42 protein-coding genes (2 of these 42 cut by a window edge) are annotated in these 57,671 nt (G+C 36.8%); 36 read left to right on the top strand and 6 right to left on the bottom strand.

Annotation, left to right across the window (positions count from 1 at the left end):
- The 4 genes from purK to clpB all read left to right on the top strand — a co-directional run.
- Window positions 1–37 carry the final stretch of a 5-(carboxyamino)imidazole ribonucleotide synthase gene (purK, locus tag IGL37_RS09305; protein WP_002382795.1) on the top strand. 1,079 nt of this gene lie to the left of the window's left edge, so only the last 37 of its 1,116 coding nucleotides appear in the window; its start codon lies off the left edge, out of view; it ends in the stop codon at window positions 35–37.
- A gap of 42 nt (window positions 38–79) precedes the next feature.
- Entirely contained in the window at window positions 80–1,375 is a 1,296-nt protein-coding gene (purB, locus tag IGL37_RS09300) for an adenylosuccinate lyase (RefSeq protein WP_002356808.1), read from the top strand.
- Window positions 1,376–1,558: 183 nt separating this feature from the next.
- Entirely contained in the window at window positions 1,559–1,930 is a 372-nt protein-coding gene (locus tag IGL37_RS09295) for a DoxX family protein (protein ID WP_002362881.1), read from the top strand.
- A gap of 271 nt (window positions 1,931–2,201) precedes the next feature.
- Complete coding sequence (gene clpB, locus IGL37_RS09290; RefSeq protein ID WP_033917874.1) at window positions 2,202–4,808, top strand: ATP-dependent chaperone ClpB; 2,607 nt, start codon at window positions 2,202–2,204, stop codon at window positions 4,806–4,808.
- A 37-nt stretch (window positions 4,809–4,845) separates the two neighbouring features.
- Here the strand turns inward: clpB and IGL37_RS09285 are convergent, their stop codons facing one another.
- Window positions 4,846–5,325 (bottom strand): nucleoside 2-deoxyribosyltransferase, encoded by a 480-nt coding sequence (locus IGL37_RS09285; RefSeq protein ID WP_033917875.1) that lies wholly within the window; start codon window positions 5,323–5,325, stop codon window positions 4,846–4,848.
- A gap of 23 nt (window positions 5,326–5,348) precedes the next feature.
- Window positions 5,349–6,569 carry a GNAT family N-acetyltransferase gene (locus IGL37_RS09280; protein WP_002356813.1) on the bottom strand — a complete coding sequence of 407 codons (1,221 nt, stop codon included), beginning with the start codon at window positions 6,567–6,569 and terminating at the stop codon, window positions 5,349–5,351.
- Window positions 6,570–6,815: 246 nt separating this feature from the next.
- Between IGL37_RS09280 and lepA the strand changes: the two genes are divergently transcribed.
- The 13 genes from lepA to IGL37_RS09215 all read left to right on the top strand — a co-directional run bounded on the left by lepA (window position 6,816) and on the right by IGL37_RS09215 (window position 22,756).
- A complete protein-coding gene (lepA, locus tag IGL37_RS09275) occupies window positions 6,816–8,651 on the top strand; it encodes a translation elongation factor 4 (RefSeq protein ID WP_002362155.1) in 1,836 nt (611 codons plus the stop codon).
- 113 nt (window positions 8,652–8,764) lie between these two features.
- Window positions 8,765–9,909, top strand: a protein-coding gene (locus IGL37_RS09270) for an IS3 family transposase (RefSeq protein WP_115253414.1) whose coding sequence is annotated in 2 segments (ribosomal slippage) — window positions 8,765–9,038 and window positions 9,038–9,909 — 1,146 coding nt in all. Because the reading frame shifts where the segments join, the coding sequence is not laid out codon by codon here.
- Between the two features lie 212 nt (window positions 9,910–10,121).
- The gene (locus tag IGL37_RS09265; protein ID WP_002385780.1) at window positions 10,122–11,138 is read left to right on the top strand and encodes a LacI family DNA-binding transcriptional regulator; all 1,017 of its coding nucleotides are present in this window, start codon (window positions 10,122–10,124) and stop codon (window positions 11,136–11,138) included.
- 157 nt (window positions 11,139–11,295) lie between these two features.
- Entirely contained in the window at window positions 11,296–12,330 is a 1,035-nt protein-coding gene (iolC, locus tag IGL37_RS09260; protein WP_033917876.1) for a 5-dehydro-2-deoxygluconokinase, read from the top strand.
- Between the two features lie 10 nt (window positions 12,331–12,340).
- Window positions 12,341–14,257, top strand: coding sequence for a 3D-(3,5/4)-trihydroxycyclohexane-1,2-dione acylhydrolase (decyclizing) (gene iolD / locus IGL37_RS09255; protein WP_033917877.1), 1,917 nt, complete (start codon window positions 12,341–12,343; stop codon window positions 14,255–14,257).
- Window positions 14,258–14,295: 38 nt separating this feature from the next.
- A complete protein-coding gene (gene iolB, locus IGL37_RS09250) occupies window positions 14,296–15,135 on the top strand; it encodes a 5-deoxy-glucuronate isomerase (protein ID WP_002379629.1) in 840 nt (279 codons plus the stop codon).
- Window positions 15,136–15,174: 39 nt separating this feature from the next.
- On the top strand, window positions 15,175–16,632 hold the full coding sequence (locus tag IGL37_RS09245) for a CoA-acylating methylmalonate-semialdehyde dehydrogenase (protein ID WP_002362150.1): 1,458 nt from the start codon (window positions 15,175–15,177) through the stop codon (window positions 16,630–16,632).
- Between the two features lie 173 nt (window positions 16,633–16,805).
- Window positions 16,806–17,813 carry a Gfo/Idh/MocA family protein gene (locus IGL37_RS09240; RefSeq protein ID WP_002364407.1) on the top strand — a complete coding sequence of 336 codons (1,008 nt, stop codon included), beginning with the start codon at window positions 16,806–16,808 and terminating at the stop codon, window positions 17,811–17,813.
- 23 nt (window positions 17,814–17,836) lie between these two features.
- Window positions 17,837–18,856 carry an inositol 2-dehydrogenase gene (gene iolG / locus IGL37_RS09235; protein WP_002372119.1) on the top strand — a complete coding sequence of 340 codons (1,020 nt, stop codon included), beginning with the start codon at window positions 17,837–17,839 and terminating at the stop codon, window positions 18,854–18,856.
- Window positions 18,857–18,877: 21 nt separating this feature from the next.
- Window positions 18,878–19,768, top strand: coding sequence for a myo-inosose-2 dehydratase (iolE, locus tag IGL37_RS09230; RefSeq protein WP_002356826.1), 891 nt, complete (start codon window positions 18,878–18,880; stop codon window positions 19,766–19,768).
- Between the two features lie 23 nt (window positions 19,769–19,791).
- On the top strand, window positions 19,792–21,387 hold the full coding sequence (locus tag IGL37_RS09225) for a solute:sodium symporter family transporter (RefSeq protein ID WP_002364405.1): 1,596 nt from the start codon (window positions 19,792–19,794) through the stop codon (window positions 21,385–21,387).
- Between the two features lie 9 nt (window positions 21,388–21,396).
- A complete protein-coding gene (locus tag IGL37_RS09220; RefSeq protein WP_002356829.1) occupies window positions 21,397–21,720 on the top strand; it encodes a PTS sugar transporter subunit IIB in 324 nt (107 codons plus the stop codon).
- Window positions 21,721–21,922: 202 nt separating this feature from the next.
- Window positions 21,923–22,756, top strand: coding sequence for a hypothetical protein (locus IGL37_RS09215; RefSeq protein ID WP_002369000.1), 834 nt, complete (start codon window positions 21,923–21,925; stop codon window positions 22,754–22,756).
- Between the two features lie 40 nt (window positions 22,757–22,796).
- Here the strand turns inward: IGL37_RS09215 and IGL37_RS09210 are convergent, their stop codons facing one another.
- A complete protein-coding gene (locus IGL37_RS09210; RefSeq protein ID WP_002356832.1) occupies window positions 22,797–23,858 on the bottom strand; it encodes a LacI family DNA-binding transcriptional regulator in 1,062 nt (353 codons plus the stop codon).
- Between the two features lie 175 nt (window positions 23,859–24,033).
- Between IGL37_RS09210 and IGL37_RS09205 the strand changes: the two genes are divergently transcribed.
- From IGL37_RS09205 to trpS, 10 genes are all read left to right on the top strand, one after another.
- On the top strand, window positions 24,034–24,420 hold the full coding sequence (locus IGL37_RS09205) for a hypothetical protein (protein WP_002356835.1): 387 nt from the start codon (window positions 24,034–24,036) through the stop codon (window positions 24,418–24,420).
- Window positions 24,401–26,200, top strand: coding sequence for a DUF2264 domain-containing protein (locus IGL37_RS09200; RefSeq protein WP_033917878.1), 1,800 nt, complete (start codon window positions 24,401–24,403; stop codon window positions 26,198–26,200). Before IGL37_RS09205 ends, IGL37_RS09200 begins: the two co-directional genes overlap by 20 nt.
- A gap of 15 nt (window positions 26,201–26,215) precedes the next feature.
- On the top strand, window positions 26,216–27,358 hold the full coding sequence (locus IGL37_RS09195; protein WP_002356837.1) for a glycoside hydrolase family 88 protein: 1,143 nt from the start codon (window positions 26,216–26,218) through the stop codon (window positions 27,356–27,358).
- Window positions 27,359–27,407: 49 nt separating this feature from the next.
- Window positions 27,408–28,685 carry an ABC transporter substrate-binding protein gene (locus tag IGL37_RS09190; protein WP_002356838.1) on the top strand — a complete coding sequence of 426 codons (1,278 nt, stop codon included), beginning with the start codon at window positions 27,408–27,410 and terminating at the stop codon, window positions 28,683–28,685.
- Between the two features lie 150 nt (window positions 28,686–28,835).
- The gene (locus IGL37_RS09185; protein WP_002356840.1) at window positions 28,836–29,738 is read left to right on the top strand and encodes a carbohydrate ABC transporter permease; all 903 of its coding nucleotides are present in this window, start codon (window positions 28,836–28,838) and stop codon (window positions 29,736–29,738) included.
- Complete coding sequence (locus IGL37_RS09180; protein ID WP_002383582.1) at window positions 29,711–30,628, top strand: carbohydrate ABC transporter permease; 918 nt, start codon at window positions 29,711–29,713, stop codon at window positions 30,626–30,628. The genes IGL37_RS09185 and IGL37_RS09180 overlap by 28 nt, the downstream gene beginning before the upstream one ends.
- Window positions 30,629–30,640: 12 nt before the next feature.
- Window positions 30,641–31,312 carry a hypothetical protein gene (locus IGL37_RS09175; RefSeq protein ID WP_002389950.1) on the top strand — a complete coding sequence of 224 codons (672 nt, stop codon included), beginning with the start codon at window positions 30,641–30,643 and terminating at the stop codon, window positions 31,310–31,312.
- A 100-nt stretch (window positions 31,313–31,412) separates the two neighbouring features.
- A complete protein-coding gene (locus IGL37_RS09170; RefSeq protein WP_002362893.1) occupies window positions 31,413–32,381 on the top strand; it encodes a hypothetical protein in 969 nt (322 codons plus the stop codon).
- 10 nt (window positions 32,382–32,391) lie between these two features.
- A complete protein-coding gene (locus IGL37_RS09165) occupies window positions 32,392–36,171 on the top strand; it encodes an Ig-like domain-containing protein (protein ID WP_033917879.1) in 3,780 nt (1,259 codons plus the stop codon).
- A 161-nt stretch (window positions 36,172–36,332) separates the two neighbouring features.
- Window positions 36,333–37,337: a tryptophan--tRNA ligase gene (gene trpS, locus IGL37_RS09160; RefSeq protein ID WP_002356846.1), complete on the top strand. Its 1,005-nt coding sequence runs from the start codon at window positions 36,333–36,335 to the stop codon at window positions 37,335–37,337.
- 53 nt (window positions 37,338–37,390) lie between these two features.
- Here trpS and IGL37_RS09155 read toward each other — a convergent pair whose 3' ends face one another.
- Both IGL37_RS09155 and IGL37_RS09150 read right to left on the bottom strand, forming a co-directional pair.
- Window positions 37,391–39,169 (bottom strand): ABC transporter ATP-binding protein, encoded by a 1,779-nt coding sequence (locus tag IGL37_RS09155; protein WP_033917880.1) that lies wholly within the window; start codon window positions 39,167–39,169, stop codon window positions 37,391–37,393.
- A gap of 52 nt (window positions 39,170–39,221) precedes the next feature.
- Window positions 39,222–40,949 carry an ABC transporter ATP-binding protein gene (locus IGL37_RS09150; RefSeq protein WP_002359874.1) on the bottom strand — a complete coding sequence of 576 codons (1,728 nt, stop codon included), beginning with the start codon at window positions 40,947–40,949 and terminating at the stop codon, window positions 39,222–39,224.
- A 66-nt stretch (window positions 40,950–41,015) separates the two neighbouring features.
- On the opposite strand from IGL37_RS09150, the gene IGL37_RS09145 reads away from it, so the two are divergent.
- From IGL37_RS09145 to IGL37_RS09110, 8 genes are all read left to right on the top strand, one after another.
- Complete coding sequence (locus IGL37_RS09145; protein ID WP_002383586.1) at window positions 41,016–41,831, top strand: MerR family transcriptional regulator; 816 nt, start codon at window positions 41,016–41,018, stop codon at window positions 41,829–41,831.
- A gap of 474 nt (window positions 41,832–42,305) precedes the next feature.
- Complete coding sequence (locus tag IGL37_RS09140; RefSeq protein ID WP_281517318.1) at window positions 42,306–47,252, top strand: isopeptide-forming domain-containing fimbrial protein; 4,947 nt, start codon at window positions 42,306–42,308, stop codon at window positions 47,250–47,252.
- A gap of 539 nt (window positions 47,253–47,791) precedes the next feature.
- Window positions 47,792–48,748 (top strand): ABC transporter permease, encoded by a 957-nt coding sequence (locus tag IGL37_RS09135; protein ID WP_002356852.1) that lies wholly within the window; start codon window positions 47,792–47,794, stop codon window positions 48,746–48,748.
- Between the two features lie 11 nt (window positions 48,749–48,759).
- Entirely contained in the window at window positions 48,760–49,683 is a 924-nt protein-coding gene (locus IGL37_RS09130; RefSeq protein WP_002359877.1) for a carbohydrate ABC transporter permease, read from the top strand.
- A gap of 23 nt (window positions 49,684–49,706) precedes the next feature.
- Entirely contained in the window at window positions 49,707–51,173 is a 1,467-nt protein-coding gene (locus IGL37_RS09125; protein ID WP_002362904.1) for an ABC transporter substrate-binding protein, read from the top strand.
- A 70-nt stretch (window positions 51,174–51,243) separates the two neighbouring features.
- Window positions 51,244–51,879 (top strand): YesL family protein, encoded by a 636-nt coding sequence (locus IGL37_RS09120; protein ID WP_002362905.1) that lies wholly within the window; start codon window positions 51,244–51,246, stop codon window positions 51,877–51,879.
- Entirely contained in the window at window positions 51,833–53,563 is a 1,731-nt protein-coding gene (locus tag IGL37_RS09115; protein ID WP_052133300.1) for a sensor histidine kinase, read from the top strand. Before IGL37_RS09120 ends, IGL37_RS09115 begins: the two co-directional genes overlap by 47 nt.
- 11 nt (window positions 53,564–53,574) lie before the next feature.
- Entirely contained in the window at window positions 53,575–55,056 is a 1,482-nt protein-coding gene (locus IGL37_RS09110) for a response regulator transcription factor (protein WP_002359882.1), read from the top strand.
- 40 nt (window positions 55,057–55,096) lie between these two features.
- Here the strand turns inward: IGL37_RS09110 and IGL37_RS09105 are convergent, their stop codons facing one another.
- Complete coding sequence (locus tag IGL37_RS09105; RefSeq protein ID WP_033917883.1) at window positions 55,097–57,238, bottom strand: GH92 family glycosyl hydrolase; 2,142 nt, start codon at window positions 57,236–57,238, stop codon at window positions 55,097–55,099.
- 172 nt (window positions 57,239–57,410) lie between these two features.
- Here IGL37_RS09105 and IGL37_RS09100 point away from each other — a divergent pair, with 172 nt between their 5' ends.
- A protein-coding gene (locus tag IGL37_RS09100; RefSeq protein WP_033917884.1) for an FUSC family protein crosses the window boundary here: on the top strand, window positions 57,411–57,671 show its start. 852 nt of this gene lie beyond the right edge of the window; 261 of the gene's 1,113 nt are visible here — the first part of the coding sequence; the start codon lies at window positions 57,411–57,413; the stop codon falls past the right edge of the window.

The following is a 57,671-nucleotide window of genomic DNA, read 5'->3' as shown; positions in this document are numbered from 1 at the left end:
ACTGGAAGAAATTAAAGAAACAAAGATTTGGTCGTAATTATTTTTCAAAAATTGAGGAGTAAAGAGGGGATAAGGCACAATGATTGATCGTTATACAAGACCCGAAATGGGCGCAATTTGGACAGATGAGAACCGCTACAAGGCATGGCTAGAAGTTGAAATTTTGGCGGATGAAGCTTGGGCAGAACTTGGCGAGATTCCTAAAGAAGATGTACAAAAAATCCGAGAAAATGCATCATTTGATGTTGCACGTATTTTAGAAATTGAAGCAGAAACACGTCATGATGTTGTCGCTTTTACTCGTGCCGTTTCAGAAACGCTTGGTGAAGAGCGAAAATGGGTACACTATGGGTTAACCAGCACAGATGTTGTGGATACTGCCTATGGTTATCTATTGAAACAGGCGAATGATATTTTACGGAAAGATTTACAAACATTTACGGAGATTGTCGGAGCCAAAGCCAAAGAGTATAAACATACGGTCATGATGGGAAGAACGCATGGCGTTCATGCAGAACCGACTACATTTGGTTTGAAATTAGCGTTGTGGTATTCTGAAATGAAACGCAACATTGAACGTTTTGAACATGCAGCCAAAGGTGTCGAAGCGGGTAAAATCAGTGGAGCCGTAGGTACCTTTGCCAATATTTCACCATTTGTTGAAGAATATGTTTGCGAACATTTGGGGATCCGTGCTCAAGAGATTTCGACACAAGTTTTACCACGTGATTTACATGCAGAATATGTTTCTGCCATGGCATTAATTGCGACAAGTATTGAAAAATTTGCAACAGAAATTCGTGGTCTACAAAAATCAGAAACGCGTGAAGTAGAAGAATTTTTTGCAAAAGGACAAAAAGGATCTTCGGCAATGCCGCATAAACGGAATCCAATTGGTTCTGAAAATATGACTGGTTTGGCACGTGTGATTCGTGGTCATGTCATTACTGCCTTTGAAAATGTGAGTTTATGGCATGAACGAGATATTTCTCACTCGTCTGCTGAACGGATTATTATTCCCGATACAACGATTTTGCTAAATTACATGTTGAATCGTTTTGGTAATATTGTCAAAAACTTAACGGTCTTCCCAGAAAATATGAAGCGTAACATGGATGCGACCTATGGACTAATTTATAGCCAACGTGTCTTGTTAAAATTGATTGACCATGGCATGACACGTGAAGAAGCGTATGATCTGGTCCAACCAAAAACAGCTTACGCATGGGATCATCAAACGGCGTTCCGTCCGTTGCTAGATGCGGATGAAAAAATTACTTCTGTCTTATCAAAAGAAGAGCTAGATGATGCCTTTGATTACCATTATCATTTAAAAAACGTTGACACGATTTTTGAACGTGTTGGTTTAGGATAACAAGAAAGCGAGAAGAAGGATGATTCTTCTCGCTTTTCTCTTATAATGTTATAAACTGAAGGATTAAAAAACAAACGTATTGTTAAATACGTTTGTTTTTTTCTATACTTTTTTCGATTTATCCTTTATAATGTAACTTAAATAGTTACATTAACTATTTAATGCAAACAAAGGAGGAGAAGTATGGATAAACAACAGCGAGGCATTCAAGTGATTAGAATTTGGCTAGGGGTGACGATGCTAATTCATGGAGTGATGAAAGTAACGTCATTGGAAGATACTTTAGCGTTTTTTGGTAGTATTGGTTTGCCAAGTCTTTTTGTTTATGGTGTAGCAGCAATTGAATTAATTGGTGGATTATTTATGATTATTGGCTTTTTAATTCCTTTGGTATCAGTAGGATTCATAGCAGTTTTAGTCGGAGCTATTTTTTCTTTTGGTTTGGCAAGTGGTTTTAGTGGTTATGAGTACGAATTATTTTTAGCGATAACCAGTTTGGCTATTTTGGTTAGCTATGCCGATAAAAAGTATCTTACGTTAAAACTTTATTTTTAATAAATCAAAGCAATAAAGAGTTGGTCAAACTAGTTGTGATTGCGAAAAAAGCCCTAAAACAGTGATATTTAGTTGTTTTAGGTTTTTTTTATCAAAAAAGGTCAAAAAAGGTCAATTTATTTATTGACCTTTACTGACCAATGGGGTATAATAAATTTATAAGGTTTACGAATACCTTAACTTTTGAAGAAATCCATCAAAAGTCGGATAATAATAATTGTAAAGAATGTTAAAATAAAAAAGACAAAATAATAAACGGGAGGGATCGTTTATGAATATTGAAAAAATGACAACCACGCTACAAGAGGCGATTGCTGAAGCTCAAAAAGTTGCGGTGACACGTCAACATCAAGAAATTGATATCGCACATTTATGGAAAATTTTTCTTCAACCAAACCATTTTGGACGTAATTTTTACACAGATGCTGGTTTAGATGTTGACGCATTTGAACGAGAAGTAGATAACGCGTTAGATGAATATCCAAGTGTGGCAGGCGGTAATGTGCAATATGGTCAAAATTTAAGTCAAAATTTGTTCCATTTATTGCAAGAAGCTGATTCACTTCGAGAAGAATTCCAAGATGAATTTTTATCAACCGAAATTGTACTTTTAGCTTTAATGAAATTGAAAAATTATCGTTTAACAAAATATTTAATGCAACAAGGCATTACGGAAAAAGAGTTAAGAAAAAATATTGAAGAGATGAGAGGAGGAGATCGTGTGACTTCTCAAAACCAGGAAGAACAATATAAAGCACTAGAAAAATACGGTGTTGACTTAGTACAACAAGTAAAAGCAGGAAAACAAGATCCAATCATTGGTCGTGACGAAGAAATTCGTGACGTTATTCGGATTTTATCAAGAAAAACTAAAAATAATCCAGTCTTAATTGGTGAACCAGGTGTTGGTAAAACAGCGATTGTTGAAGGATTAGCACAACGAATCGTTCGTAAAGATGTTCCCGAAAACTTAAAAGATAAAACCATTTTTTCTTTAGATATGGGCGCCTTAATTGCGGGAGCAAAATTCCGTGGCGAATTTGAAGAACGGTTAAAAGCTGTTTTAAAAGAAGTGAAAAAAAGTGATGGCAAAATCATTTTATTCATTGATGAAATTCATAATATCGTCGGAGCTGGTAAAACAGAAGGCAGTATGGACGCCGGAAATTTATTAAAACCGATGCTAGCACGTGGTGAATTGCATTTAATCGGTGCCACAACGCTTGATGAATATCGCCAATATATGGAAAAAGATAAAGCCTTAGAACGTCGTTTCCAAAAAGTATTAGTCAAAGAACCAACAGTAGAAGATACAATTTCTATTTTGCGTGGCTTAAAAGAACGATTTGAAATTCACCACGGCGTGAATATTCATGACAATGCTTTAGTTGCTGCCGCTACTTTATCCGATCGCTATATTACTGATCGTTTCTTACCAGATAAAGCGATTGACTTAGTCGATGAAGCAAGCGCAACGATTCGAGTGGAAATGAATTCAATGCCAACAGAGCTCGATCAAGTAACACGTCGGTTAATGCAACTAGAAATTGAAGAAGCGGCCTTGAAAAAAGAATCAGATGATGCAAGTAAAAAACGGTTAGCCAACTTGCAAGAAGAATTAGCAGATTTGCGTGAAGAAGCCAACTCAATGAAAATGCAATGGGAAACAGAAAAAGAAGAAGTTAATGTGGTTTCCAACAAACGTGCAGAGATTGATAAAGCAAAACACGAATTAGAAGATGCTGAAAATAATTATGATTTAGAACGAGCTGCTGTTTTGCGTCATGGAACAATTCCGCAATTAGAACATGAATTGAAAGAATTGGAAGAAAAGAACGCTAAAGATAACGTCAAAATGGTACAAGAATCGGTTACTGAAAACGAAATTGCGCAAGTGGTCGGTCGTTTAACCGGCATTCCTGTGACAAAATTAGTTGAAGGCGAACGAGAAAAATTAATGAAACTGAATGAAACATTACACAAACGTGTGATTGGTCAAGATGAAGCCGTCGATGCTGTTAGTGATGCGGTGATTCGTTCAAGAGCAGGCTTACAAGATCCAAATCGCCCACTCGGTTCGTTCCTTTTCCTAGGACCAACTGGTGTTGGTAAAACAGAACTTGCTAAAGCTTTAGCTGAAGATTTGTTTGATTCTGAAGATCATATGGTACGGATTGACATGAGTGAATACATGGAAAAACATGCCGTGTCTCGTTTGGTTGGTGCCCCTCCAGGCTATATTGGTTATGAAGAAGGTGGCCAGTTAACAGAAGCTGTTCGTCGAAACCCTTATACAATTGTCTTATTAGACGAAATTGAAAAAGCGCACCCAGATGTCTTTAATATCTTATTACAAGTTTTAGATGATGGTCGTTTGACAGATTCTAAAGGTCGGGTCGTTGATTTTAAAAATACGGTTTTAATTATGACAAGTAACATCGGCTCTCAGCTTTTATTGGAAGGTGTGACACCTGAAGGAACAATTCCAGAAGAAGTTGAAAATCAAGTCATGAATATTCTAAAAGGACACTTTAAACCAGAGTTCTTAAACAGAATTGATGATACCATTTTATTCACACCATTGAGCTTGGATAATGTGAAAGGAATCATTGGTAAAATGACCGCACAACTTGCTCATCGTTTAGAGCAACAAGAAATTGTGTTGGAAATCACTGATGAAGCTAAAACATGGATTGCTGAAAATGGGTATGAGCCAGCTTATGGAGCTCGTCCGTTAAAACGTTTCATTACTCGCGAAGTCGAAACACCATTAGCAAAAGAAATTGTTTCTGGACGAGTAATGCCAAAAACGAAAGTCACGATTAGTCTATTAGACAATCAATTAGTTTTTGAAAATGAACCGATAGAAGAAGTGTAAAAAAAAGAACGAGCGAATTCGCTCGTTCTTTTTTTTATTATGACAATCGTTGCTTAATTTCTTCCAACAAGTCCTCTTCTGAAGAAACAACCCGACCATTCAATTTAATCAAACCAACTGTATAAAGGTTTAAATAATGGAATTGATTTTCAGCGACTTCGTTCAAAGCATCAAGCTTTTGGTGATTATCAGCACCTTGTTGGCGGCTGTCTGTGTAAAGGGCAACCACCGGGATTCCTTTGGCATAAGCAACACCAATTTCGGAAGCTACGCCCGCATCAATGGTTGGACCGTCTAATAAAGCAACCAATAAGTCGCTAGCAAGGACGTTTTCTGTATCTGCTAAGGCAATCATTTTGCTATCGGCATAAGCAGATTTGTCGTTAATCGCCGCATTTTCTTGTGGTAAATAAAGATCGATTGTTTTATCCAATTGTCGAATTTGTTCGACTAAATAGGCATTATAACGTAAGTCAGCTTGCGAAAATAAAGGTCCTGCCAAATAAATTTTTGTCATTTGTCTGTCTCCAATCCAAGGGTTTAGAAATAATCACTAAAATAAGCTTCTTGGTCAGGAAAAATCCGTTCCAAAGAATTTAAAGTTTCTTTATCTGTATCAATGCGCTCAATTCGATGTAAGTACGAAGGGCGTCGGTAATTCATGACTAAACAAGTTAGTGTTTGAATATCTAAGTGAACGGCGGTGCCTAGAGGTTCATCCGTAATGGTTACTTGATCATTTTCATCCCAAATTAAGCCAAAAATACCATTATTCCACTCAGCAACAGGATCTTTAACGACAAAATGGAATGGCTTAGCTGTACTTTCAAAAGGAAAGTTTTCTAAAAAGGCTTTGACATCAACAATTCGCGCCATATAATAGGGCTCAATGCTTTCTTTAATTTGGCTGTCTTCTAAAAGAAAGGCTAATGGTTCGTTTTTATAGATATCGCCCTTGACCCAATAAACCATCGAAAAATGCGCAGTAATAAAATTCCACAAGCCATTTCGGGCTTCTTGATTCAAGTAAAACATTTCCTTAATATGAAATACCTCATCGGCCACCCAATAGAAAAGTACTCCTAAAGGTTCTTGATTGGCACCATAATAGACAGCAGCAGTCCGTTCTTCCTCGTTTTCGAAACGCCAATATTCTTCCCAGTTGAAGGCACTACGAATGAGCGCGCCATGATTTTGACGAGCGAATCGCGCATAGACATCAAAGACATCTGGGTGATCGACAGCTAACCGTTCAATCATTCCCGGAACAGGAACGGTTTTTGGTAATTGCGTATCCCGAATTTTAAAAGATAACTTGTCGGACATGATTTCCCAACCTTTACGTCGGTAATAAGGAATGTTGTAAGGGAAAAGATAAGAAATCCACTGTTTATCTTGGCGCATTTCTTCTAATGCCGTTTGAATCAAGTCTTTCATTAAACCGTGGTTGGCATATTCAGGATAGGTACCGACACCAGTAACGCCGCCCATTTTATACAAAGCACCATGGATATTGACTTCGCATGGATAGATAGCAATTTGTGAAATTAATTGATTTTCGTGAAACCAGCCAAATACTTTTGAAAGTTCTAAAATCGGTTGTTTTGATTTGATAAATGCGCGTTTGTTTTCAAAACCACTTTCTTCAATATCTGCTTCAGTTACTTGAAAAACATAGGAAAGAAGTTCATTAAATTGATCAATGTGTTCTTCCTCAACAGGCTTTAAGGTCAGTTGCTTTCGAAATTCTTGTTCATCCATTTTTCCATCTCCAATAAATTTACTGTTTTTAGTATACCAAATTTTTCGAAACTCTGTTAGCCTTTCGAAACCAAAAGAATAAAAGGGAAGTGCTTTAAATCTTCTTCAAAAATTGGTATAATGAAAAGTGCTGATTATCCTAGACCTTTAAACATGATAATTTGATAAAAAAGGCAACTAAAATATAACAATTGATTAATGAAGCTAGCAGGGAGCTAGCTTTTCTTAAAAGAAATGAGGCAAAAAATGAACAATAAAGAAATGAAAGCAAGACAAGAGAAAATTCGTAATTTCTCGATCATTGCCCACATTGACCATGGGAAGTCAACTTTAGCCGACCGGATTTTGGAAAAAACAAATACAGTTAGCAGTCGAGAAATGCAAGATCAATTACTTGATTCAATGGATTTAGAGAGAGAACGCGGCATTACCATCAAATTAAACGCAATTGAATTAAACTATACAGCCAAAGATGGTGAAACCTATACTTTCCATTTGATTGACACACCAGGGCACGTCGATTTCACCTACGAAGTTTCTCGTAGCTTGGCAGCTTGTGAAGGGGCTGTTCTAGTTGTTGATGCGGCGCAAGGAATTGAAGCGCAAACGCTAGCAAATGTCTATTTGGCATTGGATAATGACTTAGAAATTTTACCTGTTATTAATAAAATTGATTTACCCGCCGCTGATCCAGAGCGTGTTCGGACAGAGATTGAAGACGTAATTGGAATTGATGCATCGGAAGCTGTTTTAGCAAGTGCAAAAGCAGGGATTGGGATTGAAGATATTTTAGAACAAGTGGTGGAGTATGTACCAGCTCCATCAGGCGATATTGAGGCTCCTTTAAAGGCTTTGATTTTTGACTCTATTTACGATAGTTATCGGGGGGTCGTTTTAAACATCCGTGTAATTGACGGTGTCGTTCGTCCTGGGGATAAAATCCAAATGATGAGTAACGGTAAAACGTTTGATGTAACAGAAGTCGGCGTTTTTTCACCGAAACCAATTGCTCGTGATTATTTAATGGTTGGTGATGTGGGTTATATCACCGCTAGCATTAAAACGGTTCAAGATACACGGGTCGGGGATACAGTGACTTTGGCCGACAATCCAGCAGCAGAAGCACTACCAGGCTACCGCAAAATGAATCCAATGGTTTATTGTGGCTTATATCCAATTGATACGTCGCGCTACAATGATTTACGGGAAGCATTAGAAAAATTACAATTAAATGATGCGGCGTTACAATTTGAACCAGAAACATCGCAAGCTTTAGGGTTTGGTTTCCGTTGTGGTTTCTTAGGTTTGCTGCACATGGATGTTGTTCAGGAACGTTTGGAACGAGAATTTAATTTAGAGTTAATTACAACAGCACCGTCCGTAATCTATCACGTTAATAAAACAGACGGAACAACCGTTGTTGTTGATAACCCAGCTGAATTTCCAGAACCAGTAACGATTGAATCTGTGGAAGAACCTTATGTTAAAGCGCAAATCATGGTGCCAAACGATTATGTAGGAGCAGTAATGGAATTATCACAACGTAAACGTGGCGAATTCATTACAATGGATTACTTAGACGATTATCGTGTAAACGTAGTTTATGAAATTCCGTTATCTGAAATCGTGTTTGACTTTTTCGATAAATTGAAATCAAGTACAAAAGGCTATGCATCCTTAGATTACGAAATGGCTGGCTATCGTACCAGCCGCCTAGTGAAAATGGATATTCTATTAAATGCTGAAAAAGTGGATGCGTTAAGCTTTATTGTTCACCGAGATTTCGCATTTGAGCGTGGTAAAGCGATTGTTGAGAAACTGAAAAAACTAATTCCACGTCAACAGTTTGAAGTCCCAGTTCAAGCGGCGATTGGTCAAAAAATTGTGGCTCGTTCAGATATTAAAGCCTTACGCAAAAACGTACTGGCTAAATGCTATGGTGGAGATGTTTCTCGTAAACGTAAATTGTTAGAGAAACAAAAAGAAGGGAAGAAACGGATGAAACAAATTGGATCCGTGGAAGTTCCTCAAGAAGCCTTTATGGCGGTTCTGAAAATGGATGAAGATGATCAGAAAAAATAACTTATCAAAAAAGTACCTCAGTCTTGAACTGACCCAATAAACTAAGACAAAATAAAAAAGCACCCCTTGTTGAATTCACGTTAAAATGAATTTAACTAGGAGGTGCTTTTTCAATGGGAAATCGAGTTTCTTATCCGATTCACATCAAAGAAATGGCTATACAGATGAAAAAAGAGAATATTCCTGTAAAAATAATTATGGCAGAATTAGGAATTAAAAACAAAACACAAATTGAAACATGGTGGCGTTGGTACCGTAATGGCGAGAATCATCGTCTGGTTCAACCCGTTGGAAAACAATATACTTATGGAAAAGGTCCAAAAAATCTATCAAATGAACAACAGCTTAGAAATGAAAATAACTATTTAAAAATGCACATTGAGGTGCTAAAAAAGTACAAAGAATTGGAAAGGACGTGGAGCCAGAAATATTTGTAGAATTAGTTAAAAGAATGAAAGGAAAAATAACCATTACTGCATTGTGTCAACTTTTCGGCGTTTCGCGAGCTACTTATTATCGTTGGACTCATCGAAAAGACTTGGGAAAGTTAACACCTCTTGAAGAAGCTGTTCGTCGACTTTGCTTCCAACATAAGTTTCGATATGGCTATCGAAAGATTACTGCGTTGATTAATCAGGAATACAAAGTAAACAAAAACACCGTACAAAAGATTATGCAGAAATATCATTGGAATTGTCGCGTGAAAATGAAGAAACGCAGTAAAGTGGGACAACCTTACACGGTTGTCGAGAACAAGCTAAATAGACAATTTTCTTCAGACGCTCCTTTAAAGAAATTGGTAACAGATATTACTTATCTGCCTTTTGGTCAAAAGCAATTGTATTTGTCTTCAATTATGGATTTATACAATGGTGAAATTATCGCCTATACCATCGGTGATAATCAAGATACGGCTTTTGTTCTGGATACACTTGATCAATTGCCCCAAACAACGGATTGTCTATTGCATAGTGATCAGGGCTCTGTTTATACTTCTTTTGACTACCAGAATCAAATAAAAACAAAAGGCATTACCATGAGTATGTCCCGCAAAGGGACACCTTCAGATAATGCCTGCATCGAATCGTTTCATGCCTCACTAAAGTCTGAAACGTTCTACTTAGATGGGCTCACAAATGAACCTACATCTATTGTAATAGAAATTGTAAAAAAATACATTACTTATTATAATGAAAGTCGAATTCAACAAAAACTAGACTACCAATCGCCGATAGATTATCGGAAATCAGCAGTCTAGGAAAATGCTTTTTTATTCCTGTCTCACAATCTTAGGTCAGTTCCGTCTGAGCTGAGGTGCTTTTTTTTTTGAAAATATAAATTAAAGTAAACTATATTTTAAAATAAAACACGCAAAATTGCGTGCTTTTTTATATTGTGATAGTATATACATACGAAAGCTTATAAATAATCAAAATAATTTTGCAAATCAAGTAAATAAGGAGAGAACAAATGGCTGGAACAATAAAAGAAATTGCTGAAAAAGCAGGAGTATCTAGGGGAACTGTGGATCGAGCATTGAATAATCGCGGCCGAATCAATCCTGAGGTTGCTGAAAAAATTAAAACAATAGCGAAAGAAATGAACTATGTTCCGAAGAAAAAAAAGATGGCCAAAGAAGAACCAATCAAATTAGGTGTTGTGACACAATTGGCAAAATCATCTTTTATGATTCCAATTCGATCAGGTTTACAAGCAGTTATAGGTGATCTAAAAAAAAGAAATATCGATTGCTTTTTAGAGGAAATAGACGGGGTCGATGAAGCGGCGCAGTTACAGGCACTTGAACGCTTGTTAGAACTTGGTGTAAAAGGAATTGCCATCATGCCAGTTGATAGTGTGGCGATTAGGGAAAAAATCAATCAGCTTACGGAACAAGGCATTAAGGTCATTACATTCAATTCGGACATTGTTGGTAGTAAACGTCAGTGCTTTGTCGGAATGGATAACTTTAAAAGCGGGAAGACAGCTGCTGGATTATTAGGAATGTTGACAAAAGGAGAGGGAGATGTCCTAGCTATTACTGGATATTTTGGAAATAGTGTGAATAGTTTACGAGTTGCTGGTTTTGTTGAAGAATTGAAACAGTCATTTCCACAATTGAAATTAACAGGTGTTCAAAGCAGTTTTGATTCGAGCGATGAAGTCGAAAAGATTTTAAGTGACACATTAGAGAACTATACTAATTTAAAAGGTGTCGTTGTGTTTTCAGGAGGTCAAGCAGGAATTGCTCGTGTGTTGAAAAAAAGGGCAGGGAAAGACAGACCGTATGTGATTATCTATGATTTAACTGAGAAAAATATCGAGATGCTGAAAAAAAATCAAGTTGATTTTCTAATTGATCAAGATGGTTTTACGCAGGGCTATCGTTCTTTGCTATTATTAGCGAATCAACTACAGAACAATAAAATTATGACAGAAGAGATGTTATTTACAGATATCATTATTAAAACAAAATATAATCTTTAACAGAAGTGTGAAGCTTGCTGTAAAGCAATTCATGCTTCTTTTTTTGCGTTCTTTTAAAACGCACGCAAAATAATGTGCTAATTTAATGTTGCACGCATTTTGAAAGCGTGCTATAATTCGTTTGTAAATAATAGAAGAACGAAGAAGAGGTGGATCTATGAGTTATATTAGCTTTGATCAATCAAAAGAATTTGATCTAGTTCTTTTAGGTAGAGTGGCTATCGATTTTAACCCTGCCTATAATGAGCAAGTTAAAGAAGAATTTAAGCCTTTAAAAAATGTTCATATGTTTGAAAAGTTTTTGGGAGGTTCTCCTGCAAATATTTCCGTGGGTATCACCAAACATGGGATGAAAGCTGGTTTCATTGGGAAAGTATCCGATGACCAGTTCGGAGAATATGTTATTGATTATTTTAATGAGCAAGGCATTGATACTTCTCAGATAAGTAAAGCGCAGCATGGCGAAAAGTTGGGTCTGACTTTTACAGAAATGCTATCGCCTAAAGAAAGTAGTATTTTAATGTATCGGAACCAAGCTGCGGATTTACAACTAAGTGTCGAAGATATCGATGAAGATTATTTGAAACGTTCAAAAGCCTTATTAATTTCAGGGACTGCTTTGGCGGAGAGCCCTTCAAGAGAAGCCGTGTTAAAAGCTGTGATGTTAGCGAAAAAAAACAACGTCAAAATTATTTTTGATATCGACTATCGAGAATACAATTGGAAAAATGTGGATGAAATCGCTATTTATTATTCAATAGTTGCGAAAGAATCAGATATTATTATGGGCTCGAGAGAAGAATTTGATTTAACTGAAAGATTGATTCAACCAAATATGACAGATAATGAAAGCGCTGTTTTTTGGCATAATTGTGGCGCTCAAATAGTCGTTATTAAACACGGGATGAAAGGCTCAACAGCTTATACAGCAGATCATCAACAGTTTTCAATTAAACCATTTCCAGTGGAGGCACGCAAGGGATTTGGTGGCGGTGATGGCTATGCAGCTGGATTTTTATATGGTTTATTTGAAGGTTGGGAAATTATCGATTGCTTGGAGTTTGGCTCAGCGGAAGCTTCGATGATGGTCAAAAGTAACAATTGCTCAGATTCTTTACCAACGACACAAGAAGTAAAAGAGTTCATTAAACTGGAGAAGGAAATATACGGCGAAATGATCGCCAGGATTTAAGGTGGATAAAATGGAAAAGACGATTCGTTTAACGACAGCACAAGCATTATTAAAATTTTTGAATCAACAATATATCAGCATTGATGGAAAAGAAACACCTTATGTGGAAGGAATCTTTCATGTATATGGTCATGGGAATGTTTTAGGGATTGGTCAAGCGTTGGAACAAGCTCCGGGACATTTAAAAAGTTACAGTGGAAAAAACGAACAAGGGATGGCTCATGCTGCTATCGCTTTTGCTAGACAAAGTTTACGTAAGAAAATATTCGCAGTTTCAGCGTCTGCTGGTCCAGGTTCTGCTAATTTATTGACTGCTGCTGGAACCGCCTTCGCTAATAATATACCTGTATTGTTTCTGCCAGCAGATACGTTTGCTACTCGGCAACCAGATCCCGTATTACAGCAGTTGGAACATGAATCAAGTGTAACCTTTTCTACCAACGATGCTTTCCAAGCGGTTTCTCGCTATTGGGATCGTATTAATCGGCCAGAACAACTGATGTCAGCATTGCTACGAGCATTTGAAGTTATGACCAATCCTGCAACTACAGGACCTGCCACCATTTGTTTGCCACAAGATGTTGAGTCAGAAGCCTATGATTATCCAGTAGAGTTTTTTAGAAAAAGAGTTCATTATATCGATCGACGGATGCCGACAATTCGTGAGCTTGAAACAGCTAGTCACTTGATAAAGGATAGTAAACACCCAGTAATTATTGTGGGGGGCGGCTGCAAGTATTCAGAAGCAGGTGAGAGCCTTCAGAAAATTTCTCAAGTTCATCAGATACCTTTGGTTGAAACACATGCTGGTAAATCAACTGTTTCATGGGAATTTGAAAATAATCTTGGAGGCTTGGGAATTTTAGGTACCTCGGCTGCTAATAAAGCTGTTCAGCAAGCGGATTTGATTATTGGAATTGGCACGCGTTATACGGATTTTACCACTGCATCAAAAAGTATTTTTAATTTTGAACAATCAAAAATGATAAATATTAACGTAAGTCGACCACAGACTTACAAAATGGAAGCGTTTCAAATTGTGGGAGATGCTCGAGCAACCTTAGAAGGAATTCTGCCAATGATAGAAGGATATCGGACGGCTTATGGTGAAAAAATCACTGAACTGAAGAACGAATGGGTGAAAGAGCGGGAACGATTAAAAACAACTCATTTTAAACGGAAAGGTTTTGATCCGGAAATCAAAAACCACTTTACACAGGATATTTTAAATGATTATTCTGATTCTTTGAATACAACTCTGACACAAACAGAGGTTTTCGTTCATCTGAATGATTTTGTCGAAGATGATGCGATTGTGATTGGTTCGGCAGGGTCATTACCAGGAGATATGCAACGATTGTGGAATCCTGTAAAGGAAAATACTTATCATTTAGAGTATGGCTATTCTTGTATGGGCTATGAAATTGCTGGTGCAATGGGGGTACGGCTTGCTAATCCTAATCAAGAGGTTTACGCATTAGTCGGTGACGGTAGTTTTTTGATGTTGCATAGCGAACTGGTCTCTGCATTACAATATGACAAAAAAATCAATATTGTTCTGTTCAATAATTCTGGGTTCGGATGCATTAATAATCTGCAAATGGAGAATGGCGGCGTAAGTCAAGGGACGGAATTTAGAAATACAAAAGGCGAAATTATGAATATCAATTATGCTAAAATCGCTGAAGGATATGGTGCCAAAGCGTATCAAGTCCATTCGATTGAAGAACTAAAACAGGCGATTGTCGACGCGAAAAACCAAACGCAATCGACATTGATTGAAATAAATGTTCTTCCTAAAACGATGACTGCTGGTTACGATGGTAGTTGGTGGAATGTCGGTGTTGCTGAAGTATCAGAAAAACCAGCGATTCAAGAAGCATACCAAGTTAAAAAAGAAAAACTTGCAACTGCTAGAAAATATTAGGTATTCGTCATACAACCAAAAAGTTAGGAGCGAATGAATTGAAAAAAACATTGAAACATCAACCGTTGATAAAAGAACTAGCTCCCGGTGTTCGACAAGTTCAAAATATTCGAAAAAACAACACTGATTTACAGTATATTGAGTTTCAAGTTCTTGAATTAGATAATGGAGCAATGTATCAAGAAGCTGGTAATGAACTGGAAGTTTGTATCGTCGTATTAACTGGTAAAATCAATGTTAAGGTGGACGATAAATGGTACGAGAATTTAGGTAAACGAACTTCCGTTTTTGAAAAAATTCCGACAGATAGTATCTATATCCCAGCAAAAACGTCGTTTGAACTAATAGCAACTTCTGATACTGTTCGTTTGGCCCTTTGTTATTCGCCAGCTAAAAAAACGTTACCAGTGCACGTGATTACCGCTGAGGAAAATACGGTTGAAAAACGAGGGATATATCAGAATAAACGACTAGTGCATAACATTTTACCAGACAATGTCGATACTGCCAGTAGTTTGTTGGTGGTTGAAGTCTACACTGAAGGTGGTAACTTTTCTAGCTATCCACCACACAAACATGACCAAGAAAATTTACCTGACGAATCTTATTTAGAAGAGACGTATTATCATGAGCTGAATCCAGAGCAAGGATTTGTTTTCCAACGAGTATATACAGAGGATGGCTCTATAGATGAAACGATGACTGTAGAGCATCAAAATGTTGTGGAGGTACCTAAGGGATATCATCCTGTCGGCGTGCCAGATGGCTACACCTCTTATTATTTAAATGTGATGGCAGGACCTGAACGAATTTGGAAGTTTCATAACGAGAAAAAACACGAGTGGATTTTAAATCGGAACGAATTGACTAACAATTAGAAATAAAAAAATAAGTAGACTTTTTTAGGAGGAAAATAAATGACTCGATTTTTAAAGAATTATATAGGTGGCCGCTGGGTAACAAGTACAGCCACTGAATTTGAAGAAGTGGTCAATCCGGCAACAGAAGAAGCATTAGTAAATGTTCCATTATCTAGTGAAGCAGAAACTGCAGAAGCAATCAGAGTAGCGGATGAGGCTTTTCAAACATGGAAAAAAGTAAGTGTTCCAGTTCGTGGCCGCTATCTTTTCAAATTGCATCATTTATTGATGACGAATAAAGAAGAGCTAGCACGATTAATTACGCTTGAAAATGGAAAATCTTTGTCAGAATCATTAGGTGAGGTTCAGCGAGGGATTGAAAATGTCGAGCACGCAGCGAGCATTACGAATTTAATAATGGGTGATTCTCTATCCACAGCGGCTACAGATATTGAAATTACCAATTACCGTTATCCCATCGGTGTTGTTGGGGGAATTACTCCTTTCAATTTTCCGATGATGGTACCGTTTTGGATTTTCCCAATGGCGTTAGCAGCAGGGAATACGGTGGTGCTGAAGCCTTCCGAAAAAACGCCATTATTGATGGAAAAAATTGTTGAATTAATAGAAGAAGCAGGATTTCCAAGTGGCGTCTTTAATGTTGTCTATGGGGCACACGATGTTGTTAATACTTTATTGCGTGATCCATTAGTAAAAGGAATTAGCTTTGTGGGCTCAAAAAATGTTGGTGAATATGTCTATAAAGAAGGAACAAAAAATCTGAAACGAGTCCAGGCATTAACTGGCGCAAAAAATCATGTCATCGTTTTAAAAGATGCCAACCTTGATCGTGCAGTAAAAGACATTATCGGTGGCTCTTTTGGATCAGCGGGTGAACGCTGTATGGCTGCTTCGGTGATCGTTGTAGAAGAAACTATTGCAGATCAATTCGTTGAAAAATTTAAGGCTGCAGCACAGACGATAAAAATTGGAAATGGTCTGGAAGAAGGAGTCTTTTTAGGCCCCGTGATTCGAAAAGAGGCGCAGCAACGAACATTTGATTACATTCAAAAAGGTATTGATGAAGGAGCGGACTTATTGTTAGATGGCCGTGAAAATATTCCTGAAAAAGGCTACTTCGTGGGACCTACGATCTTTGATCGTGTCACGATGGACATGAAGATTTGGCAAGATGAAATTTTTGCACCCGTTGCCTCAATTGTTCGAGTGAAAAATCTAGAAGCAGCAGTTACACTGACCAATCAATCAGAATTTGCTAACGGTTCATGTCTCTATACGAGTAATGCTTCAGCTATCCGTTACTTTAGAGAGAATGTTGATGCAGGAATGTTAGGCATCAACTTAGGTGTACCAGCACCAATGGCTTGGTTTGCTTTTTCTGGCTGGAAACACTCTTTCTATGGTGACTTACACGCCAATGGAAAAGACAGTGTAGAATTTTATACACATCGAAAAGTTGTGACCGCTCGATACGCTCCTAGCGAAATAAACTAGTTTTACTTCGAAGCTCTGTCAAAGGAGCTTCGAAGATTCTATGATTAAAGCGATGAAAGTATCTTTTGTTAGTACAAATGTAAGACAGGACTTTCTGAAAATAATGATTGACTAAATTAAATTGTAAGCGTATACATAATGCGCATAAAATAAAGAAATCGGAGGACAAATAATTGAAAGTAAAAGTAGGCGTAATTGGTACAGGGGCGATTGGAATCGAACATATTAACAGAATTAATCACAAGACACAAGGCGCTTTTGTAACAGCAGTATCAGATATTAATGTTGAAGCGGCAAGCAAAATTGCTGAGGAGATTGGGGCTCAATTTTTCAAAACAGGCGAAGAATTAATTGCTTCTGAAGAAGTGGAAGTTGTTGTTGTTACTTCCTGGGACCCAACACACGAAAAATATGTCTTGGAAGCAATCAAGCATGGAAAATACGTATTCTGCGAAAAACCATTAGCAATGGATGCCGCAGGATGTCGCCGAATTGTAGATGCAGAAGTCGCTTATGGTAAAAAATTGGTACAGGTGGGCTTCATGCGTCGATACGATCGTGGCTACATTGAGTTGAAAGAAGCAATTGAATCAAAACAGTATGGTGAAGCGCTGATGCTCCATTGTGCGCATAGAAATCCAAGCGCTGATGAAAATTATAAGACGCCAATGGCAATCAGTAATACTGCAATCCATGAAATTGATGTTCTTCGTTGGCTATTAGCCGAAGATTATGCCTCAGTACAAATGATTTTACCAAAGAAAACCAGTCATACACATGCAGATTTACATGATCCTCAATTACTGATTTTCCAGACGAAATCAGGTGTAACAATTGATTTAGAAATTTTTGTTAATTGTCGTTTTGGCTACGACATTAAGTGTGACGTAGTATTTGAAACGGCAGAAGTCGGAATGACGGATCCAGCCTATACCAAAATTAAAGCTGCGGAGAAAAATTACACACCAATTTCGCCCGACTGGCAAACGCGTTTTTTAGATGCGTATGATTACGAATTTAAGTTATGGGTTGATTCAATTAAAAACGATAAACTTGTTGGTCCAACTGCTTGGGATGGCTACGTGGCAGCAATCACAATGATGGCTTGTCATGAATCTCGTGAGTCAGGGGAAAAAGTAATGATTGAAATAGATGAACAACCAGCGTTATATACCAAATAATTCTTAAAAAAAGGAGGGGTTTTGTGGAAAATATTAGAGTAGGAATCGTAGGACTAGGTAGATTAGGCAAGGTACACGCAAAAAATTTATCTTCTGCTGTTAGTGGCTGTGAGCTTACGGCCGCCTGTAGTTTAGTTGAATCAGAATTAGCATTTGCACAGAAGGAGTTAGGTGTTAAGTATACGTTTTCTAGTTATGAAGAAATGGTTCAAAGCGCTGTAATTGATGCCGTTTTTATTGTTTCACCTTCAGGATTCCACTGTGAACAAGTCCGTTTAGCTATGGAAAATGGGAAACACGTATTTACTGAAAAACCATTGGGAATTGAAATTGAGGACATAAAAAAAACACAAGAGGTTATTGAAAAATATCCCGAGCAAGTATTTATGTTAGGTTTCATGCGCCGTTACGATGAATCTTATCAGTATGCGAAAAAAATGGTAGAAGACGGGGAAATTGGGGAAGTCACGTTAATCCGTTGTTATGGAATTGATCCGAGTGATGGACTGGAAAGCTTCGTTAAGTTTGCAATGAACAATGATAGTGGCGGTTTATTTCTAGATATGGCGATTCACGATATTGATTTGGTTCGTTGGTTTACTGGTCAAGAGGTAGAACAAGTTTGGGCAATTGGTAAAAATGCTGCATATCCAGAATTAGATCAAGTCGGTGAATTGGAAACCGGAGCAGCTATGATGAGTCTTAAAGATAAAACAATGGCTTTACTAGTTGCTGGAAGAAATGCTACACATGGTTACCATGTCGAAACAGAAATCATGGGCACCAAAGGGATGTTACGAGTAGCGCAAGTACCTGAAAAAAATTTAGTGACTGTTATGAATAATCAAGGGATTGTGCGACCTTGCTCTCAAAACTTTCCAGAAAGATTTAGAGAAGCGTTCATTCGAGAAGCACAAGAATTTATTTCCTGTATTCAAGAAAAACGTCAACCAGCAGTTAATGCAGAAGATGGTCTACAATCAACAAAAATTGCATTAGCTTGTCAAGAATCATTTGATACGAATCGTTTGGTACAACTATAAATGAAGTAGGAGAGTGACATAATGGCGAAACAAATTCAACTAGCTATTGCGCCGATTGCATGGACAAATGATGATATGCCAGAGCTAGGAAGCGAAAATACGTTTGAACAATGCGTTAGTGAGATGGCGCTAGCTGGATTCAAAGGTACGGAGATTGGCAACAAGTATCCAAAAGATCCACAGGTTTTAAAACAATATTTAGATATTCGGGGACTAAAAGTAGCGAGTGCCTGGTTTAGTACATTTTTAACAACAAAACCTTTCGAAGAAACCGCGGAAGACTTCAAAAAACATCGAGATTTCTTACATGCAATGGATGCTAAGGTTATTGTTGTGGCTGAACAAGGACACAGCATACAAGGAATTATGACGGCTCCTGTTTTTAATGAGAAACCAATTTTTTCTGATGAAGAGTGGCAAAAACTAGCTGAAGGATTAGAAAAACTAGGAGACTTGGCACATGAAAAAGGTATGGAGATTGTTTACCATCACCATATGGGGACAGGAGTCCAAACGACTGAAGAAATCGATCGATTAATGAAAATGACGGATCCGACAAAAGTTAAATTATTGTTTGACACTGGCCATCTTGTCTTCTCAGGAGAAGATCCAATCGCAATCTATCAGCGCTATCAAGACCGGATTAAACACATTCACTTCAAAGATATTCGCCAACAAATGGCAGAGGAAGTCAGAACAGAAGAAGATAGCTTCTTAAAGGCCGTGAAAAAAGGCGTCTTTACAGTCCCTGGGGATGGTATGATTGATTTCAAACCAATTTGGTCAGCAATCGAAGAGAGTGGCTATAGAGGTTGGATTGTAGTTGAAGCGGAACAAGATCCTGCCAAAGCCAATCCGTTTGAATATGCCGTCAAAGCACGAAACTATATCCGAAAGGTCGCCGATCTTTAATCTAATCGAGAAGGAGCTAGACAATGAATCTATTTTCAATAATCAGTTTCCTAGTAATTGTCATCTGCGTATGGATTTTTGCCTATTCTCGATCCAGAAGTGTAGATACTTCTGGATCAGAAGGTTTCTTCATGGGTGGCCGAAGCTTAACAGCCTTACCGATTGCTGGGACAATTATTATGACCAACCTATCCACAGAGCAAATTGTTGGACAAAACGGTCAAAGCTATCATGCAGGAATGGAAGTTATGGCTTGGGAAGTAACTGCTGCAATTGCAATTGTCGCATTGGCAGTCATTTTTTTACCAAAATATTTTAAATACGGTATTAATACGGTTTCAGATTTCATTGAAATTCGTTATGATACAGTTACAAAACGAATTATTTCAATCTTGTTTATTGTTACCTATATGATTTCTTTTTTACCAGTAGTTCTTTATTCTGGGTCACTAGTATTCAATAAGATTTTTCATATTGATGAGCTGTTGGGTGTCGAACCTATTGTCGCAATCATTCTTGTGGCGATGGTGATTGGTATTGTTGGGATTCTTTATCTGCTGATTGGCGGCCTATCTTTAAGTGCCAATAGCGATTCGATTTATGGCGTTGGTTTATTGGTTTGTGGTTTGTTGGTTCCAATACTAGGTTTAATGAAACTGGGTGATGGCAGTTTTATTGGTGGGATTGAACAGGTTGTTGAAAACACACCATGGTTACTGAACTCTGTAGGTGCAATTGATTCTGCTGTTGTACCATGGCCAACATTATTTACAGGGATGTTGTTTAATAATTTGTATTTCTGGTGTACCAATCAGATGATTGTTCAAAAAGCACTTTCAGGAAAAAATTTAGCAGAAGCACAAAAAGGGGCTTTTTTAGTGGGGATTTTCAAAGTGTTTGGCGCATTATTCTTAGTATTTCCAGGAATTGTTGCAAGAAATCTTTTTGGGGATGCGTTGATGTCCAATCCTGATAACGCATATCCATATTTAGTAACTGAAGTTTTACCAAAAATGCTTTTCGGCATTTTTGCTGCAGTTATTTTTGGGGCAATTTTATCTTCCTTTGCGGGGGCTTTAAATGCAACCTCGACTCTGTTTTCGCTAGATTTTTACAAACCAATTATCAATAAGAAAGCAGATGACAAACAAATTGCTCGTGCGGGAAAAACAGTTACAGTTATTGTAGGGATTATTTCAATTATCGTTGCACCGTTTATTTCTTTTGCACCAGCTGGATTGTATCAATTTGTTCAAGAGTTTAATGGATTATACAATATGCCATTGTTAGTGATTATACTTTTTGCGTTTTATTCCAAAAAAGCAACTGCTTTTGGAGCAAAAATGACAATTGCTATCCACATTATTTTGTATGCGCTATCAAAAGTATTTTTGAAAGATATCCATTTTTTATATGTCTTAAGCCTGCTCTTCTTCTTAGACATTCTTATTTTAATAGTAGTTTCTAAAATAAAACCAGATGGCGAATTTGTTTTAAATTCTTTTGATACGAAAGTAAATATTGAACCTTGGAAACATACAAAACTTGTCGCAAGTATATTAGTTGTCGTGGTTATCCTAACCTATGCAGCATTTTCACCAATCGGATTTGCTAGATAAAAATATTTCATGAATGAGGAGAAGTTTATGAGCAAAAACATATTGATTATTTGTGAGACAGGAATTAGTGCATCGCTGTTAGTTTCAAAATTACTTGAAGCAATTAGGGAAAAAGAGTTATCTTATGATTTAGATTATGCGCCTGTTTGTCGGATTGAGGAAAAACTTGGTTATAAAGAGTATGATGTGTTAATGTTGACCCCACAAGTCGCTCGTGTCAAAGAAAAAGTGGAAAAATATTTAGAAGGTTGTCAGGGGCAGGTTGTTTTTATCGATCAAGAAGATTTTCGTTATATGAACACAGAGAAGATACTCGCAAGTATCGAAAAGTAAGATTTAGAGAGTGGGACATCAGTCAACTTTGGTTGATGTCTTGCTTTTTTATTGTGTTCAAAAAGAGCAGAGTCAAAATCTTATGTTTCATAGTGAGTACCAAATGCTTTTATAGAAATAAAGCTAGAGTTATTATTTTAGTAAAAAATAGATTAATTTACTAAAATAATATATAATAAAGGTAAAACTAGGAGGGAAGCATATGACGTGTATTTCATTATCGATTTTAAATCAAGAACAAGAAGTTAGAAAAGCTAAGATAGATGATTCAGATTCTTTGAAAGAGTTAACTATTACAGGAAAAGATTTTGTTTGTTTAGCTGCTCGGGATTGTCAATTACAAGACGGCGATGTGATTCAAGTTTGTTTAGATACGCCCAATACTTATTTAATGGTGAAGTTAGATGCTACGCTTGATAGCAGTTTAATTTATGTTCCAGAACAAAAATGGACGTTTCCAATCATAAAAAATGAAAACGCTATCGAAGCGCGAGCAGCGTATCGTTTTGAAACCAAGAAACCTTATATAAGTGTGCGTATTGCCACTAAAGAAGAAATTAAGAGTTATCGTAATTGGGCGTTAAATCCGCATGATTTACAACATTTTACTGGTGCGTATCCTCATGCATCTGCCAACGTGGAAACGCGAAATGATGCCACTTTTTTTGCTTGCAATGCGATTGACGGTACCTTCGCTAATCTTTATCATGGGCCGTATCCTTATCAATCATGGGGGATTAATCAGCAATTAGATGCCGCATTAAAAATTGAATTTGGGCGTGAAGTCTTGTTGGATAAAGTGATCTTAACATTACGAGCGGACTTTCCTCATGATAATTATTGGCAACAAGTGACTTTAAAATTTTCCGACGGTACACATGAAGTTTTTAAAACTGTTAAGACTGAGCAACGCCAGAGCTTTACCTTTGCGAAACGGGCAGCGGAGTGGGTGATACTAACAGAGTTAATTCAAGCAGATGAACCATCACCATTTCCAGCATTAACACAAATTGAATTATTTGGTCAAAACAAATAAAAAATAAGGACGGTTCCTTTATAGGAGCGGTCCTTATTTTTTATTTCTGGCGTGGGCTAGTTGTCGATTGGCGGACAACCAATTCTGTGTTTAACAGGACTCTACGAGGAATGCTAGGCATTTGAATTCGTTTGTGCAATAAATTAATGCCTGTCTCGCCCATTTCTTCAGTAAAGGCATGGACAGAGGATAGCGGCGGTGAGACATATTGAGAAATAGAGATATCATTGATCCCCATGACACTAATTTCTTCAGGAACCTTTATACCGTGTGCGGCTAACGTATGTATCACACCGATTGCAAAGGCGTCATTATAAGCAAGAATCGCAGTAGGTAAATCATTTCCCCATTTCTCTAACGCTTCTTCTGTCAATTGTTCCCCTGTTTTGACATCCAACATGCCATTTTCTTTTAAGATAAAATAATCTTCGTTAAACAAGTGATAATGCTGCATAATGTCAAGATAAGCATTGGTTGTCGGTGTTTTATAGCGACGGAAACCATACATATTTTCGCTTTCTTCGGCACCAATAAAGGCAATTTTTTCGTGGCCCAATTCCAAAAGATGGGTTAAGGCAATCTCGGTTGCTTGATAAAAATCAGTATTTACAGAATCAAATTCTTCCAATGGGAAATTACTGCCAATTACACAAAGATTGGGATGCAGTTGCTGCAACTCTTGTAACGTCTTTTGAGTGAATTTGCCAATTGCCAAAATGCCATCAATCCCTTGAAGGTTATGTTGTTCCAATTGAGAAACTTTTAGAATATTGTAACCTAACTCTTCGGCCCGTTTTTCAGCGCCTAAACGAATCGACATATAGTAAATATCCGTTAGTTCTTCGTCATCTGAACGCCACTGAACGACGGCAATCGAAGGCTCTTGCGGAGCTGTTTGTACGGAAAGGTTAGGTGTCAGTTGCTCCTGCTGTTTGTTTTTATTTTTAGTTTTATATTTCGTATAATTCAGGGTTTCTGCTGCTTCAAAAATTTTTCGCTTGGTTTCCTCTGTAACGGATAAGTTTGGATCATAGTTCAGAACTCGCGATACAGTTGAAATTGAAACATTCGCGACTTTTGCGATATCTGTAATAGTTGCCATTCTAAATGCCTCCTTCTCAAGTACTATTATAGCATATAGTATATTTCTTTTTAGTAAAAAAAAGCAAGAAAAAGCTTTTTTTACTTTTTTTTAGCAAAAACTATTGATTTTTTGACTAAAAAAATATACTATAAAGTCAAAGAAAGCGCTTTAATTCGATGGAGAAGGTGGTTTAGTGAAAAGATTTTCACTTTTTTTACTAATTTTACTTGCTTTAACAGGTTGTAAATCCGGTGAAAAAGAATTTGATGAAGAATCTCTTCAAAATCTAAAGGAAACGGCACAGTCTTATTCAGAAACAGAATTACAAAATGGTGACGTTCGTTTAAATGAATATATTTCTTTGAAAGGGGAGATTGTTGAGAGTGACAGTCGTTCCAGTTTAATAAAAAAAGGTGATCGTTTTATTTTGAAAAGTGGTTCTAGTAAATATCAAGTTTTTAATGAGCAAAAGAAAAAATTGAAGATTGGTGACGAAGTGACAGTTTACGGAGAATATTACGGCTTTTTGAAAGGGACATTAATTGAAAGTGAGGAGAATCATGATTCAGCCACGAATTAGACAGAATCCTTTTGAAACATACGAAGAAGTTGCAGAAGGATTTGAAGATTTATTAGCGCCACTGGAATTGTTTTTTGATCGAGAGTATCAAGGTCATCTGGATTTAGGGACACACGGAACGGTTTATTCTAAAGGGACACGTGATGCGGAGGCATTTTTACGACCATTATGGGGACTAGGTCCTTATGTAACGCAAAATGAAAGTGAGTATTTGAATGACTTTCTAACGGGAATTATCGAAGGAACCGATCCTGAGAGTTCATCTTATTGGGGAAAAACAAAAGATTATGATCAATTGATTGTTGAGATGGCAGCATTAAGTACATTTCTTTTGTTAAACAAAGAAAAAACGTGGGACCAATTAACAAAAGAACAGCAAAACAATTTACACAGTTGGCTGATACAAGCCAATGAAAACATTATTCCGCCAAATAATTGGCATTTCTTTAGAGTGTTGCTGAATTTAGCGATGAAACATTGTGAAATGCCGTATTCAAAAGAACAGATCGCTGTTGATTTGGCTGTAATTGATCGTTTTTATGTCGGTAATGGTTGGTATTATGACGGAGTCGAGACACAAGTTGATTATTATGTTTCTTTCGCTATTCATTATTATAGTTTATTGTATTGTCGTTTTGCCCCGGAAGATACCGCAAGAGTGGCTATTATGAAGGAACGAGCAACTTTGTTCGCGCAAGAGTTTAAATATTGGTTTACTCAGCCAGGAGAAGCGATTCCCTTTGGACGTAGCTTAACGTATCGTTTTGCTCAAGTGTCATTTTTTAGTGCTTTAGTTTTTGCAGATGTTGAAGCATTGCCGTGGGGTGAGATTAAAGGTCTAATCAGCCGACATCTTCATCAATGGATGAACAAAGATATTTTTACAACAGATGGATTATTGTCGGTAGGTTATGATTATCAAAATATGGTCTTTGCCGAAGGCTATAATGGTCCTGGTTCACCTTATTGGGCCTTTAAAACATTCATTTTGTTAGCGGTTCCAAAAGATCATCCTTATTGGCAAGCAGAAACACAGCCTATTAGCTTTCCAGAAAAACACTTACCTTCACCAGAAAGTCGGAACTACTATCAAGTAAATGATGCAGGGACACATGGTTTAATGTTTCCAGCGGGACAATTTATTAATTATCAAGCTCATGCGCATGATAAATATGGTAAATTTGTTTATTCTTCCCATTTTGGTTTTAGTACTATAAAGAGTGATTATTGGTATTACGAAGGTGCTTATGATAATTGCTTGGCTTTAGCTGAAGACGACCACTATTTCCGCACGAAAGGATTAGATGATCAGTACGAAATTCTTGATGATCGTATCATTCATCAATGGCATCCTTGGTCCGATGTAGCAATCAAAACGACAATTGTACCATTAGAAGGCCAACATTTACGGATCCACGAAATTGAGACACAACGTGCATTAGTGGCTTATGAAGGTGGCTTCTCAATCCCGCTCTTCGATGAAAAGGTCACTTGTGTTTCTGATCAAATGGCTGAGGTAAAAAATGCAAAAGGTGTGTCAAAAGTAGAAAATATCAACGGCTTTTCTGAAGCTGCGATTATTCGAACAGAACCGAATACAAATTTACTTTATCCGTTAACGGAGTTGCCATATTTGAAAACAAACTTGTCGAAAGGGAAACATCTTTTAATTTCATTGGTGACAGGCGTACTACCGAATGAACAAATTGAGCCAGTTAAAGTTAGGTTAAAAGAAAATCAGCTTTTAGTTGAAGAAAAAGTTGTAATTTTGGGGAATTAGGGGGAGAAATACACAATGACAGAAAATGGACAGATTGAGTGGTTGCCGAAGCAAATCAGTTTTGCTTTAAACAAAGTTCGAGGAAATTTAGAGACATTTAAAGAATTAGTTCCACCCGCGGCAAGTTTAAATCAAATTTATTATCCTGAAGAAAATATTGACTGGACGGCCAGCTTTTGGCCAGGAATGTTATTTTTAGCAAAGGAATTAACAAATTCAACAGAGTTCGATGAAGTGATTACCACACAGATGGCTTCTTTTCAACATCGCTTGGATGAACAAATTGAGCTGGAAACACATGATATAGGCTTTTTGTATATTTTAACAGCCATTGCCGATTATCAGGTCAATGGTCATGAGGCCTCAAAAGAAATGGCCTTGCAAGCTGCGGACTTATTAATGAAACGTTATTCACCAAAAGCCAAGATTATTCAAGCTTGGGGGAATTTAGACGATCCAGAGCAACGAGGTAGAATGATTATTGATTGTTTAATGAACTTACCATTATTATACTTTGCAGCAAAAATGACTGGCAAGCAAGAGTATTATGAAGCTGCCTACAATCATGCGAAACAAACACAAAAATATATTGTGCGAGAAAATCACACTACGTTCCATACGTATTATTTTGATACGGAAACAGGCGAAGCTTTATACGGTAAGACGCAGCAAGGATACTCAGATGATTCTTGTTGGGCTCGCGGCCAAGCCTGGGGAATTTACGGCTTTACGTTAAGTTATTTATATACAGGAGATAGTAGTTTTCTGGAAACAGCAAAAAATGTTGCTGATTACTTTATTCAAGAATTACCAGAGGACAAAATCTGTTACTGGGATTTAATTTTCAATGAAGGGAGTGAAGAAGAACGTGATAGCTCATCTGCTGCAATTGCTGCATGTGGCTTACTAGAATTATCTCGTCAGCTTCCATTAAATGATGAAAAACATGGCTATTATGAAAAGGTTGCGCTAGAACTATTACAAGCATTAGCGGAAAAGTATACAACGGTTTTACGACCAGAGTCGAACGGCCTATTGCTTCATGGTGTCTATGATAAAAAAACAAATACAGGAGTCGATGAATGCATGATTTGGGGCGACTACTTTTATTTGGAAGCGCTAACTCGTTTAGCGAAAAGCTGGTATTCTTTTTGGTAATTCATGGAGGAAAACTCCTAAAAAATAATAAATAGCGGAGGTAGTACAAATGAAATTTTGGAAAAAAGGCTTAACAGCGGCAGCGTTGTTAGCAGTGGCGGCAGTAACTTTAACAGCATGTGGTGGTTCAAGTGAAAAGAAAGCAACTGAAAAGAGTGAAGATGGCAAAACAAAATTAACAGTAACTACTTGGAATTATGACACGACCCCAGAATTTGAGAAATTATTCAGAGCTTTTGAAGCGGAAAATCCTGATATCACTATTGAACCGGTGGACATTGCTTCAGATGATTATGACACAAAAGTAACAACGATGCTTTCATCAGGAGATACGACGGATATTTTAACCATGAAAAACTTACTTTCATATTCTAATTACGCGCTACGCAATCAATTGGTGGATTTAACCGATCACGTTAAAGATTTAGATATCGCACCTGCCAAAGCAAGTTACGAGATGTATGAAATCGATGGTAAAACCTATGCTCAGCCTTACCGTACAGATTTCTGGGTATTGTATTACAATAAAAAAATGTTTGATGAAGCCGGAATTGCCTATCCCGATAACTTAACTTGGGACGAATATGAAGCGTTAGCGAAAAAATTATCTAAACCAGAAGAACAAGTATATGGTGCCTATCAACATACTTGGCGCTCAACCGTTCAAGCGATTGCTGCTGCTCAAAATAATGCCAATTTGATTGAACCGAAATACAATTATATGGAAACTTACTATGATCGCGCATTGAGAATGCAAAAAGATCAATCACAAATGGATTTTGGAACAGCAAAATCAACAAAAGTAACGTATCAATCACAATTTGAAAATTCAAAAGCGGCGATGATGTACATGGGTAGCTGGTACATGGGGACTTTATTAACCAACATTGATGATGGCAAAACAAATGTCGAATGGGGGATTGCCGAAATACCACAACAAGAAAAAGGCAAAGCAACTACCTTTGGCTCACCGACAAGTTTTGCAATTAATAAAAACAGTAAAAAACAAAAAGCTGCTCAAAAATTCTTAGACTTTGCTTCAGGTAAAGAAGGTGCAAAACTTTTAGCAGAAGTAGGAGTGGTTCCTTCTTATAAAACAGATGAAATTGACAAAATCTACTTTGCAAGAAAAGGAATGCCTTCAGATGAAGTCTCACAAAAAGCCTTTAACCCAGATACAATTAATTTAGAATTCCCATCTGATAAAAACGGTGCCGCAATTGATAAAGTATTACAAGAAGAACATGATTTAATTATGGTCGGCGACGAAAAACCAAAAGATGGTATTGCTAACATGGAAAAACGTGTCAAAGCAGAGATAGACTAACTATTATTTCCTGCAAAAACACAAAAGATTGATGAAAAAAATAAGCTGAAATGAGTAACCTACAATGAATTTCAGCTTATTTTTTTAAATAAAGAATGTAGCTTGAGTTTGGAAGGAGGACCTGTTAAGTTCACTTAACAGAATACAATTATGGAAATTACTTCAAAAACAAAAACAGCAAATAAATTGAGACGAAAAAATACGTGGACTGCGTTATCTTTTATCGCACCAAACTTTATTGGCTTTTTCCTCTTCACTTTAATCCCGGTTATCTGTTCACTGATTTTAGCTTTTATGAGTTGGGATTCTTTTTCAACCCCTGAATTTGTCGGAATGAAAAATTTCACCAAAATGATTCATGATGATACGTTTTGGATTTCGTTAAAACAAACGTTTATCTATACGATTGGTGTTGTTCCGTTAACATTGATTTGCTCATTAGGACTAGCGATTTTGTTGAATCGTAAAATTAGAGGGATGAAATTTTTTAGAACGGCTTTTTTCTTTCCTTATGTAACGTCATTAGTTGCGATTGCGGTCGTTTGGAATATGCTATTTCATCCAACGATGGGACCAATTAATCAATTTTTGAAATTATTTATTGAAAATCCTCCTGGCTGGACATCTAGTTCTACTTGGGCTTTACCAGCAATTATCATCGTTAGTGTGTGGCGCTTTATGGGGTATTATATGATTTTGTATTTAGCTGGTTTACAAAGTGTGCCAAGAGAATTATATGAAGCAGCGTCAATGGATGGCGCGGGTAAATGGAATCAATTTTTAAATGTTACCTTACCTTCACTACGACCAACGACCTTTTTCGTGACTATCATGCTTGTAATTAACTGTTTCAAAGTGTTTGACTTAGTTCAAGTTATGACTGGTGGTGGACCAGGACGTGCAACGAATGTGTTAGTTTACGAAATTTACAATGAAGCCTTTGTCAAATTTAATTTTGGTTATGCATCAGCCATTGCGATGGTCTTATTCATCATCGTTCTAGCGATTACTGTGGCTCAATTTAAATGGAATCAACATCAAGAGAAAGTTTAGGAGGAGAAAAGATGGAAGCAACTTTTTCAAAAAAAGAAAATACTCGAAAAGCAAAAACGAAAAAAGCAGAAAAAGTCACACCTGGTGGGATCCTTGTAATTATTCTCTTAACTTTACTTGCGTTAATTACTTTGGTTCCTTTCATTTGGATGGTTTCAGCATCATTTAAAACAAACAATGAAGTTTTCACCATTCCAATTCAATGGATTCCTAAAAGTTGGCATCCAGAAAACTATTCCGTTATTTGGGAACGCATTCCATTGTTAACTTTCTTTAAAAATACGTTATTTTTAAGTATTGTGATTACGATTATTCAACTATTTACTTCAAGTTTTGCAGCATATGGCTTTTCAAAAATGAATTTTAGAGGAAGAGATACACTTTTTATTACGTACATCGCAACAATTGCTATTCCTTGGCAATCGTATATGATTCCACAATTTATTATGATGCGTCAATTAGGTTTGACTGACACGTTATGGTCACTTGTTTTATTACAAGCATTTAATGCATTTGGGGTCTTTTTACTGAAACAATATTACAGCAGTATTCCAGATTCACTATGTGAAAGCGCGCGGATTGATGGGTTAAGTGAGTGGGGAATTTATTGGAAAATTATTTTACCATTAACCAAACCAGCTTTAGCCAGTCTCACGATTATTACTTTTGTGAATACATGGAATGACTATATGGGACCTTTCATTTATTTATCTTCTACTGAGAATAAAACAATTCAGTTAGGTTTGAAAATGTTCGTCGGTTTATTTGATGCTGAATATGCCTTAATCATGGCCGCATCAGTGGTTTCTATTTTACCAGTAGGGATTGTCTTTTTAGCAATGCAAAAATACTTTGTTGAAGGTATTGCTACATCTGGAATGAAGAATTAGGAGGAAGTTTGAATGTTTACTAAGCAAACCTTTGATAATAATATCTATATGAAAATTTTTCGCTGGCTTTACATTTTATTTATCGGTAATCTAGGGCTTCTCTTAGTGAACATTCCTTTTTTCATAGCGGTGATTAGCTTAGACATTGATCCACGAAACCTCCCGCTTTTTGTAGTAACGTTGCTGCCGATGGGGGCAGGGATGATTGCACTTTTAGGCTTAATCGATACTTTTAAAGAAGAAAAGGAGCTGGATCCGTTTAAAACTTTTTTCCAAAAGTTTCGTCAGTTTGGGTTAAGAGGCTTTCTTATCAGCTTGCTTGGCTTAGGAAGTAGCATCATCAGTGTGACAGATATATTCTTTTTTGCCAAAACAACGATTGGTAAATGGTTTATTCCATTGATGGTCCTTCTGCTAATTTTTGGGTTAGCTATTATGCTGAATGCTTGGTATTTTCAAGTACGAAACCCGCAAGCTTCTTTTAAAGATGTGTTTCGGATTTCAATTTACTATGGACTGCGGAAATGGTATGTCAGCTGTCTAAATGTTTTTTTACTATTCTCAATGTTTGCAATGATGTTTTTGAAGCCACAGTTTGGGTTTGTTGTAACCCCTGTCCTGTTCCTAGGGATTATTTATTTAAATACTGGGAAATTGCATGAAAAGCAAAAAAAGAATAAATAATTTTTACATAATAAGTAATCTCGATTTTCAGGAAAATGAATGAAGGTGGGATTGCTTATTTTGTTCTTGCCTTGTTTATTAAAGTGGAGGGAGCGAACGAATGAAGAAAAAAATAATTATTTTAAGTAGCTTTTTGATAGGTGCTATTTTTGTGCTCGTTATTTTTACTACCAGCCAGCAAAGTATGATTAATAACGAAGCAATCCAAGTCGAAGAATTAATTGTTTATGGCGATAAAAATATGAATCGTGTAGCGAAGCAATTCTCTGATCAGAATAATTTAACTTCGTTTGGGAAAAATTTCTGGCGCAAAACGTATAACGGAAAATCACCCACTCAGGAACTACTGAAGGTTGCAACGGAGGATTTAGTACAACATAAAATGATTAAACAGCTGGCAACGGAGTTAGAAATAGCCCACTCACAAACATTTGGGCAAGAAAAAAAAGAATGGCAAGACCAAAAGAGCAGTTTAACGCTCTGGCAATTTTTAGATGCAAAAGATCAACAATTACAGGACCAAATAAAAGAGAAATTAATGGAGAAAGAAAAGCCAACGCAAAAAGAATTGCGGCAGGCCTTTGAGCAATTGGATGATAAATATAAAAAGACCGATTACTTTGTTGAAGCAATTGAAATTCCAACTTTTTCAGGTAAGCAAGCAGAATTAGAAAAAATAGCCGAAGCAATCTCTCCGAATCTATCTTATGAGGAGACGTTATTGGAGTGGCAAAATAAATTACCTAATCTTGTTATTGAATCGTATCAATTGAAGAGTGCAGAAATCCAAAAAGAGGATATTTATTCGTTGTCTGTTGGGGAGATTCTTAGTGAAAAAGCTGTTGGTACCGTGGTGAAAGGATACCACGAAAACCAATACTTTTATATTTTTAATAAGGAAGGAGGGCAACTTTTACAGTTTGAAGAAGCACCACAATTTGGCAAAAATGCCTATATCAACACACGCTACAAAGAGAAATTAGCTACGTATCAACAAGCAACCAAAGTAGACTTGTTGGAGAAAGACAGAGAAAAGTTTTTTCAAAATTATCAAAATAAAAACAGTTAAGGAGCAGAAAATGAGAAAAAAAGCGTATTTTAAAAGTGTAACCATCTTCCTTTCTATTTTGCTTGTTTTTTCCCAGCTTCAATTATTTAGTCTTCCTGCTTATGGGGAAACAGTGAGTGATCAACCGTTGCTTTTTCGTTCAGTAGGTGTCGCTCAAAATGGAACGACCTACTATGTGGATGGGGAAGGAGGAAATAATGCCAATGATGGGCAGTCTCCAGCCAGTGCTTGGCGTGATTTTGAAAAAGTGAATCAGACGGAGTTTCAGCCAGGCGACCATCTTTTGCTGAATGCGCAAAGTACCTGGAATAACCAATTGTTGCATCCAAAAGGGAATGGGACAGCGGCACAAAAGATTGTCATTGATTTTTATGATACGAATGACAAAGGAGAAACCATTTTTGAAACAACACGGCGTCCGATTATTAACGGTGGTGGCACCTACAGCACAGGGACTTTCAAACGTGCAATCTCAGGGGCCGTGCAGTTAGTGAACCAAGAATATTGGGATATTTCAAACTTAGAAGTGACAAATACACCAGAGCTAGATAATCTCGAAGGCTATAAGAAACCAGGAGATGCTCAAAGAGCGGGGATATTAGTCCTAGGATATGAACAAAATCGAACGTTCAATAGTGTCACGATACGGAATAACTATGTTCATGATGTTCAAACAGAATATTATTTGAATCTAAGTGGGAATACTGCAACCAAACGATTAAAAGCGGTAGGTGGAATTATTGTTTTAGGAAGTTGGTTTGATGAGAATGGCAATGTAGTAACGGCAGCCAATGATCATCGAACAACGACTGGATTTAATGATATTTTGATTGAAAATAATGTGATTCAACGAGTGGGACTTGAAGGAATTCGAACAAAAGCTGATTCAGATACCTCAAGAGGCAACACTTTCTACAAAACGTTTTCTAATATTACGATTCGTAATAACTATTTAGAAGATATTGCTGGCGACGGGATTGTCTTGTCAGAAGCCAAAAGTGGCGGTGTCGTCGAAGGAAATGTTGCTGTCCGAATGTGCAATGCCGATTATGGTACACAAAATTACGCGGGCGTTTGGGCAATGTCTGTAGATGACGGACTGTTCCAATATAACGAAGTATACGGAATCAAATATGGATTTAACGATGCTGAAGCTTATGATGTGGACATGCAGTCAAACAATGTTATTTATCAATATAACTATTCACATCATAATACTGGCGGCTTTTTATTGCTTATGTCTGATCAAAAAAATTCGGTTATTCGTTACAATATCTCAGCTAATGACGGCGGTGGTAACCGAGGAACAGGTAAAGACAATCCAGGCGGAGCTGGTGGCTACAATTATAAAGAACAAAGCATTTTCCATTATTGGGTGAAAAATGATGGAGCGGCAATGCCAACTATCCACAATAATACGATTTATGTTGGCGACGGTATTTCAACGTCATTATTTGGTGAAGGAAATAGTTCTGACAACAGTGGTACAGTAGCCAATTTTTACAATAATATTTTATACAAAGAAGGTACCGGACAATTAAAATTCTTATCTAATTATCCAACAAATGGGACACAACCAATTGAACGTAAAATGGTCGATAATCCAGAAAAATATTTCAAAAATAATGTTATTTGGCCAAAAGAAATTGCTACAGAAAAAAGTGGTGCAACTGTTGAAAAATTAGTATCAAGTGGAAACATTTTTGAAAAACCACAATTAGAAATCACAGATAACCCTGAAAAAGTGAAAGAGTTGGCAGAGCAAGAATTTACGACAATGAAACCAACAAAAGATAATGTGGTTGAATTTACTTCCAAAGAACGCTTACGTCAGCGAGCACAAATGTTCCAATTAAAAGAAACCTCTCCAGCGATTGGTAAAGGCTTGTCGGAAGTGAACAGTGCGGCCGAAGACTTCTTTGGAAATAGCTTGAAAAATAAAGTTTTAGATATTGGTGCGCAACAAGCATCCACAATTGAAAAAAGTATTCGTTATCAAAATCAAGTGTTAGAAATTAGTTCGGCAACAGGTGTGTATCCTAATTTGCCAGAGCAAGTTGAATTAACGTACGAAGAAGTCGTTAATGAAGAAGTGGTTGCGACAGGCAAAAAAGAATTTAAGTTACAATGGGAAGCAATCCCTCAAGAAAAAATTAATACAGCAGGCACAGTTGAAGTTGCAGCAACAGTTATCGGCTTACCGATAGATGCTGTCAAAGTAACAGCCAAGGTCTCTTTTGAGGGTGAACTTGGTGAAGGAAAAGACACCGTTAAACTAAAAACAGCTCAAACTGCCTATGTTCAAAAGAGTGATGGTAACCGAGCATACTCTGCTATAGCAGGCGGTACTGCTGCCATTAGTTCAGGAGACGCCTATAAATATCCTTATGGAGTAAACTATACGGGCAATTACGCATTAAAATTAAAAAATGCTAGTTCTGCGGGGTATAATCGCCGGATTTACGTTGAAATTGATACACAAGAATTGAAGAACTATCAATCACTAAAAAGTGCCAATTTAGAACTAAATGTGATGCGTTATGATGCGTGGAATGGTGCTGGAAATACAAATGATGAACGTTTGAAAAATACGCAGTTCCAAGTAGATGTTTATGGAACAGATACTAATTGGATGAGTAACACCATTACTTGGAACAATGGTCCAAATAATTTAAATGTACCAAATGAAGAATTTGTTGCTCGACAATCTTTTACAAATAGCTCAATTATGAATAATCAAAATACAATCTCTATTGATATTAGTAACTATCTACGGAAGCTAATTCAAAGTGGTGAGAAAATTCCAGCCAAGTTAAGTTTCTTATTAGCGATTACAGACAGTCGTTTGCCTGGTTATGATTCTGATAATGCTGGGTTTGATGCTTTTTCAAAAGAAGGCGCACAAAAGGCCTATCAAGACTTTTTAACAGGCAAATTGACCTTGCCAACTGGTCAACAGCTAACAGAGGATAGTTTAGCTCCTAAAATTGTTTTATCGAATGTTTTCGAAGTCAAACATGAGTCGATTGAGGTCACGACAGAAGCGGGTCAAGCCCCTAATCTACCAGAAAAAACAACTATTTTTTATTCGGATGGTTCAAAACGAGAAGTGACTGTCAATTGGTCAGAAGTTCCAGCATCTTCTTATCAAAAAGAAGGAACATTCACTGTTGTAGGACGAGCAGCAGGTATCTCAATGCCAATTATTGCCAATGTAAAAGTCACCGCTAAACATATTGTTGGATTCAAGGAATTGCCTACGCTGGATCGACTAACAGGCACCTCGCGAGGCGAACTGAATTTGCCAACTGAAGTAATTGCAAAATTAGATGATGGTAGCGAAACGAAATTGAAGGTTATTTCTTGGGATGACGATGTTAGTAATTATTCGCCAAGTAGCCCGCCAGGTACTTACCAGTTCCCTGCTGCAGTAGAAGAAAAAATAGGAATTGCGAATCCCGATGAACGAAAAATCTTCCAAGTCGTGCAAACTCATGCGATTCCTGAAAGAATTCAATTTGCTACAGAAGCAGCTACTATAAAATCAGGTGAAAATTATCAAATTCAATCTAAAGTGGTTGGTCAAGCGCCGCACACAGAAACGGATGCTTGGAGCTCGCAAGTAACGTATGAGTTGGTTACACCAGATGCTGGCAATACAGTAAGTGTAGATGAAAACGGTCTGATTAGGACAGAAGCAACGACTGCTGCAGGAAATTATCAAATCAAAGTAACAAGCAAAGTTTTGCCGATAGTGACTGCACAATTTTCAATTAAAGTCACAAAATAAATAAACTGTTTGAAGAGGCTGGAACAAGAATTGCTGTAGCTTGCAATCTTTCTAGTCTCTTCGATTATCTAGAATCAATAAATATTCTATTGCCTACTATTCATTCTTTTTAAAACAAGGTAAAATAATAAATGAAAGTAAACGATAAAGGTGTGTAGACAATGAATACTATCTTAACAGGTGATCGTCCAACTGGTAAATTGCACCTAGGACATTACGTAGGTTCCTTAAAAAAACGAGTAGAAATGCAAGCAGACCCTACAAATCAATTATTTGTCATGATTGCAGATTTACAAGCATTGACAGATAATGCAAAAAATCCCGAAAAAGTTTCAGCCAATGTTTTAGAAGTTGCTTTGGACTATTTAGCAGTTGGTTTAGACCCTACGAAAACAACAATTTTTATCCAATCGCAAATTCCACAGTTAGCTGAATTAACAATGTACTATCTAAATTTAGTGACCACGTCACGTGTTCGTCGGAATCCAACGGTCAAAGCAGAAATTGAGCAAAAAAAATTTGGGGAAGGTGTTCCGACAGGATTCTTTATTTATCCCGTTTCACAAGCTGCTGATATTACTGCCTTTCAAGCGAACTTAGTCCCAGTTGGGGAAGACCAAAAACCAATGTTGGAACAAGCGCAAGAAATTGTGCATAGTTTTAATCAGACGTACGGTGAAGTTTTAGTTAGACCGGAAGCTGTGTTACCACCAAAAGGCATGGGACGCTTGCCAGGAATTGATGGCAACGGAAAAATGAGTAAGTCTTTAGGCAATGGTATTTATCTTTCAGATCCAGCTGAAGTAGTACAGAAAAAAGTAATGAGTATGTATACCGATCCAAATCATATTCGTATAGAGGACCCAGGACAAGTTGAAGGAAATATGGTCTTTACTTACTTGGATGTCTTTGGGAAAGAGAAAGAATATATTGAAGAATTAAAAGAGCACTATCGTCATGGCGGTTTAGGAGATGTGAAAATTAAACGTTACTTAATTGATGTCCTAGAAGAAGAACTCGCACCGATTCGTCGACGTCGTGAAGAGCTGGCTAAAAATCCAGAAGCGATTATGGAAATGTTGCATAAAGGAAGTCTTGCTGCTGAAAAAGTGGCAGCACAAACCTTAACAGAAGTCAAAAAAGCGATGGGAATTCAATATTTCTAAGCAATAAAAGAACTGGAACAAGTCAAAAGAAGAATGACTTGTTCCAGTTCTTTTTAAGTGGTTTGAAATTGACTATTATATAAGCTGGCGTAAAGAGTCGGAGCTTGTAATAGTTCCTGATGCGTTCCTTTTTCAATAATATCGCCATTTTTCATCACTAAAATTAAATCAGCATTTTCAATCGTGGATAATCGATGAGCGATAACGAAGCTTGTTCGATTTTCTGTGACAGTTTCCATCGCTTTTTGAATATGGGCTTCTGTTCGTGTGTCCACACTCGAAGTTGCTTCATCGAGAATAACAACGGGCGGATTTGCTAAAATGATTCGGGCGATGGTTAATAACTGTTGTTGCCCTTGTGATAATGCACCATTTTCGCTAGAAATAATTGTGTCATATCCTTGAGGAAGGGTCCGAATAAAATGATCACATTGAGCAATTTTAGCTGCTTCAATTATTTCTTCACGAGAAGCATCTTTTTTTCCATAGGCAATATTATCTGCTACGGTTCCTTCAAATAGCCAAGTGTTTTGTAAAACCATGCCAAATAAATTTCTTAGATTTTGTCGAGAAAGTTTCGTAATATCAATCCCATCAAAAGTAATGGCACCTTGATTTATTTCATAGAAACGCATTAATAAGTTGACTAATGTTGTTTTACCAGCGCCGGTGGGTCCTACAATGGCCACTGTTTTTTTCGGTTGAACAGAAAAATCAACATTCTTCATTAAAATTTTTTCTGGTGTGTAGCCAAATTGAACATTTTTAAATTCAATGGCTCCTTTAGGAGAAGAAATAGTTTCTAAATGAGTTGCTTCTGGCTGTTCATCAGCTTCATCTAAGATAACAAAAATCCGATCAATGGAAGCCATCGCTGCTTGAATTGAGTTAATGACATAAGAAGCGGTAGAAATCGGCTCAGAAATTTGGTTGATATATTGCAAATACGCTTGCAAGAAACCAATCGTAATACCACCAGATAAAACGAGCATTGCGCCTAAGATAGCACTAATAATAAAAGCCAACTGATTAATAAAACGAATAGCTGGATAAATCGCAAAATTTAGAAACTGTGCTTTTTTAAAGGCACGATAATGTTGTTGATTAACAGCATCAATTGTTTTTTCAGCATTTTGCTGTTGATTAAAGGTTTTTGTGACCAAATTTCCTGCTAAATATTCTTCCATCTTATTATTTAATTGACCTAATTCAGCTTGACTTTGATCAGCAAACACCTTGTTTTTATTCGCGATTTTTGTCGTCATGAAAGTACTGCCGCCAATTAGCAGCAACACTAAAATGGTTAATTTTGCATCAATATAGAACAACATGATTCCTGCAAAAAGGATAGTCACGACGGAAGTGAAAAATTGGTTGATGCCTGTTAAAAGAACTTGTGACAACTGGTTTAAGCCAGTTGTTGAACGACTAATGATATCGCCCACTTGGTGATTGTCAAAGAAGGCCATTGGTAAAGTTTTAAACTTTTTTGTCACTTCTTTTCTAATTCTTAAAGTAACCCGTTCGCTTAAAGAAGCCATTGCTCGTTCCTGAATAAAAGAAGTGATACTACTAATGATTGAAAAGAGAATTAAAAGTAAGACGGGACCTAAGAGCGCTTCTTCAACTAAAGAAAGTGTCATGCCTTTGAGCCCGACATGCTTGATAGCTTCTAAGAGGTTATCAATCCCGATTGCCATAATATAGGTCATGGCAACAATTAATAAGTTTCCAATTAAACTGCAGATCATTAGACCATAAAAGATTGGATGCTCAGGTTTAATCATTTTCCAGAAACGTTTAAAGCTTTGAATATTCATTGTTTTTTTCATTGTATGGCTTGAAAAGAAAACTTTCTTTCAAGCAGTCACATCCTTTCTTTAATTATTTGGGTAAGATACCTTGCGATTTAGCAAAGTCTTGGTAATAGCTATTAGTGGTAAGTAAATCAGCGTGGGTGCCTTGACCAACAATCCTTCCTTCATCTAGGACGATAATATTGTCAGCGTTCATGATTGTACTTAACCGTTGAGCAACAATGAGTAAAGTTTTGTCCGACATTTGTGCATGTAAAGCGGCACGTAGAGCGGCGTCAGTTTTGTAATCTAATGCGGAAAAGCTATCATCGAAAATATAAACGTCTGCCGGTTTGATTAAGGCTCGTGCAATACACATTCTTTGTTTTTGACCACCAGAATAGTTGGACCCGCCTTGTGCTACGAAACTTTCAATCCCTTGTGGTAAGGAATCGATAAATTCAGAAGATTGTGAAATTTCTAGTGCCGTTCTTATTTCTTCTGTAGTTGCTTTGGCATTTCCCATTAATAAGTTTGATAAGATTGTCCCACTGAAAAGAAAGGCTTTTTGTGGCACATAACTGATGACTTGGCGAATCGTTTGCTGAGATAATGAGCGGATATCTGTGCCAGAATAGCTAATCGTGCCGGCTGTGACCTCATTTATTCGTAAAAGTAACTTAACTAAAGTACTTTTACCAGCGCCAGTTGCTCCAACAATCGCCGTTGTTTTTCCTTTAGGAATGACAAAACTAACATTTTCTAAAACAGGATCAGCTGTTTCTGTGTATTGAAACGTGACGTGATCGAAGCAAATCAAGGCTTTCTCAGGATGATAAGCAATGGTTGCTTCAGTATGAGGATCGCTAATTTCAATTTCTTCTGACAAAACTTCTTGCAAGCGATTCAAGGAAGCAACGGACCGTGGAATGACAACTAATACCATAGCCGCGATCATTAAGTAGGCCAAAGTTAGAAGCGTATATTCAATCACAGCTGTAACGGTGCCAATTTGTAGGGTGCCTACTGCAACTAAATTACCGCCAAACCACAAAATAGAGGCGTACACAACGCCCATTAATAAAAAGGCAACGGGAGTAATCCAAGCAAAGATTTGATTCACTTTACTCATGCGTTCAGCATAATTTTTAAATGTTTGATTGGTTCGCTGCTCTTCAAAATCTTGATTATTGAACGCACGAATCATATTAATTCCAGTAAAGAACTCTCGTAAAGTCGTAGTAATTCGATCCATTTTTGGTTGAATTTTTAAAGATAAAGGGGTACCTTTTTTCATTAAAAAATAAACAACGACTAAGTAAAATACGATGGAAGCCAATGTTACCCAAGCGAGTGAAACTGAATAAGAAAATGTCATCACTAAGGCAAATAAACTAATAATAGGCGCTGGAAAGATTAATTGGCAAAATAGCACAATCATTGTTTGAACATTATCTACATCGTTGGTCATTCTAGTTAGCAAAGAATTTGAACCAAACTTATCAACATTTTTCATCGAGAATTGTTGAAATTTTTTAAAGAACAATCCTCTAACTTGAAAACCAAATTTAGCAGCTACTAAAGCAGACAAATAGCTAGAAATAATTGCGGCAATTGTTCCAATGAATGCCACAAGAAACATTTGTATGCCAATCGTTTTAATTACTTGTTGGTCACCGCTAACGATGCCCACATCAATCAACTTGCCAACTAATTTAGGGACGCCAAGGGTTCCTGCGATTTGCAAACAGATGGTTAAAGTTGTCGCAAGAACAATCCATTTATTTTCTTTAATAAACTCTTTCATTAATTTCATGAAATTTCCTCCTTAAACAATACCGTTTTAGCTGTTACAAAGAGTCATTGTACACGTTCAAGTAACTTGAATGTCAACAGTAGAAATGCTAAACTTTTTGATGGAGGGAACAGTATGGAAAAAAATTACACAATAAAAGATGTTTCTGAGTTGTTAAATATCCCTAAGTCCACGATTCGTTATTGGGACGAGCAAGGGTTGATTAGTACAACACGCAATGAAGAAAACGGATATCGAACCTTTGATTTAGAAGATTTGTTCAAAATATATGATATTGATTTTTATCGAAAAATGGGGATTCCTATCAAAGATATGTTGAATTTATATAAAAAGACACCTACCGATCTCTATGCCACCATGGAAGCAACAGAAGAACAACTGGGGCAAGAAATAAAAAGGCTTCAACATAAATACAAAGAAATTAAGAAAAGAAAATTACATTTACACGCGTTAATTGATTTAGAAACATTGGTTTTTTCAGATGAACCAATTCCTTTTGATAAAATTGTTGTTGTTGATATTGAGGATCCAGAAGAGATGAAAGTTTACATGGAACACATTTCAACTTTAGGTATTTATGGGGATTTAAGTGAATCCAATGAACTGACGTATGGGATTTGTTTGGCAAATCATGTGAATAAAAAAAGTTTAGATAAAGTGATTTGGCTCAAAGAATCAAGTAGCCAATACAAAGGCTTCATTTTAAAAGTCAATACACAAGATACCCGTTTGAATAATATCGAAGAAGTAAAAAAGCGTTTAGCAAAACAAGGATTTGAAACAGGCATCGTTGTCGGAGAGCATATCTTGACACAACTAGAAGAGGAAAACCAATATATTGAATATTATTATGGTTGGATTGAAATTTTAGGGGAAAAGTAAAACAATTAAAAAAAGGAACTAGCAATAGCAAATGTAGCTAAGCTAGTTTCTTTTTTTTGGTAAATGTAATGAAAATTACATGAAAAAAGTTTTAGTTTTTAAAACAATTTAGAACGAATGTTATTAAAGGGAAAACAATAAAAAAATTACTCTTAAAGCTAGAACTTACCTATGTTTGTATTTTTTTAGGGAAAGTCAATATATTTGCTTCATATAAAACGTGTTATTTAATTCACGATTTTTTGTTGAAATATCGGGTTTTTTTCTTTTTTTAGCTAATATAATGTGTTACTTTTTGATTATAAGGAGAAACGGAAAATCGTACGTTAAAAAAAGTTGTTGTAGCTAAATAAAGAAAGAATTGAAGGTTGAAAAGTATTTTATGGAGGTGGATGTTGAGAAACAATTAGTAATTGTAAAAGTTGTTTGAAGATGATTTGTTTAAGTAAATGAAAAGAACGAAGGAGAATGTAAATGAATAAAGCAGTTAAAAATTTTGTGAGTTACCTTATGATTACCATGCTGTTTATTTTAAATTTGTTACCAATGATGAACGCGTTTGCTCAAGAAGTAACAAGTGATGCTGAGAAGACTGTTGAAAAAGACGGGCTCAAAGTAATAGGGAAAATAGAAGATATATCGTCTCAAGAAGATATTAAAACGGTCACTTACGAAGTAACAAATACACGAGATGTACCGATCAAAGATCTCATTTTAAAACAAAAAAATACCAATGATAGTCCAATCAAATTTGTTTTAGATACTTTAAGTGAAGAGCGAGGACCTACGTCTTTAGAAGAACAAGCAAAGGTTGAAACAAATGAGAAAGATCAAACAACCGATATTAAACTGCTTAACCTTCAACCAAATTCGACAAGAAAGATTACCATAAATGGGCAAATAACTACAAAAGCGTCGAGCAAGTTATTGGTCAGCGTACTAATAGAAGATAATGAAAAAGGAACACTAGTAATTGATTTACCTAGTAAAGATATGCTAGCAGATAAAGAGTCGGTTTCGAAAGAAAAACAGGAAACTTCAGAAACAAAAGTAGAAAATCAGGCAAGCGAAACAGCCTCTTCTACAAATGAAATGACCGCAACTACTAGTAACGAAACAAAGCCTGAAGCAGGAAAGGCGACAGAAAGTATTCAAGAGACTGCACTAACGCAGGCTACCGAAAGTCCTGAGCAACCTCCATTAAAGGCGCAACCTACTGGTCCGTTAGTGCCACCAACACCTGGTCGAGGGTTTAATACACCGATTTATCAAAGCGTTCATAAAGGAGAACTTTTTTCAACGGGAAATACCAACTTAAAAATTGCGAATGAAAATACGGCGGCTGCGCAAACATTTTTAAACACACGAGGAGCAAGTAGTGGTTATGCAATTAACAATTTTCCTTTAGAATTTGCAGATGTTGACAATGATCCAAATACGTATAACTCTAGTCGGGCTTATATTGATTTAAATGGTGCAAAAGAGATTGCTTGGGCGGGCTTATTTTGGAGTGCATCTAGATATAAAGGCCCTGCTTACGGAACAAATCTTTCTGATGAAGAAATTAGTGCACCAGTTCAATTTACTACACCAAATGGAACCGTACAGCGTGTTTCGCCCCAAAGGTACCATCGTATCGATCAAGATGCAACAAACCCAGGACAACGTTTCGGGTACAATAACACTGGATTTTCTAATTATGCAGATGTAACTTCAATTTTACAAGGGGATAAAAGTGCGACAGGGAGTTATACGTTGGCAGATATTCCTATGACTAGTAGTTTAAATGGTCAATATCAATATTATAACTTTAGTGGTTGGAGTTTGTTTGTTGTTACAAAGGATCAGGCAAGTAAGTCAAGAGCTTTTAGTATTTACTATGGAGCACGTGGTAATGCTGCTGGAACCAATAATGAATTTACTATGAGCAACTTTTTAACAGCAAAACAAGGAAATCTTGATCCAATTGTGACCTGGTTTACTGTTCAAGGAGATAAATACTGGACTGGAGACAACGCACAAATTAAAAATAGCGCAGGAACTTGGGTAAATATTTCGAACACGCTCAATCCAGTTAATAATGCTATGAACGCAACTGTGACAGATAACGATGAACATATGGTAGATAAGTATCCAGGGAAATTTGCGCCGGATCATCCTAATTTTTTAGATATTGATATCGATCGTATGGCAATTCCCGAAGGTGTTTTAAATGCTGGACAAAACCAAATTAATTTTAGAACAACAAGTAGTGGTGACGATTATTCTACGAATGCGATTGGTTTTGCTGTAAACGCAGAAACGCCTGAATTTGAAATTAAGAAAGAAATTGTGGAACCAAAAGAAACTTACAAAGTTGGTGAAACAATCACGTATCGTGTCTCACTAAAAAATACAAAAGCTGATTCAGAAGCGATAAATTCAGTCTCGAAGGATGCACTAGATGGTCGCTTAAATTATTTGCCAGGCTCTTTAAAAATTATTAGTGGACCAAATTCTGGTGAAAAAACGGATGCTTCAGGCGATGATCAAGCTGAATATGATGAAACCAATAAACAAATTATAGTCCGTGTCGGCAATGGTGCAACTGCTACACAAGGAGGTAGCTACAAAGCTGATACAGCTGAAACAATTTACGAATTTAAAGCGCAGATAAATGAACGAGCAAAAGCAAATGAATTAGTGCCTAATAGCGCAACAGTTGAGGCAGTAGATATTTTAACATCTGCAAAAGTCAACGAAACTTCTAATATAGTAGAAGCAAAAATTGCGGACGAACAAGTAACTGGCAAATTAACCGCAACAAAAACCGTTAATAACGCCAAACCAAAACTAGGGGAAGAAATCGAATACACCATCAGCTTCCGCAACACTATAGAAAACGGTATCCTAAACAAAGTAGTTATCACAGACCAACTGCCAAAAGGACTGACATATGTCAAAGATAGCCTAACAAGTGTCGGTGATGAACCCCAGCCAACCAGCTTGAAAGAAACTAACGGCACAATCACAGCGGAATACCCAAGTATCACCGATATGAAAGAACGGAGTATTCGCTTCAAAGTGATCGTTAACGAAGAAGCCAAAGCGGGCGAAACAATTCTCAACAAAGCCAAAGTAGATGATACAGTTAATCCGCCCGAAGAACCAGAGGTGCCGGTGGTACCAGAAGCGAAAGAAGGCAAATTAACCGCAACAAAAACCGTTAATAACGCCAAACCAAAACTAGGCGAAACTATCGAGTACACAATTAGCTTCCGCAACACCATCGAAAATGGTGTCCTAAACAAAGTAGTTATCACAGACCAACTACCAAAAGGACTGACGTATGTCAAAGATAGCCTAACAAGTGTCGGTGATGAACCAAAACCAACCAGCTTGAAAGAAGCTAATGGCACAATCACAGCGGAATACCCAAGTATCACAGATACGAAAGAGCGGAGTATTCGCTTCAAAGTGATCGTTAACGAAGAAGCCAAAGCGGGCGAAACAATTCTCAACAAAGCCAAAGTAGATGACACAGTTAATCCGCCCGAAGAACCAGAGGTGCCCATTACACCCGAAGAACCAATCACACCTCGAGTAAAAGCAGGCAAACTAACCGCAACAAAAACCGTTAATAACTCTAAACCAAAACTAGGGGAAGAAATCGAGTACACAATCAGTTTCCGCAACACCATCGAAAACGGCGTCCTAAACAAAGTAGTTATCACAGACCAACTACCCAAAGGACTGACGTATGTCAAAGATAGCCTAACAAGTGTCGGTGATGAACCAAAACCAACCAGCTTGAAAGAAGCTAACGGCACAATCACAGCGGAATACCCAAGTATCACCGATACGAAAGAACGGAGTATTCGTTTCAAAGTGATCGTTAACGAAGAAGCGAAAGCGGGCGAAACAATTCTCAACAAAGCCAAAGTAGATGACACAGTTAATCCGCCCGAAGAACCAGAGGTGCCCGTTACACCCGAAGAACCAATCACACCTCGAGTAAAAGAAGGCAAACTAGCCGCTACCAAAACCGTTAATAACGCTAAACCAAAACTAGGGGAAGCAATCGAGTACACAATCAGTTTCCGCAACACCATCGAAAACGGCGTCCTAAACAAAGTAGTTATCACAGACCAACTACCAAAAGGACTGACATATGTCAAAGATAGCCTAACAAGTGTTGGTGATGAACCAAAACCAACCAGCTTGAAAGAAACCAACGGCATAATCACGGCGGAATACCCAAGTATCACTGATACAAAAGAGCGGATTATTCGTTTCAAAGTGATCGTTAACGAAGAAGCCAAAGCGGGCGAAACAATTCTTAACAAAGCCAAAGTAGATGACACAGTTAATCCACCAGAAGAACCAGAGGTGCCTGTGGTACCAGAAACGAACGCAGGCAAACTAACCGCAACAAAAACTGTTAATAACGCTAAACCAAAACTAGGGGAAGCGATCGAGTACACAATCAGTTTCCGCAATACCATCGAAAATGGCGTCCTAAACAAAGTAGTTATCACAGACCAACTACCAAAAGGACTGACGTATGTCAAAGATAGCCTAACAAGTGTCGGTGATGAACCAAAACCAACCAGCTTGAAAGAAGCCAACGGCACAATCACAGCGGAATACCCAAGTATCACCGATATGAAAGAACGGAGTATTCGTTTCAAAGTGATCGTTAACGAAGAAGCGAAAGCGGGCGAAACAATTCTTAACAAAGCCAAAGTAGATGACACAGTTAATCCGCCCGAAGAACCAGAGGTGCCCATTACACCCGAAGAACCAATCACACCTCGAGTAAAAGCAGGCAAACTAACCGCAACAAAAACCGTTAATAACGCTAAACCAAAACTAGGCGAAACTATCGAATACACCATCAGCTTCCGCAACACCATCGAAAATGGCGTCCTAAACAAAGTAGTTATCACAGACCAACTACCCAAAGGACTGACGTATGTCAAAGATAGCCTAACAAGTGTCGGTGATGAACCAAAACCAACCAGCTTGAAAGAAGCCAACGGCACAATCACAGCGGAATACCCAAGTATCACCGATACGAAAGAACGGAGTATTCGTTTCAAAGTGATCGTTAACGAAGAAGCCAAAGCGGGCGAAACAATTCTCAACAAAGCCAAAGTAGGTGATGGCATCAATCCACCAGAAGAACCAGAGGTACCTATTACACCCGAAGAACCAGCGGAAAATAAAAAGGAAACAAAAAAAGTTGTTACAGACCAGAACAAACCTACAAAAAATAGTAAAAATGAAATTGCCATAAACAAGAAAGAAACGTCTAAATCATCCTATTTACCAAAAACAGGAGAAAAAGTTCAAAAAATATTTGCGTATCTGGGTGTAGGACTGATCTTAATTGTATTAATTCTCTATGTTATAAAGAGAAACAAAGAAAAAGAGGAGTAAACAAAATCGATTGTTTTAGAACGACTAATTAGCTGAAAATTTAAGAGTTGACGACATAAGTCAAAATGACCTATGTCGTCAACTCTTTTTGATTTATAACAAGAAATCCAACATATTGTGTGTGCATAAAGGCAAATAGAAAAATAGTAGTGAAATAGCTAGTAATAATAAAGAACCAGCTTGCATTAAAACTGCAAAAAAATAAACTACAATTAAACGAATTGCTCTAGTGTTTTTTACGGATAAAATTCAAAAATAGTCCTCCTCAAAAATAATTAGAGGATATCCTTTGTGAAACTATCAAGTTCTCAGATTTTATAAAACAAATACACGCTAGCAAAATCGCTTTATGAGTGAGGTTTAGCCAATTGTTTTTAAGGTTCTTAAACAGTTGTAAAAAAAAATATCAGATAAACGTTTTCACAAAGAACAGTCAATTCGGTAAATTTTTACCTTAAAATGACACAAAATCTATAATTTGTTTCTCAAATCCTATAATTTGTTCCTTAAAAAGATATTATGAAAACGCTATTATATTTATGAAAGGAGCGAAACGAATGAAGAAGAAAAACGGGTTTTTTCAAAATGTATGGCGTTATAAGGCCTTAATCCTTATGGCGTTACCAGGATTTATCTGGTTTATATTTTTCTTCTATATACCAGTCTTAGCCAATGTGGTCGCATTTAAAGATTTTCATATTTCACCAGATGGTTTCTTAGCTAGTCTAAGAGAAAGTCCTTGGGTTGGTTTTGAAAACTTTAAATTTTTATTTGCGTCAAAAGATGCTTGGTTAATTACTAGAAACACCATTTTGTACAATGTCGTCTTTTTAGCCTTTAACTTATTCTTCGCGATTGCTTTTGCTATTATTATGAGTGAATTAAGAAATCGTCGCTTAGTTAAAGTTTATCACACGATGTCATTGCTACCATATTTCTTATCTTGGATGGTTATTAACTATTTTGTTTATGCCTTTTTAAGTCCAGACAAAGGGATTTTGAATCAATGGATTACTGGTAATGGCGGCACAATGATTAACTGGTATGCAGATCCACGTTGGTGGCCAGTAATTTTTGTCTTCCTAAATGTTTGGAAGAGTCTAGGCTACAACAGTATTATCTACTATGCTTCTGTGATGGGGATTGATCCGACATACTATGAAGCAGCGATGGTAGATGGTGCCAACAAATGGCAACAAATAAAAAATGTTACGATTCCACAAATTTTACCAATGATGTCTGTTTTATTAATTTTAAACATCGGCGGTATCTTCAGAGCAGACTTTGGTTTGTTCTACATCGTACCAAGAAATTCAGGTGCGCTTTACAACGTGACAAGTGTGTTAGATACCTATATTTACAATGGCTTAACGGCTACTGGTGATGTAGGCATGACGGCAGCTGCAGCGTTATATCAATCTGTCGTTGGGGCATGTTTGTTATTAATTGCGAATTTAGTTGTTCGTCGAATTGAACCAGATTCAGCACTATTTTAGGAGGAAGGATTATGAAAAAGAAAAAAGTCACTAGCGTTAACGTTCGATCCTTCAACCCGACAGCGAATTTGATTTTCAATATTGTCATTGCGATTTTTGCTATTTCCTGTGTGGTTCCGTTTTTCTTTGTTATTATGATTTCATTGACAAGTGAAGGATCATTAGCAGCAAACGGCTACCGGTTTTGGCCAAAAGAATTTTCATTGGAGGCCTATCGTTACATTTTCCAAGGGGCAATGAGTCAACGCATTATTCATGCCTTAGGGGTAACGGTCTTCATTACGGTGACAGGGACGATTGTCAATGCAACAATGACGTCATTATATGCCTATGTCATTTCTCGTTCCAACTTTCCATTTAAAAAATTCTTTACATTGTTTGCGTTAATTACAATGTTATTTTCACCAGGGATGGTTGCGAACTATTTAGTAATGACAAACTTATTGCAATTGAAAGATACAATTTGGGCGTTAATTTTGCCTTTAGCTTTAGGACCATTTAATATTTTAGTGATGCGAACGTTTTTCAAGAAAACCGTGCCTGACAGTATTATTGAATCGGCACGTATTGATGGCGCAAGTGAAATGCGCATTTTTGTCAGCATTGTGTTACCACTAGCCGTTCCAGGGATTGCCACAATTAGTTTATTTGCGGCTTTAGGTTATTGGAACGATTGGTTCAATGCGTTACTTTACATTCAAAAAGATACCTTGGTACCATTACAGTATTTATTGATGAAAATTCAAAACAACTTAGAGTTCTTATCAAGAAGTACGGATATGGGTGCAGCAGCACAAGAAGGGTTAGGCGTTCTACCAAGTGAATCGGCTCGAATGGCGATTGTTGTCTTATCTACGTTACCAATTGCGTTAACTTACCCATTTTTCCAAAAATATTTCGTGGGTGGTTTAACAATCGGCGGCGTGAAAGAATAAAATTGTACAGGAGGAAATAAGGAATGAAAAAATGGCAAAAAGGATTAGCCGTAGCTGGCGCAGCAGCTTTAGCTGTAGGATTAAGCGCGTGCGGTAAATCTTCAAAAGATGCAGCGTCAAAAGGTGATGATAGTACACCAACGTTATTAATGTATCGTGTTGGGGACAAACCAGATAATTATGACCAATTAATCGATAATGCGAATAAAATTATCGAGAAAAAAATTGGGGCAAAATTAAAAATGGAATTTGTTGGTTGGGGCGATTGGGACCAAAAAATGTCAACAATCGTTGCTTCTGGTGAAAGCTATGATATTTCATTAGCACAAAATTATGCAACGAATGCACAAAAAGGCGCCTATGCTGATTTAACTGATTTAGCACCTAAATATGCAAAAGAAGCCTATGATCAATTGCCAGATAACTATATTAAAGGAAATACGATCAATGGAAAACTGTATGCGTTCCCAATTTTAGGTAACTCTTACGGTCAACAAGTTTTAACTTTTAATAAAGAATATGTCGATAAATACAATTTAGATATTAGTAAAGTCGATGGTAGTTATGAAAGTGCAACGGAAGTTCTAAAAGAATTCCATAAAAAAGAACCAAATATTGCTGCTTTTGCTATCGGCCAAACATTCTTTGCAACAGGTAATTATGACTTCCCTATTGGTAACCAATATCCATTTGCAGTAAAAACAACTGATACTGGCTCACCAAAAATTATTAACCAATATGCCGACAAAGACATGATTAATAACTTAAAAGTTTTACATCAATGGTATAAAGATGGCTTGATTCCAACAGATGCTGCTACAAGTACAACACCATATGACTTAAATACCAATACTTGGTTCATGCGTCAAGAAACACAAGGACCTATGGATTATGGTGATACAATCTTAACACAAGCTGCTGGCAAACCACTTGTTTCTCGTCCACTAACAGAACCATTAAAAACAACATCACAAGCGCAAATGGCTAACTATGTTGTTGCAAACACGTCTAAAAACAAAGAAAAATCTGTTGAATTGTTAGGTTTATTAAACAGCAATCCAGAATTGTTAAACGGACTTGTTTATGGTGAAGAAGGCAAACAATATGAAAAAGTTGGCGATGATCGTGTGAAATTATTGAAAGATTACACACCAACAACTCACTTGAGTGCTTGGAACACAGGAAACAACTTAATCATTTGGCCAGAAGAATCTGTCACTGAAGAAATGGTTAAAGAACGTGATAAGAGCATCGAAGAAGCAAAAGATTCACCAATTCTTGGTTTTACTTTTGTAAATGATAAAGTGAAAACTGAAATCACTAACGTTGCTACAGTTATGAACCGTTACGCAGCAAGCTTAAATACAGGAACTGTTGATCCAGAAGAAACACTTCCAAAATTAATGGATGACCTAAAAACAGCTGGCTGGGATAAAGTTCAAAAAGAAATGCAAACACAATTAGACGAATATATCCAATCTCAAAAATAATCACAGGAGGCTGAGGCATTAGCTGAGCGCTTTTGGCTCAGCCTTTTACATAATAGAAAGGAAGAGGAAGATGGAAAGTACAGGGATTCAACGGTTGTTTTACCTTTCCTGGACAGTAATCAAACTAAATTTACTGTTTGTTTTATTTAGTTTAGCTGGAGGGATTATTTTTGGTGTTGGCCCAGCACTCCAAATGATGACTGATTTCATTTTGGAAGAGGGCATGAATTATCAAGCAATCACCGTTAAACGAGCATTTGAATCATGGAAAGCACATTTTAAAAGAAGTAACTGTTATTTTTTACTTTTTCTCTTCACTTTAGGATTTGTTTTTTATAATATTTATTTAGCCGTTCAATTTACCGGAATAATGTGGTTAATTATTACATTTATTTTATTTTTTGTTTCCCTAATACTCGTTATTTTTTACATTTATATGCTACTATATGAAGGAAGCTATTTTATCTCAACTATTGATTTAATGAAGCTTTCATTTATCAGTATCTTTTTAAACCTCGGTGTATTTTTTAAAGTCTTATTCGGTGTAATTAGTATCGTTGCTTTAACTTGGAAAATGAAAGGACTGCTACTATTTGCTTCGTTTGCCTTAATTATGATGTGGTGTGCCTATGTCACGCGCAAAAATCGCCAGTTTATTGATGGAAAGTTGGAACAAAATGAAGCGAATCTTCAAAAAACTGTTTAAAAAAAAATATTTATTAAATCGATTAGTACAAAAATACAGTCTACTGTTAACAAGTATTATTTTGTTAACGGTGGCTGCTTTGTGCGTTTATGTTACTTATACAATTAACTTATCAATTGATTCACAAAAAAATAACGCCGTTTCCCAAATTGACAGCTATGTAACGAATAAAAATAATGCAGCGACGAATATGATTAATGAATTAGCTGGCTCTGCAAGTAAAATTGAAAACATGCGAAAATATATGGAACTTTCTCCTCCTGAGTATTTTGACTATACTTACAGTCAATGGTCGGAAGATCGGGTCAGTACCCACTTTGGAAATAATTTAAGTACATTATTTAGCACCTTTCCTGACTTAGAAGAAGTGATTATTCGCTTAGATGAATTTGATCAGGTTTTGTTCGCCAATCGCACAGCTACAAATGGGAAAAAAATGGATATGTCATCAATTAAAAAACATGGCTTTCAACTAATGCGAATTATCTCCGATCCTTATACAGGACAACCGCTGGGAGAGTTGTACACTGTGTTTTCAAGTCAAGAGTTGCTAGGCAACCAAGCAGACTTATTGAAAAAATCAGGTATTAATGCGTTTATCTATGATAGTGCTGGGAATCAAATTTTTTCTGAAAAAGCACAATTTACCAAAGAAGAAGAGCGGCAACTAGATAAAAGAATGCACACCGATAGTGACATTCAACAGGTTTTTCATAATCGCTACGATATTACGGAAATAGAAAGCAGTGGCCGGAGTACCATTCTCTTATTAACAAGCCGCCGAGTCTTATTTCAACAATTGTTTATGAATTATGCGGCCATTTTAGGGATTGGGTTACTTTTGATTGTTATTTTATTAGTGGGCTTAAACCGCCTGTTTAAACGCTACTCTCAACAAGTCCAATTAATTTTAGAAGCAACACGAGCCATTGGCGATGGCAATTTAAAAGAACGAATTGACACGAATCAAGTTCAGGAAGAATTGAATGATATTGCTTCTGCGATTAATTTTATGGTAGACAGTTTAGATCAATACATTCACGATATTTATACTTTAGAAATTAAGCAACGCGATGCCCACATGAGAGCATTACAGTCGCAAATTAATCCTCATTTTCTTTATAATACGTTGGAATATATTCGCATGTATGCCTTGAGTCGGCAACAAGAAGAACTAGCTGATGTTGTCTATGCTTTTTCAACGTTACTTAGGAATAATATTAACCAAGAAAAAACCACGACCTTGGCAGAGGAAATCTCATTTTGCGAAAAATATGTGTATTTGTATCAAATGCGTTATCCCGACCAATTTGCCTATAAGTTCGAAATAGAAGAAACAATTGCTGATGTTGAAATTCCTAAGTTCATTATTCAGCCGCTTGTCGAGAATTATTTTGTGCATGGTATTGACTATCAACGACAAGACAATGCTATCAAGGTCCACGCCTACCGAGAAGGCGAAAAAATTATTGTGGCTGTTGTGGATAATGGAAAAGGAATTACCTCCAATCGGTTAGAGGAAATTCGCGAACGTTTAAATCAAACAGAAATAGAAACGGAACAATCCATTGGGTTAAGAAATGTTCATGAACGTTTACAACGCTTTTTTGGGGAGAGTTATGGTTTAACCATTGAAGGGAAAGAAGGAGAAGGGACGACAATTCGTCTTTCGTTTGTAGCATAAGGGGTGAAAAGATGTATCGAGTGATGTTTGTTGATGATGAATATATGATTTTAGAAGGCTTAAAATGGATTATTCCTTGGCAAGAGTTAGGCTTTGAAATTGTTAAAACAGCGCGTAGTGCGCAAGAAGCATTGGCTTTTTTAGAAACAGAATCTATTGATGTTTTATTAACAGATATTACGATGCCGGAAATGAGTGGGATCGAATTAATTGAGCAAGCAAAGAAAAAAGGACATCAATTTATTAGTTTAATTTTATCAGGTTATCAAGAGTTTGATTACGTCAAAAAAGGCATGGCTTTGCAGGTCCAAGATTATCTTTTGAAACCAGTCAATAAGCAAGAACTATTAGCCAATATCCAGAGAATTAAAACAGAATTGGACCAACAAAAAAAATCCCATGCCCGCGTGCGTCTATATCTAGAAAATGGCTTGATGCGTTGGCTTAATGATGAAATCAGCGAAGGGGAATACGAAGAGTTAATGCAGCAATTTGCGACTATAAAACCAGGTGATTTTACCGTTTTATTGGTTGAAGCTGAGATGCCATTTTTAGAAACAATCAAGGAACTATTTATGAAAAAAGGCCAACTGTTATTCATTGAAAGTTGGATGAGTACGTACCACCAATTGTTACTTATCTATAAAGGGGCCAGACAAGAAGCGTTCTTATTTATTCGTGAAATTGAAGCGATTCTAGCTGGTCAAGGTCAGATTTTTGTAGGGGAATCTGTGAATGAATGGGAAACGGTTTATGAAAGTTATGAGAAAGTAAAACAGTTGCAAGCAATTGAAACGTTCTATCAAGAATTTCTGCCAAATAATCAAAAAGAACAAATGAATCGTTCGGCAGAAGATTTTACTTTCCTAGCGTTTAACCAAGCCTTGATGATTGGGGATATGCAGACCATTCAACGGGAATTAGATGCCATTTTCAATCAGTTAAGTCAACAACACGCTACGCCAGAATATGTACGCTATGTAGTCTTCTTACTTTTTTCAGATATCTCCCGTCAGTATCCAACTGTGTTAGAAGAAAACTATGAAAAAATCGTGGAAGAAATTCGAGCTAGCAACAATCTTAATACACTGTATGCGTTAATGCAGCAAGTCTTGGCAGAAGTGAAAAATAAACCTAAAATAAAAAAATATTCAGAAAGTGTTAGCCAAGCTGTAGAAAGAATTGAACAAGGCTATTTAGAAGAATTAAACTTAAAAACGGTGGCGGATGAGCTTCATTTGAACCCTAGTTATTTAGGCCAAATTTTCAAAAAAGAAACCAAGCGAAGTTTTTCTCAATATTTGAATCAAGTGCGTACCAAACATGCCCAGAAATTATTATTGTACACGGATGATACAATCAACGAAATTTCAGAAAAAGTAGGATTTAACAATACCAACTATTTTTCAAAAATGTTTAAAAAATTAAATGGAATTACGCCAAAAGAATTTCGAGAGCAATACCAATCAAATTACGCAGGTGTCGAAGAATAAAAAGAAAGATGTTCAATTTTTATGAACATCTTTCTTTTTATTATTTTTCCGTACTTAATGAAAACGGTCGTTCTGCTGTGGTTTGTGGATTCGGGACGATCCCTAATTGATAATCTAAAGTCCCGCCGTTTAATAGTTCTTGATGAGTAAAGTAAGGCGCAGTATGTTTTTCTTGGTTTAACTGAATTTCATGAATAAATTGTTGTTGGACTTTGTTTGGTGATGTCTGAATGGTTAATTGTTTACCATTTGACAGTTTTACTTCCGCCGTCTGGACTAAAGGCATCCCGATTACATATTCACCAGTTCCTGGTGTGACGGGATAAAAGCCTAAGCTATTAAAAATATACCAAGCAGACATGCTACCATTGTCTTCATCACCTGGATAGCCAGTTGGTGAAGCATTAAATGTTTGCATTAGTTGTTTTAAAAGTGGTTGAGCCATCTCTGGTTTGCCGATGTAGCTGAATAGAAACGGATAATGGAAACTTGGTTGATTTGAGATGGCTAATTGACCAAAATCAATTGCCGCCATTTCGCTCATTTCATGAATTTCAAAACCATAGCCTTCAACGTTAAAGTTAGGCGCTTGATTGCATAGCTGAATTAATTTTTTTTCGAAAGCTAACTCGCTACCATATAGCTTAATCAAACCTGCAAAATCTTGATAAACCGCAAAACTTGATTGCCAAGCACTTCCTTCGGCGTAATCTTTGCCCCAACGAATATCTAAAAAGTCAGGACGGAAATGGCCTTCAGTATCCTTTGCTTGCATAAAGCCAGTTTCAGGATTAAAAAGTTGTTGATAATTCAAGGCTTGTTGACGATAAAATGTTGCGGTCTCTGAATCATTCAGTGTTTTTGCAACTTGCGAAATACAGAAATCGCTGTACGCATAGTCTAAGGTATGATTGACAGATTCATGATAGGTTGAAGGAACATAGCCATATTTTAGATAATCCAGAGTTCCTTGACGTCCATAATTTTCTCGTTCGCTTTGTTGTGTGGCACCTTTTTTCATCGCTTCTAGGAACTGAGGCATCAAGTCAGGACGAATCTTTTTCACGGCGGCATCAGCAATGACAGCGTCAATCAAGGTGCCGGGCATTAAACCACGCTCATCTGGAGATAACCATTTTGGCAAGAAACCTGTTTCGTTGTAACTATTTAAAAAGCCTTCTAGCATCTCTTCGTATTTTTCTTGAGCAATTAGTGAGAACAATGGGTAGACCGTTTTATAAGTATCCCAAAAGCCATTATTGGTATATAGTACACCAGGACGAACCGTTTGCGAGAACGTATCATAATGAATCGGCTGCTGATTTTCGTCCAATTCATAAAAGGTTTGCGGAAATAGGAATGTTCGATACAGTGTATGATAAAACGTTTTAGTATGTTCAGGGTTTTCATGCGTTACTTTAAGGCGATCGAAATAATTATGCCAATCTGCGATTCCTTGTTGCAGCATCTCAGTAGAACGCAAAGAGATTTCTCGCGCTAAATTTAACTGCGCTTGTTTTTCAGAAATAAATGAACTACTAAAATGAACAACTTGTTGAGCAATATTTCCAAAAGAAAGAAGGATTTTGCCATCTTCACCTGAAGAAGGGGCAAACCATTTGGTTAAAGGCTGTTCAAAATGAAGAACAAAATAAAAACTAAAATCTGGATCTTCACAACCAGAATAGTTGATGACTTTTACAGCCACTTGATGGTCATCTAATTGTTTTACTTGATAACGTCCAGGCAGAGTTAGTAGTAAGTGATTATCTTTTTGTTGATAATCAATGGTTAAGATACCACCATACATGCTTGGGATTAATTGAGAAGTTATTTGATAGCGTAATTGAGTTAAATTAATTTCGACAGGAGAAAAAAGGCTTTCTTCTGGACGATAAGAACTTTGGGCATGGAATAAAGAAAGTTCCGACAATGAACCACTGACAGGGGTCATTAATAAATGACTAAAATCACCCATCCAAGGACTTGGTTGATGCGTTACTCGATAGCCTTGAAATGTTCGATCTTCTGGATGAAACCACCAGCTGCCTTTTTGGTCAGTTGTTTGCGGGGCGTAAAAATTCATCCCAAATGGCACGCCAGTATAGGGTAGACAATTTCCATTCGAAAAACTATGTTGGTTGGCAGTTCCGTGTCGCGTATCAATCGCTTGAATATTCATGAAAGTAGCTCCTTTGTTTTAAATGATATATCATATAGGCTGATTATAGCACAAAAAACAAGAAATGAAAGCGTATTTATTTGCTTTTTTATTTATTTTTAACGAATTGGTATATTCAATTTGAGGAGGGAATTGACAAGCATGTTACAATGGATAAGGAATCGATATTGGAGTGATTGTTATTTATTTTTTTAGTACAAAAAGTCAGCAATTTTTTGCGTATGTTTGGGCCATTTTCCCAGTCATCGCCTTTTTTTTGGTTAGTTTTTATACATTGGATTTTTTATTTTCCCCAAGCTATTTAATTATGGTGCCTGTATTTACTATTATGTTTAAAATTAACTATAAAAAAGATTATTCGTTTGTAGCGCTGCTCAAAATGAGTACCAGGCAATTTGTGATCAGTTTTTTAGCATTTATAGCTAGTAGTTCC

It is taken from the genome of Enterococcus sp. AZ119, assembly GCF_050546175.1.
Classification (GTDB): Bacteria; Bacillota; Bacilli; order Lactobacillales; family Enterococcaceae; genus Enterococcus; species Enterococcus faecalis.
Note: the sequence above shows the minus strand (reverse complement) of the source record. Positions and strands in the feature narration are given on the sequence as shown.

Excerpts from the sequence above, each read along its gene's own strand:
- IGL37_RS09115 (WP_052133300.1), top strand. The coding sequence starts at position 51,833 with ATGGAAAGTTGGAACAAAATGAAGCGAATCTTCAAAAAACTGTTTAAA.
- IGL37_RS09125 (WP_002362904.1), top strand. The coding sequence starts at position 49,707 with ATGAAAAAATGGCAAAAAGGATTAGCCGTAGCTGGCGCAGCAGCTTTA.
- IGL37_RS09280 (WP_002356813.1), bottom strand. The coding sequence starts at position 6,569 with ATGGATGAACAAGAATTTCGAAAGCAACTGACCTTAAAGCCTGTTGAG.
- IGL37_RS09215 (WP_002369000.1), top strand. The coding sequence starts at position 21,923 with ATGACGTGTATTTCATTATCGATTTTAAATCAAGAACAAGAAGTTAGA.
- iolD (WP_033917877.1), top strand. The coding sequence starts at position 12,341 with ATGGAAAAGACGATTCGTTTAACGACAGCACAAGCATTATTAAAATTT.
- IGL37_RS09225 (WP_002364405.1), top strand. The coding sequence starts at position 19,792 with ATGAATCTATTTTCAATAATCAGTTTCCTAGTAATTGTCATCTGCGTA.
- IGL37_RS09110 (WP_002359882.1), top strand. The coding sequence starts at position 53,575 with ATGTATCGAGTGATGTTTGTTGATGATGAATATATGATTTTAGAAGGC.
- IGL37_RS09155 (WP_033917880.1), bottom strand. The coding sequence starts at position 39,169 with ATGAAAAAAACAATGAATATTCAAAGCTTTAAACGTTTCTGGAAAATG.
- IGL37_RS09165 (WP_033917879.1), top strand. The coding sequence starts at position 32,392 with ATGAGAAAAAAAGCGTATTTTAAAAGTGTAACCATCTTCCTTTCTATT.
- purB (WP_002356808.1), top strand. The coding sequence starts at position 80 with ATGATTGATCGTTATACAAGACCCGAAATGGGCGCAATTTGGACAGAT.
- IGL37_RS09120 (WP_002362905.1), top strand. The coding sequence starts at position 51,244 with ATGGAAAGTACAGGGATTCAACGGTTGTTTTACCTTTCCTGGACAGTA.
- IGL37_RS09150 (WP_002359874.1), bottom strand. The coding sequence starts at position 40,949 with ATGAAATTAATGAAAGAGTTTATTAAAGAAAATAAATGGATTGTTCTT.
- IGL37_RS09170 (WP_002362893.1), top strand. The coding sequence starts at position 31,413 with ATGAAGAAAAAAATAATTATTTTAAGTAGCTTTTTGATAGGTGCTATT.
- IGL37_RS09105 (WP_033917883.1), bottom strand. The coding sequence starts at position 57,238 with ATGAATATTCAAGCGATTGATACGCGACACGGAACTGCCAACCAACAT.
- IGL37_RS09295 (WP_002362881.1), top strand. The coding sequence starts at position 1,559 with ATGGATAAACAACAGCGAGGCATTCAAGTGATTAGAATTTGGCTAGGG.
- IGL37_RS09175 (WP_002389950.1), top strand. The coding sequence starts at position 30,641 with ATGTTTACTAAGCAAACCTTTGATAATAATATCTATATGAAAATTTTT.
- IGL37_RS09180 (WP_002383582.1), top strand. The coding sequence starts at position 29,711 with ATGGAATCAACATCAAGAGAAAGTTTAGGAGGAGAAAAGATGGAAGCA.
- IGL37_RS09130 (WP_002359877.1), top strand. The coding sequence starts at position 48,760 with ATGAAAAAGAAAAAAGTCACTAGCGTTAACGTTCGATCCTTCAACCCG.
- IGL37_RS09220 (WP_002356829.1), top strand. The coding sequence starts at position 21,397 with ATGAATGAGGAGAAGTTTATGAGCAAAAACATATTGATTATTTGTGAG.
- IGL37_RS09245 (WP_002362150.1), top strand. The coding sequence starts at position 15,175 with ATGACTCGATTTTTAAAGAATTATATAGGTGGCCGCTGGGTAACAAGT.
- clpB (WP_033917874.1), top strand. The coding sequence starts at position 2,202 with ATGAATATTGAAAAAATGACAACCACGCTACAAGAGGCGATTGCTGAA.
- IGL37_RS09190 (WP_002356838.1), top strand. The coding sequence starts at position 27,408 with ATGAAATTTTGGAAAAAAGGCTTAACAGCGGCAGCGTTGTTAGCAGTG.
- IGL37_RS09135 (WP_002356852.1), top strand. The coding sequence starts at position 47,792 with ATGAAAGGAGCGAAACGAATGAAGAAGAAAAACGGGTTTTTTCAAAAT.
- IGL37_RS09210 (WP_002356832.1), bottom strand. The coding sequence starts at position 23,858 with ATGGCAACTATTACAGATATCGCAAAAGTCGCGAATGTTTCAATTTCA.
- iolC (WP_033917876.1), top strand. The coding sequence starts at position 11,296 with ATGAGTTATATTAGCTTTGATCAATCAAAAGAATTTGATCTAGTTCTT.
- IGL37_RS09265 (WP_002385780.1), top strand. The coding sequence starts at position 10,122 with ATGGCTGGAACAATAAAAGAAATTGCTGAAAAAGCAGGAGTATCTAGG.
- iolE (WP_002356826.1), top strand. The coding sequence starts at position 18,878 with ATGGCGAAACAAATTCAACTAGCTATTGCGCCGATTGCATGGACAAAT.
- lepA (WP_002362155.1), top strand. The coding sequence starts at position 6,816 with ATGAACAATAAAGAAATGAAAGCAAGACAAGAGAAAATTCGTAATTTC.
- IGL37_RS09195 (WP_002356837.1), top strand. The coding sequence starts at position 26,216 with ATGACAGAAAATGGACAGATTGAGTGGTTGCCGAAGCAAATCAGTTTT.
- IGL37_RS09200 (WP_033917878.1), top strand. The coding sequence starts at position 24,401 with ATGATTCAGCCACGAATTAGACAGAATCCTTTTGAAACATACGAAGAA.
- IGL37_RS09140 (WP_281517318.1), top strand. The coding sequence starts at position 42,306 with ATGAATAAAGCAGTTAAAAATTTTGTGAGTTACCTTATGATTACCATG.
- IGL37_RS09285 (WP_033917875.1), bottom strand. The coding sequence starts at position 5,325 with ATGACAAAAATTTATTTGGCAGGACCTTTATTTTCGCAAGCTGACTTA.
- IGL37_RS09185 (WP_002356840.1), top strand. The coding sequence starts at position 28,836 with ATGGAAATTACTTCAAAAACAAAAACAGCAAATAAATTGAGACGAAAA.
- trpS (WP_002356846.1), top strand. The coding sequence starts at position 36,333 with ATGAATACTATCTTAACAGGTGATCGTCCAACTGGTAAATTGCACCTA.